Origin of the sequence: Bacteroides faecalis (assembly GCF_003865075.1) — a bacterium.
GTDB classification, from domain to species: domain Bacteria; phylum Bacteroidota; class Bacteroidia; order Bacteroidales; family Bacteroidaceae; genus Bacteroides; species Bacteroides faecalis.
Genome location: NZ_BHWB01000024.1, coordinates 1 through 57,671, shown reverse-complemented (window position 1 = coordinate 57,671; position 57,671 = coordinate 1). Strand labels below are relative to the sequence as shown.

Annotated in this window: 35 protein-coding genes and 6 pseudogenes; 15 read left to right on the top strand and 26 right to left on the bottom strand. The window is 38.2% G+C overall.

Annotation, left to right across the window (positions count from 1 at the left end; all coding sequences use genetic code 11):
* Positions 1 to 59 precede the first annotated feature (59 nt).
* The 7 genes from EJF25_RS22160 to EJF25_RS22130 all read right to left on the bottom strand — a co-directional run bounded on the left by EJF25_RS22160 (position 60) and on the right by EJF25_RS22130 (position 7,266).
* On the bottom strand, positions 60 to 1,295 hold the full coding sequence (locus EJF25_RS22160) for a sodium ion-translocating decarboxylase subunit beta (RefSeq protein WP_125042766.1): 1,236 nt from the start codon (positions 1,293 to 1,295) through the stop codon (positions 60 to 62).
* Positions 1,295 to 3,127, bottom strand: a complete 1,833-nt coding sequence (locus tag EJF25_RS22155; RefSeq protein ID WP_125042764.1) for a biotin/lipoyl-containing protein — start codon at positions 3,125 to 3,127, stop codon at positions 1,295 to 1,297. Before EJF25_RS22155 ends, EJF25_RS22160 begins: the two co-directional genes overlap by 1 nt.
* 31 nt (positions 3,128 to 3,158) lie before the next feature.
* Positions 3,159 to 3,419 (bottom strand): OadG family protein, encoded by a 261-nt coding sequence (locus tag EJF25_RS22150; RefSeq protein ID WP_025074841.1) that lies wholly within the window; start codon positions 3,417 to 3,419, stop codon positions 3,159 to 3,161.
* Between the two features lie 211 nt (positions 3,420 to 3,630).
* On the bottom strand, positions 3,631 to 5,205 hold the full coding sequence (locus tag EJF25_RS22145; protein WP_125042762.1) for a peptide chain release factor 3: 1,575 nt from the start codon (positions 5,203 to 5,205) through the stop codon (positions 3,631 to 3,633).
* Position 5,206: 1 nt separating this feature from the next.
* Complete coding sequence (gene rfbD / locus EJF25_RS22140; protein ID WP_125042760.1) at positions 5,207 to 6,055, bottom strand: dTDP-4-dehydrorhamnose reductase; 849 nt, start codon at positions 6,053 to 6,055, stop codon at positions 5,207 to 5,209.
* A complete protein-coding gene (locus EJF25_RS22135; protein ID WP_125042758.1) occupies positions 6,056 to 6,601 on the bottom strand; it encodes a DUF4924 family protein in 546 nt (181 codons plus the stop codon).
* An 11-nt stretch (positions 6,602 to 6,612) separates the two neighbouring features.
* Positions 6,613 to 7,266, bottom strand: coding sequence for a LysE family translocator (locus EJF25_RS22130; RefSeq protein WP_025074837.1), 654 nt, complete (start codon positions 7,264 to 7,266; stop codon positions 6,613 to 6,615).
* A gap of 202 nt (positions 7,267 to 7,468) precedes the next feature.
* Between EJF25_RS22130 and EJF25_RS22125 the strand changes: the two genes are divergently transcribed.
* The 5 genes from EJF25_RS22125 (at position 7,469) to EJF25_RS22100 (ending at position 17,461) form a co-directional block, all read left to right on the top strand.
* Positions 7,469 to 7,903 carry a DUF6078 family protein gene (locus EJF25_RS22125; protein ID WP_125042770.1) on the top strand — a complete coding sequence of 145 codons (435 nt, stop codon included), beginning with the start codon at positions 7,469 to 7,471 and terminating at the stop codon, positions 7,901 to 7,903.
* A 441-nt stretch (positions 7,904 to 8,344) separates the two neighbouring features.
* Entirely contained in the window at positions 8,345 to 12,049 is a 3,705-nt protein-coding gene (gene purL, locus EJF25_RS22115; RefSeq protein WP_125042756.1) for a phosphoribosylformylglycinamidine synthase, read from the top strand.
* 271 nt (positions 12,050 to 12,320) lie between these two features.
* Positions 12,321 to 16,328, top strand: a complete 4,008-nt coding sequence (locus EJF25_RS22110) for a hybrid sensor histidine kinase/response regulator transcription factor (RefSeq protein ID WP_125042754.1) — start codon at positions 12,321 to 12,323, stop codon at positions 16,326 to 16,328.
* The gene (locus EJF25_RS22105) at positions 16,325 to 16,882 is read left to right on the top strand and encodes a chromate transporter (protein ID WP_125042752.1); all 558 of its coding nucleotides are present in this window, start codon (positions 16,325 to 16,327) and stop codon (positions 16,880 to 16,882) included. The genes EJF25_RS22110 and EJF25_RS22105 overlap by 4 nt, the downstream gene beginning before the upstream one ends.
* 30 nt (positions 16,883 to 16,912) lie before the next feature.
* On the top strand, positions 16,913 to 17,461 hold the full coding sequence (locus tag EJF25_RS22100) for a chromate transporter (protein ID WP_125042750.1): 549 nt from the start codon (positions 16,913 to 16,915) through the stop codon (positions 17,459 to 17,461).
* A 93-nt stretch (positions 17,462 to 17,554) separates the two neighbouring features.
* On the opposite strand, the gene EJF25_RS22095 is transcribed toward EJF25_RS22100, so the two are convergent.
* Entirely contained in the window at positions 17,555 to 19,063 is a 1,509-nt protein-coding gene (locus EJF25_RS22095; protein ID WP_125042748.1) for a glycoside hydrolase family 10-like protein, read from the bottom strand.
* A 94-nt stretch (positions 19,064 to 19,157) separates the two neighbouring features.
* On the opposite strand from EJF25_RS22095, the gene uvrA reads away from it, so the two are divergent.
* Positions 19,158 to 21,929 carry an excinuclease ABC subunit UvrA gene (gene uvrA / locus EJF25_RS22090; RefSeq protein ID WP_125042747.1) on the top strand — a complete coding sequence of 924 codons (2,772 nt, stop codon included), beginning with the start codon at positions 19,158 to 19,160 and terminating at the stop codon, positions 21,927 to 21,929.
* A gap of 87 nt (positions 21,930 to 22,016) precedes the next feature.
* Here the strand turns inward: uvrA and EJF25_RS22085 are convergent, their stop codons facing one another.
* The 3 genes from EJF25_RS22085 to EJF25_RS22075 are packed head-to-tail and all read right to left on the bottom strand — an operon-like array spanning position 22,017 to position 24,164.
* Complete coding sequence (locus tag EJF25_RS22085; protein WP_125042746.1) at positions 22,017 to 22,502, bottom strand: outer membrane beta-barrel protein; 486 nt, start codon at positions 22,500 to 22,502, stop codon at positions 22,017 to 22,019.
* A 4-nt stretch (positions 22,503 to 22,506) separates the two neighbouring features.
* Positions 22,507 to 22,737 carry a hypothetical protein gene (locus EJF25_RS22080; RefSeq protein ID WP_125042745.1) on the bottom strand — a complete coding sequence of 77 codons (231 nt, stop codon included), beginning with the start codon at positions 22,735 to 22,737 and terminating at the stop codon, positions 22,507 to 22,509.
* Positions 22,734 to 24,164 (bottom strand): carbon starvation CstA family protein, encoded by a 1,431-nt coding sequence (locus EJF25_RS22075; protein WP_125042744.1) that lies wholly within the window; start codon positions 24,162 to 24,164, stop codon positions 22,734 to 22,736. Before EJF25_RS22075 ends, EJF25_RS22080 begins: the two co-directional genes overlap by 4 nt.
* A 107-nt stretch (positions 24,165 to 24,271) precedes the next feature.
* Between EJF25_RS22075 and EJF25_RS22070 the strand changes: the two are divergent.
* A pseudogene (locus EJF25_RS22070) lies at positions 24,272 to 25,728 on the top strand (glycoside hydrolase family 10-like protein).
* Positions 25,729 to 26,243: 515 nt separating this feature from the next.
* On the opposite strand, the pseudogene EJF25_RS22065 reads toward EJF25_RS22070, so the two are convergent.
* From EJF25_RS22065 to EJF25_RS22050, 3 genes and pseudogenes are all read right to left on the bottom strand, one after another.
* A pseudogene (locus EJF25_RS22065) lies at positions 26,244 to 26,846 on the bottom strand (hypothetical protein); the annotation flags it as partial.
* A gap of 150 nt (positions 26,847 to 26,996) precedes the next feature.
* Positions 26,997 to 28,283 (bottom strand): IS1380-like element ISBf12 family transposase, encoded by a 1,287-nt coding sequence (locus EJF25_RS22055; protein ID WP_009040242.1) that lies wholly within the window; start codon positions 28,281 to 28,283, stop codon positions 26,997 to 26,999.
* Between the two features lie 134 nt (positions 28,284 to 28,417).
* Positions 28,418 to 29,050 (bottom strand): annotated as a pseudogene (locus EJF25_RS22050) (hypothetical protein); the annotation flags it as partial.
* A gap of 162 nt (positions 29,051 to 29,212) precedes the next feature.
* Here EJF25_RS22050 and EJF25_RS22045 point away from each other — a divergent pair.
* Genes EJF25_RS22045 through nifJ form a run of 3 tightly spaced genes read left to right on the top strand, consistent with a single transcriptional unit; the run spans position 29,213 to position 34,522 of the window.
* On the top strand, positions 29,213 to 30,391 hold the full coding sequence (locus tag EJF25_RS22045; protein ID WP_125042743.1) for an ATP-binding protein: 1,179 nt from the start codon (positions 29,213 to 29,215) through the stop codon (positions 30,389 to 30,391).
* Positions 30,392 to 30,408: 17 nt separating this feature from the next.
* Positions 30,409 to 30,936: a magnetosome magnetite crystal formation protein family gene (locus EJF25_RS22040; RefSeq protein WP_125042742.1), complete on the top strand. Its 528-nt coding sequence runs from the start codon at positions 30,409 to 30,411 to the stop codon at positions 30,934 to 30,936.
* Between the two features lie 28 nt (positions 30,937 to 30,964).
* Complete coding sequence (gene nifJ / locus EJF25_RS22035; protein WP_125042741.1) at positions 30,965 to 34,522, top strand: pyruvate:ferredoxin (flavodoxin) oxidoreductase; 3,558 nt, start codon at positions 30,965 to 30,967, stop codon at positions 34,520 to 34,522.
* A 166-nt stretch (positions 34,523 to 34,688) separates the two neighbouring features.
* On the opposite strand, the gene EJF25_RS22030 is transcribed toward nifJ, so the two are convergent.
* The 7 genes and pseudogenes from EJF25_RS22030 to EJF25_RS22010 all read right to left on the bottom strand — a co-directional run bounded on the left by EJF25_RS22030 (position 34,689) and on the right by EJF25_RS22010 (position 45,834).
* Positions 34,689 to 35,036, bottom strand: coding sequence for an MGMT family protein (locus EJF25_RS22030; protein WP_125042740.1), 348 nt, complete (start codon positions 35,034 to 35,036; stop codon positions 34,689 to 34,691).
* Complete coding sequence (locus EJF25_RS25960; RefSeq protein ID WP_235016896.1) at positions 35,036 to 36,280, bottom strand: alpha-2-macroglobulin family protein; 1,245 nt, start codon at positions 36,278 to 36,280, stop codon at positions 35,036 to 35,038. The genes EJF25_RS22030 and EJF25_RS25960 overlap by 1 nt, the downstream gene beginning before the upstream one ends.
* A 42-nt stretch (positions 36,281 to 36,322) precedes the next feature.
* Positions 36,323 to 40,606 carry an alpha-2-macroglobulin family protein gene (locus tag EJF25_RS22025; protein WP_235016895.1) on the bottom strand — a complete coding sequence of 1,428 codons (4,284 nt, stop codon included), beginning with the start codon at positions 40,604 to 40,606 and terminating at the stop codon, positions 36,323 to 36,325.
* A gap of 86 nt (positions 40,607 to 40,692) precedes the next feature.
* Positions 40,693 to 41,487: pseudogene (locus tag EJF25_RS26690) on the bottom strand (response regulator transcription factor); the annotation flags it as partial.
* Positions 41,488 to 41,556: 69 nt separating this feature from the next.
* Positions 41,557 to 43,437: pseudogene (locus EJF25_RS22020) on the bottom strand (substrate-binding domain-containing protein); the annotation flags it as partial.
* 308 nt (positions 43,438 to 43,745) lie between these two features.
* Positions 43,746 to 44,633, bottom strand: a complete 888-nt coding sequence (locus EJF25_RS22015) for a carbohydrate kinase family protein (protein ID WP_125042738.1) — start codon at positions 44,631 to 44,633, stop codon at positions 43,746 to 43,748.
* Positions 44,634 to 44,667: 34 nt separating this feature from the next.
* Positions 44,668 to 45,834 carry an MFS transporter gene (locus EJF25_RS22010; protein ID WP_125042737.1) on the bottom strand — a complete coding sequence of 389 codons (1,167 nt, stop codon included), beginning with the start codon at positions 45,832 to 45,834 and terminating at the stop codon, positions 44,668 to 44,670.
* A gap of 421 nt (positions 45,835 to 46,255) precedes the next feature.
* Here EJF25_RS22010 and EJF25_RS22005 point away from each other — a divergent pair, with 421 nt between their 5' ends.
* Positions 46,256 to 47,128: an aldose 1-epimerase family protein gene (locus tag EJF25_RS22005; protein WP_125042736.1), complete on the top strand. Its 873-nt coding sequence runs from the start codon at positions 46,256 to 46,258 to the stop codon at positions 47,126 to 47,128.
* Between the two features lie 234 nt (positions 47,129 to 47,362).
* On the opposite strand, the gene EJF25_RS22000 is transcribed toward EJF25_RS22005, so the two are convergent.
* On the bottom strand, positions 47,363 to 48,223 hold the full coding sequence (locus tag EJF25_RS22000; RefSeq protein WP_125042735.1) for a patatin-like phospholipase family protein: 861 nt from the start codon (positions 48,221 to 48,223) through the stop codon (positions 47,363 to 47,365).
* Positions 48,220 to 50,424 (bottom strand): cation:proton antiporter, encoded by a 2,205-nt coding sequence (locus tag EJF25_RS21995; RefSeq protein WP_125042734.1) that lies wholly within the window; start codon positions 50,422 to 50,424, stop codon positions 48,220 to 48,222. The genes EJF25_RS22000 and EJF25_RS21995 overlap by 4 nt, the downstream gene beginning before the upstream one ends.
* Before the next feature lie 186 nt (positions 50,425 to 50,610).
* On the opposite strand from EJF25_RS21995, the gene EJF25_RS21990 reads away from it, so the two are divergent.
* Together EJF25_RS21990 and EJF25_RS21985 are read left to right on the top strand one after the other, a co-directional pair.
* On the top strand, positions 50,611 to 51,132 hold the full coding sequence (locus tag EJF25_RS21990; protein WP_125042733.1) for a hypothetical protein: 522 nt from the start codon (positions 50,611 to 50,613) through the stop codon (positions 51,130 to 51,132).
* 296 nt (positions 51,133 to 51,428) lie between these two features.
* Positions 51,429 to 52,613, top strand: coding sequence for a C1 family peptidase (locus tag EJF25_RS21985; protein ID WP_125042732.1), 1,185 nt, complete (start codon positions 51,429 to 51,431; stop codon positions 52,611 to 52,613).
* Positions 52,614 to 52,629: 16 nt separating this feature from the next.
* Here the strand turns inward: EJF25_RS21985 and EJF25_RS21980 are convergent, their stop codons facing one another.
* Together EJF25_RS21980 and EJF25_RS21975 are read right to left on the bottom strand one after the other, a co-directional pair.
* Positions 52,630 to 53,358, bottom strand: coding sequence for a LytR/AlgR family response regulator transcription factor (locus EJF25_RS21980; RefSeq protein ID WP_125042731.1), 729 nt, complete (start codon positions 53,356 to 53,358; stop codon positions 52,630 to 52,632).
* The gene (locus EJF25_RS21975) at positions 53,358 to 54,584 is read right to left on the bottom strand and encodes a sensor histidine kinase (protein ID WP_125042730.1); all 1,227 of its coding nucleotides are present in this window, start codon (positions 54,582 to 54,584) and stop codon (positions 53,358 to 53,360) included. The genes EJF25_RS21980 and EJF25_RS21975 overlap by 1 nt, the downstream gene beginning before the upstream one ends.
* A gap of 309 nt (positions 54,585 to 54,893) precedes the next feature.
* Here EJF25_RS21975 and EJF25_RS21970 point away from each other — a divergent pair.
* Together EJF25_RS21970 and EJF25_RS21965 are read left to right on the top strand one after the other, a co-directional pair.
* Positions 54,894 to 55,115 (top strand): annotated as a pseudogene (locus EJF25_RS21970) (TonB-dependent receptor plug domain-containing protein); the annotation flags it as partial.
* Between the two features lie 63 nt (positions 55,116 to 55,178).
* Positions 55,179 to 55,859, top strand: coding sequence for a hypothetical protein (locus EJF25_RS21965; RefSeq protein ID WP_125042729.1), 681 nt, complete (start codon positions 55,179 to 55,181; stop codon positions 55,857 to 55,859).
* 469 nt (positions 55,860 to 56,328) lie between these two features.
* On the opposite strand, the gene EJF25_RS21960 is transcribed toward EJF25_RS21965, so the two are convergent.
* Positions 56,329 to 56,652, bottom strand: coding sequence for a hypothetical protein (locus tag EJF25_RS21960; RefSeq protein WP_125042728.1), 324 nt, complete (start codon positions 56,650 to 56,652; stop codon positions 56,329 to 56,331).
* Positions 56,653 to 57,671 lie beyond the last annotated feature (1,019 nt).

The window sequence follows — 57,671 nt, the reverse complement described above, 5'->3', positions numbered from 1 at the left end:
TACTTGAAGAAAACAAGGAAGATTCCGTGCCCACAAACTATTATTTACACTAAATTAAATCAAGCTAAAAAAGAGATCAGCACTCCCGCAGCAACAGCCGAACCGATTACTCCAGAAATATTACTTGCCATACAGTATTGTAATACATGATTCTTCGGATCATATTTCAAAGCAATCTCGTTGGCTACACGACTAGCCATTGGAACTGCACTTAATCCGGTAGCTCCAATCAGCGGATTAATTTTCTTCTTTGAGAATAAGTTCACTGCTTTCACAAACAGAATACCGCCCGCAATGGAAAGAGCAAATGCAAGGAAACCGCCAATCACAATACCAATAGTCGTCCAATTCAAGAAAGCTTCTGTTGTCATCGTCGCTCCTACAGATAACCCCAAGAAGATGGTAGCAGCATTCATGATACTATTAGAAGCCGCATCAAACAAACGGAAGGTGTTACTTCCAATTTCTTTCACCAGATTACCGAACATTAACATACCAATCAAAGGCACTGCACTCGGAACGAAAAGTGCAACAACGGTTGTAACTACAATCGGGAAAATAATCTTCAGTACACGTAAATTCTTTATCTCGGTAGTAGACGGATATTTCTTTTCCTGTTCTTTCATGTTGATACTTAACTCTTTCTTAGAACAAAGCAGTTTCACTACTAATGGGATAATAACCGGAACAAGTGCCATATAAGAATATGCTGCAATCGCAATAGGGCCTAACAAGTGAGGAGCCAGTTTGATTGTTGTAAAAATAGCAGTCGGACCATCCGCACCGCCAATAATACCCAATGAAGCTGCTTCTTTCGGAGTGAATCCCATCAAGATAGCTACCAACAGCACAGTAAAGATCCCCACCTGCGCGGCAGCACCGAAAATAGAAAGACGGATGTTACGCAACATCGGTCCAAAATCCGTCAAAGCACCGACACCCATAAAGATGATCGGAGGAAGGAAACCGGTTTTAATCAACATATAGTAGATAAAGTTCATCAACCCCAATTCGTGGGCTATATCATGCAAAGGCATTTCCCAGATGTTCTTCCAAACTCCGTTCACCATCACCATTCCGTTTTCGTCAGCCTGAATGACTCCCATGTCTCCACCGGGAAAGTTTGCAAGCAATACTCCGAAAGCGATAGGAACCAACAGCAATGGTTCGTACTGTTTCTTTATACCCAGATAAAGGAGGACGAACGCTATGGCATACATTATCAGAAACTGCGGTTCAGCAATAATATTGCTGAATGCAGTCATGTCATATAAGTTTTCAAATATTTCGTTCATTACCCAATCTTCATTAATACATCATCTTCTGAAACAGTATCTCCCGGATTAGCACAGATAGCAGTTACCGTACCACTAAATTCTGCACGGATAGCATTATAAGTCTTCATCGCCTCAACATAACATATCACATCTCCTTCTTTCACAGCATCACCGACCTTAAGTGCGGTTTCCTGTGTATTCTTCACCAGGAAGAATTTACCTTCCAATGGAGAGAGCACATCTTTTCCTTCTCCTGTCGGAGCTGCTGCAGCTGTCGGAGTAGCAGAAAGTTCAATATCACCATAAGCCACTGTCACACGATATGCTTGTCCGTCTACCTGTACAGTCAATGTCTTTGGTTTAGCATCCTCCTGTGGAGATTTATCTTTCTCGGCACGACGTTTTGCTACATCTTCCAAGAAATCTTCTTTAGCCTTACCACTTCTATAGGCTTCATACTGAGCTGGGTGCATCGCATATTCAAAGAGCTCTTCGTCATCCTGTCCCGTTTCCCATTTGTTTTCCTTCATCATTTTACAGAACTTATCAAGAGCATCAGGATAATTATCCTGAGGATTCCCCTCAAAGAATTTACGTCCTTCCCGCTCTGCTTTTTCGATGATTTCAGGAGCCAATTTACCCGGTAGGCGCCCCGCTTTGCCTAAGAGCATATCCCAGATATCATCAGCGATCATGCCCCAACGTTCCTTACCTTTTTCCATTGCCATAACGTTCATCATGGCAAGGTTCTTTACATATTGACTGAACGGAGTCACCAACGGAGGATAACCGACACGTGGCCATACATAAGCAACTTCATTGAACAGTTTGATAAGAAGTTGGTCCTGAGTCATAAACGGCAGATTGTGTTTTGCCTTATATTTATTGATAGATTCCAAATTTGATTCCAAGTCCGCCATCAAACTACCCATCATACCGCCCGGAAGTCCGGGGCCAATCAAGAGCGAGTTCATCAAACGATTCTTCGGACTGATATATAACCCAAGGAAATCGTCCATAAACTCCTGAATCATGGCACGCACTTTCATATAAGCTTCCATATTAATTTCAGGTACCTGAAATCCGGCATCTTTCAACATCGCTTGTACACTGAGGAGATCAGCATGACCAGTTCCCCAAGAAAGAGGTTCCATGCCTACATCAATATAATCGCAGCCTGCTTCGCATACTTCAAGAATACTTGCCATATTGAAGCCGGGTCCCGCATGGCTATGATACTGGATAGGTATTTCAGGATGAGCAGTCTTAATATTTGCCACGATCTTTCCTAATGAAACAGGGCGACCAATACCGGCCATATCCTTAATACAAATCTCATCCGCTCCTAATTTAATAAGCTCCAACGCCATGTTGGTATAGTACTCTACCGTATGAATAGGCGAATGAGTGATACAAAGAGAACATTGTGAAATCATACCAGCCTCCTTGGCATAAGTGATAGACGGAGCAATGTTACGAACATCATTCAGTCCACAGAATGTACGAGTAATATCTGTACCTTGTGCTTTCTTTACCTTATAGAATAATTTACGGACATCAGCTGGAACAGGACTCATACGAAGTCCATTCAATGCGCGGTCGAGCATATGTGTTTGTATACCGGCTTCATGGAACGGTTTTGTCCACTCGCGCACGGCTTTATTGGGGTTTTCTCCAAACAATAAATTGACTTGTTCAAAACCTCCACCATTTGTTTCCACTCGGGCAAAACATCCCATTTCAATGATGGCAGGTGCAACCTTTACAAGTTGGTCTACGCGAGGTACATATTTTCCGGCAGATTGCCACATATCTCGAAAAACCAAACTAAACTTTACTTCTCTTTTCATGTTTTTCAGTGCTTATACTTTAATGATTCATTTATAATTTTTCTACCTTAGTGACTTTTCCTTTACCTTGTGTCACTACATTTACAGCAGCTGTAATAGCAGCTAAAATATTACCCGGAATAGGTGCAGGACCTCTCTGTGCTTCCCTATTTACAGGAGCCACTTCTTCGGGAGCATATTTATTGACCAAGGAAATAAGTAATTTACCTAAATAAATCACAATCAGCAGAATAACAAATACTGTAGCCATTCCGACTACCATCAGCAGGATCGCTGTTTCGATATTTTCCATATAATAAACTATTAGTTATTTAAGTCGTGATGCTCTAAAAGCGTCCGAAATTACCAATAATTTATTATAAAATAAAATAAGGGAGGGATAAAAAAGTATAAATCGTAAGTGAAGGTTTACTACAGATTATACAGATTTGCATCGGTTTCAATAGAATAAACAGGCATTTCAAACCTTCAATCCATGCAAATCCGTATAACCTCCAGTGGGCTTAAAACTCGCTCGTGAAATGAAATTTAATATGTTTAAAGTCCATTTGAGCCATTTGAAGTACATAGCCGGAGTCGGCCAGGAATACATCTCGTCCCTCCCTATCTTTCGCCATATACTGATATTTACGTTTCTTAAAAGCTTCCAGTTCTTCGAGATCGTCGCTCTCTACCCAACAAGCCTTATAAAGACTTACCGGCTCCCAACGACAGGAAGCATTATATTCATTCAACAGACGATACTGAATTACTTCGAACTGCAACTGCCCTACCGTACCAATAATCTTACGACCATTAAATTGATTGACAAATAACTGAGCTACACCTTCGTCCATTAATTGATCAATACCTTTTGCCAATTGCTTCTGTTTCATTGGATCGGCATTTTCAATATACTTGAACATTTCCGGTGAAAAACTCGGCAATCCGCGGAAATGAAGCATTTCTCCTTCTGTCAATGTATCACCAATTTTAAAGGTACCATTATCCGGCAAACCGATAATATCCCCTGCATAAGCTTCATCAACTGTTGTTTTCCGCTGTGCCATAAACTGTGTAGGCGAAGAAAAACGCATCGTCTTACCATGACGGACGTGTAAATAAGGTGCATTACGCACAAATTTACCGGAACAAACCTTACAGAAAGCTACACAAGAACGATGATTCGGATCAATATTGGCAGTAATCTTAAATATAAATCCGGTGAACTTTGATTCGTCCGGCTCCACTTCACGTTCTTCCGCTTGCACTGGACGGGGACTCGGAGCAATCTCTACAAAACAATTCAACAATTCCTGAACACCAAAGTTATTCAAAGCAGAACCAAAAAATACCGGAGCACAATCTCCCGCCAAATATGACTCTACATCCAGTTCCGGATAAACTCCTTCTATCAGTTCTAAATCACCACGTAGCTTATCTGCTAACTGCTTTCCGATTTGATTATCCAATTCTTCCGTATGAATATCAACTTCTACCTTTTCCGTCACAACTTGTTTGGAAGGTTGATACAGGTTCAATTGTTGCTCATAGATATTATAAACGCCTTTGAAGCGAGGACCTTGTTCAATTGGCCAAGACAAAGGACGTACCTGGATTTGTAGCTCTTCCTCCAATTCATCCAGCAAATCAAACGGATCTTTACCCTCGCGGTCCATTTTATTCACAAAGATAATAACCGGTGTATTGCGCATACGACATACTTCCATCAATTTACGAGTCTGTGTTTCAACACCTTTCGCTCCATCCACTACAATGATAACACTATCTACAGCAGTCAATGTCCGGTAAGTATCTTCAGCGAAGTCTTGGTGACCCGGAGTATCGAGAATATTAATTTTGTAATCCCGATAGTCAAATTCCATCACGGAAGTTGTCACCGAAATACCACGCTGCTTCTCGATCTCCATCCAGTCGGAAGTAGCCGTTTTCTTAATTTTATTACTCTTTACAGCACCTGCTACCTGGATTTGACCTCCAAAAAGCAATAACTTTTCCGTCAATGAAGTCTTACCTGCATCCGGGTGTGCAATAATGGCGAACGTACGCCTTCTCTGAATTTCTGTATTATCTGCCATATTATAATTTTTCCAAGCATCGTTCCAAACTCTCTTCCCAATGAGGAATCTCGATACCGAATGTCGTTTTTATTTTTGTTTTATCAAGTACTGAATAAGCCGGGCGGTTCGCTTTTGCAGGATATTCAGCTGTGTGCAAAGGTCTTACTTTGCATGAGGTTATTCCTGCCAGACGATGGATTGCCACCGTAAAATCATACCATGAACAAACACCTTCATTGCTGAAATGATAAATTCCGGGAACTATACCTTTATTTATAATAGAATAAATAACCTGAGCCAAATCGTTGGCATAAGTAGGAGTTCCTATCTGATCAAAAACCACACCCAGATTGTCGCGTTCCTTCCCCAGACGGAGCATTGTTTTCACGAAATTATTACCAAAGGTTGAATAAAGCCATGCAGTACGGATTACTACTGCTTGCTTGCAGTTATTTATCACTTCATACTCTCCTGCCAGTTTGGTAGTACCATATACGGAGTCCGGACAAGGTTCACAATCTTCTGTATAAGGAGTATGAGCTGTGCCATCGAAAACATAGTCTGTGGAAACCTGGATCATTGCCGCTCCATGGAATTGCGCAGCACGAGCCAATTCTTTGGGTGCTTCACAATTCAATTGGCGTGCCAGTTCAGGATTATCTTCCGCTTTGTCTACTGCTGTGTAAGCAGCACAATTAACAATAAGCTCAATTTGTTTTTCGGCAATATAAGCCCAAATTGCATCTTTATTACAAATATCAAGTTCCTCTACGTCTGTGAAATAATACGTATGTTGCATATTTTCCTTTGCAAGTACCTGCATTTCGTTACCAAGTTGTCCATTGGCACCGGTCACTAAAATTCTCATTTATTCTTCTAATTTTAATTCACCTTTTTGTTCCTTATCATAATAATTCGCCAACATCGAGAGAAAGCTACTGATAGCTTCTATGGCTTTTGCCGTTCCCTCGCTGATCTCTTTTTTCTGCAAACGGAGCAATAACACACCGTACAATGCTTCAAAACAAGTTTCCAGTTCAGAATCTTCTTTCTTTCCGTTCTTGTTACGCAATTCTACGATAAATGGTAATGCTTTAAAATATGCTGCACTATAAAAAGGGAATTTAGGAGAAGAGGTCAAAGCATTATGCAGTTCTGTCAATTTAATGATGACATTTTTATTTATTTGTAGATGTCCAGTCTCACGAACTCCTTCCTCACTCATCATCGTAATCAGGTTCTCATACCATTCACGCATGACCGGTCGTTGTTCTTCAGGATAACGTACAATCACATTGGCCTCTAATTCATCCATTGAACAATGATTGGCCCGGACCAGGTCCTCTTCTTGCCACATATATATAAGGTATTCGGCAATATTCTTTTCTTTAAGCTGTTGTGCTATCTGATTCATAATCTTCTATATTAGTAAATAGACTCACCCAATAATGTATAAATCAGCCCTGCTACTGACACCAACATCACAATGCTGCCAATCACGCGGTTAAGTATCCAGATACCACGCAAATTAAACCGAGTACGCACTTTATTCACAAAAAAGGTAATTCCGAACCACCAAACCAAGGCCCCCAATGCAATAGCGAAATACCCTGTAATTTCTTCGAACACCAACACTCCCGGCTGCACGAAAGCAAAACGGGCAAATAGTCCGATAAACAGGAAGATAATCAATGGGTTAGAAAGAGTTACAAAGAAGGCAGTTATGAAATTATGGAAATAGGAACCTTTATTGGACGAAGCCGGACGAATAGACTGTACCGGATTGCTACGAAAGGTATAAATACCGAAAAGCAGCAGCATTATGCTACCAAATAATTGCAAATAAAAAATATTTTTATTGATATAGTCAAATACAAAGCTCATGCCATAACCTGTCAGCAAAGCATAAGCAATATCACTCAAAGAGGCTCCCAAACCTGTTACGAATCCGTACCATCGTCCTTTATTTAGCGTTCTCTGAATACATAAAACCCCCACCGGGCCAAGTGGTGCGGACACAACAACGCCAATAATAAAGCCTTTAACTAATATATCGAATATTGTTTCTATCTGAATCATGCCGCAAATATCGCACTTTTTTATGAGACAGGGATAGGATATTAACGTTTTTTCCATACAATGCTAAATAGTTTCTCTGTAAATGTTGATGGATTTATTCTGATTTAAGGCAGTTACATCAAAAAATTATACCTACCTTTACTCGAAAATTCAAATAATACGATAACATACATATCAGAATCCTAAAGAAAAGATTAACATGATAAAAGAAAAGATTGACTTCTCAATAGTCCCTCACCAGTATTCAATGTGCCTTAACTCCAAATGTCCCAAAGCTAGCACTTGCCTGAGGCAGTTAGCTGAACAAAGCGCAACGGAAGATTTACAATATTGGAGCATTATCAATCCTAAACGCCTTGCGACATTGAAAAGTGAATGTCCTTATTATCGTTCCAACACAAAAGTACGTTACGCCAAAGGCTTTATAGGTATTTTAGAGAATTTACCCCACAAACAGATACAAGCTATTGTTCCATATCTGATGGGAGCTTTCGGACGCAGGACTTACTACCGCGTCCGTAAAGGAGAACGTTTGTTATCGGAGTCCGAACAACAAATGATACGAAATATCTTCAAACGGCACGGGATGAACGATGTTTTGGAGTTTGATGCATATATAGATGATTACGACTGGTAATGAGAGAGAGATAAACGGATGTTTTAATACACACAGCTCATAACAGTAATAGATGAGTTTGTGCCACCATATTGGCACACTAATTTCATCATATTGGCACAGTTGTGACATCAAGGTGGCACATACATGCCAATAGTGTGGCACAAACTTAAGAAATAAATAGATAGAACTAAAACATAAGAGAGTAGTACCTTACACAAAAGGAAAGCACTCTCTATAAACTGATAAGTCAGATACTCAAGTATGTCTCTCATTCTTTGATTTATGGACAAGTTGAATGCTAATACTGTGAGTCATATTAATAAGGTATAAGAATTTATTCCTCCTTTTTTTTCTTACCACCAACGAAATTGATTATCTTTGCAGGCAAGAAAAAGAGAAGAAGTCACACTAGTGACTTTAATCGTAACTCAGTAAATTGTAAAATCGTAAATATACAACATGATTCTTTTTTTCAGAACCCCTTCCAAGAGCGTGATTGCCGTAGAGAGCAATCATCAGCTTACCCCGGACGAAAGTAATAAACTCTGCTGGCTTTTTGGAGAAGCCGTGACGGAAAGTGAAGAAAACCTGAAAGGCTGTTTCGTTGGTCCACGCCGCGAAATGATTACCCCCTGGAGTACAAACGCGGTAGAAATCACCCAAAACATGGGACTTGAAGGCATCAGCCGTATCGAGGAATATTTTCCTGTAAAAGACGAAAATGCCGACCACGACCCTATGCTTCAACGTATGTACAAAGGTTTGGATCAGAATGTCTTCACTACCAATCGCCAACCGGAGCCTATCATTTACATCGAAGACCTCGAAACTTACAATGAAAAAGAAGGTCTTGCTCTCTCAAAAGATGAAATGGACTACTTGAAAAAAGTAGAAAATGATCTCGGGCGTAAACTGACCGACTCTGAAGTTTTCGGTTTCGCACAGATCAACTCCGAACACTGCCGTCACAAAATCTTTGGTGGTACATTTATCATTGACGGTGTAGAGCAAGAATCCTCGTTGTTCCAGATGATTAAAAAGACAACACAGGAAAATCCGAATAAAATCATATCTGCATACAAAGACAATGTAGCCTTCGCCGAAGGTCCGATTGTGGAACAATTTGCTCCGGCAGACCATTCTAAACCTGATTTCTTCCAGATCAAGGATATTAAAAGTGTGATTTCCCTGAAAGCTGAAACTCATAACTTCCCTACTACCGTAGAACCGTTTAATGGCGCGTCTACAGGTACGGGTGGTGAAATCCGCGACCGTATGGGCGGTGGTAAAGGTTCATTGCCAATCGCAGGTACCGCTGTTTACATCACTTCATATCCCCGTACAGACGAAGATCGTTCTTGGGAAGAAATTCTTCCGGTTCGCAAATGGTTATACCAGACTCCGGAACAAATCCTAATCAAAGCCTCTAACGGTGCTTCCGACTTTGGAAATAAATTCGGTCAGCCGCTGATCTGCGGTTCTGTACTGACTTTCGAGCATAAAGAAAACAATGAGATCTACGGTTACGACAAAGTAATCATGCTTGCCGGAGGTGTAGGTTACGGAACACAACGTGACTGTCTGAAAGGTACACCAGAAGCAGGTAACAAAGTGGTCGTCATTGGTGGTGATAACTATCGTATCGGACTCGGTGGCGGTTCCGTATCTTCTGTAGATACCGGACGTTATAGTAGCGGTATTGAGTTGAACGCCGTACAGCGCGCAAATGCAGAAATGCAAAAACGTGCTAACAATGTAGTCCGTGCTCTTTGCGAAGAAGAAGTAAATCCTGTCGTTTCCATCCACGATCATGGCTCAGCCGGACACGTAAACTGTCTGTCCGAACTGGTAGAAGAATGTGGTGGTCTGATTGACATGAGCAAATTGCCAATTGGTGACAAAACACTGTCTGCGAAAGAGATTATTGCCAATGAAAGTCAGGAACGTATGGGCCTACTGATCAAAGAAGAAGCCATCGAACACGTACGCAAGATTGCTGAACGTGAACGCGCTCCGATGTATGTGGTGGGTGAAACAACCGGTGATCATCGTTTTGCCTTCCAGCAAGCTGACGGTGTACGTCCGTTCGATCTTGCCGTAGACCAAATGTTTGGTTCTTCACCAAAAACTTATATGATAGACAAAACCGTAGAGCGTCATTATGAAATGCCCAAATACGAATTGTCTAAACTTCATGAATATCTTACCAATGTCTTGCAACTTGAAGCAGTAGCCTGCAAGGATTGGTTGACTAATAAAGTAGACCGTTCTATCACTGGTAAAGTAGCCCGCCAACAATGTCAGGGTGAACTTCAGTTGCCATTGAGCGACTGTGGTGTCGTTGCACTTGACTATCGCGGAGAAAAGGGTATTGCAACTTCTATCGGACATGCCCCGCAAGCAGCGTTGGCTGATCCGGCAGCAGGTTCTATCCTTTCCGTATCCGAAGCTCTGACTAACTTAGTATGGGCTCCGATGGCTGAAGGTATGGATAGCATTTCCTTATCAGCTAACTGGATGTGGCCCTGCCGTTCGCAAGAAGGAGAAGATGCACGTCTGTACACTGCAGTAAAAGCATTGAGTGACTTCTGTTGTGCTTTACAAATCAACGTTCCTACTGGAAAGGATTCTTTGTCTATGACTCAAAAGTATCCTGACGGAGAAAAAGTTATTTCTCCGGGAACAGTGATCGTTTCTGCCGGCGGCGAAGTATCCGATGTGAAGAAGGTAGTATCTCCAGTACTGGTAAATAATGAAAAGACAACACTCTATCATATTGATTTCAGCTTCGACGAACTGAAACTGGGTGGTTCAGCTTTTGCCCAATCACTTGGTAAAGTGGGTGACGAAGTACCTTGCGTACAAGATGCTGAATATTTCCGCGATGCTTTCCTTGCTGTTCAGGAACTTGTAAACAAAGGATTGATTCTGTCGGGACATGATATTTCAGCTGGTGGTTTGATCACTACATTGCTCGAAATGTGTTTCTCTAATGTAGAGGGTGGTATGGAAATCAGCCTCGACAAGATGAAGGAAAAAGATATCATCAAGATTCTGTTTGCAGAAAATCCGGGTATCGTTATCCAGATCAGCGACAAGCACAAAGAAGAAGTGAAGAAGATTCTGGAAGATGCAGGCATAGGCTATTTGAAATTAGGTAAACCGACTGACGAACGTCACATCCTCGTATCTAAAGATGATGCAACTTATCAGTTTGGTATCGACTATATGCGTGATGTATGGTATTCTTCTTCTTATCTGCTCGACCGCAAACAGTCAATGAACGGTTGTGCCAAGAAACGTTTCGAAAACTATAAGATGCAGCCTGTTGAATTCGCATTTATGCCGGGCTTCAAAGGCAAACTTTCTCAATATGGCATTACTCCGGACCGTCGTACTCCAAGCGGTATCCGCGCAGCGATCATCCGCGAAAAAGGAACAAACGGTGAACGTGAAATGGCTTATTCACTTTATTTGGCTGGCTTCGACGTGAAAGATGTGACAATGACTGACTTGGTTAGTGGTCGTGAAACGCTGGAAGATGTAAACATGGTAGTTTACTGCGGTGGATTCTCTAACTCTGACGTGCTGGGTTCTGCAAAAGGATGGGCAGGCGCTTTCCTCTTCAATCCAAAAGCAAAGGAAGCATTGGATAAATATTACGCACGCGAAGACACATTATCATTAGGTGTTTGTAACGGTTGCCAGTTGATGATGGAACTAGACCTTATCAACCCTGAATATAAAAAGAAAGGTAAGATGCTACACAATGATTCTCATAAGTTTGAATCCCGCTTCTTAGGGGTCACTATCCCGACTAACCGTAGCGTAATGTTCGGTTCATTGAGTGGCAGCAAGCTAGGTATCTGGGTAGCTCATGGAGAAGGAAAGTTCTCTTTACCGTATGATGAAGATAAGTATAATGTAGTTGCTAAGTACAGCTACGACGAATATCCAAGTAACCCGAATGGTTCTGACTACTCTATTGCAGGAGTTGCCAGCGCAGACGGACGCCACTTGGCTATCATGCCACACTTGGAGCGTGCAATCTTCCCATGGCAAAACGGTTGTTATCCTGCAGATCGCAAAAACAGCGACCAGGTAACCCCATGGATAGAAGCATTTGTTAATGCTCGTAAATGGGTAGAAGAAAAAACGAAGTAAATCATTCTTTCTGTAAATTAATAAAGGCTGTTGCGCTTCGTTGAGCAACAGCCTTTATTTTTCAAAATTCCAGACTTCATGTGCCTACATTTTACAACTTAACATCTGTAAATACACAAGATATACAATTTGTCACAAAATACGGAATTTGTTTAGCCATAAGAACAATGTAATCTTATCCTAAAATTTGGTATTATCCAAAAAACTTTTTAATTTTGTGACACTTTCCCCCCCCAGAAAAAGATTCAATAACCCCAAAAGTCCTATTTGTATGAAAAAATGGCTTTTTCTTTTATTATTGTTTCCTATAATCTGCATCGCCCAAACGTATCAATATCTTGGAGTGGAAGATGGATTAAGTAATCGGCGGGTATATTGTATTCAGAAAGATAAGACTGGTTACATGTGGTTCCTTACTCATGAAGGTATAGATAGGTACAATGGAAAAGATTTTAAACAATATAAATTAATGGATAATGGCATAGAATTAAATTCTTTGCTGAATCTTAATTGGTTATATATTGATAGAGAAGGTATCCTTTGGGAAATAGGAAAGAAGGGAAAAATATTCCGCTATGATCAGATACATGATAACTTTGTATGTGTTTATAGATTACCTGAAGAAGATTATGAAAACTCTCCGTCTCCTGTCAGCTTCAGTTGGCTCGACAACAATAATAACATATGGTTGTGTAACGAAAAGATAATTTCGCTTTATAATACCCAGACGCAAAAAGTCGTCCAAGTACAAAACAAACTCAATGAAGCTATTTCCGACATCGAGCAAATTGATAGTACGCATTTCTTCATCGGTACCGAAATGGGACTTCATCATGCCAAGCTAGAAAACAACACCTTGGAACTTCTTCCTTGTGACAAATTAGATAATATAGGTATCCAGATTAATGATTTATATTTCGATCCGGAAATCCGTAAATTATTTATTGGAACTTTTCAACGTGGAATTATGGTATATGATATGGAGATAAAGTCTACCATACAACCCCAGTATAGTTTAACGGATATCAGTATCTCACGAATTAAGCCTTTTAACAAAAGAGAGTTACTGGTAGCTACAGATGGTGGAGGAATCTATAAACTAAATATTGATAATTACAAAACCGAACCTTATATTATTGCAAATTATAACAGTAATAATGAAATGAACGGTAATAGTATTAATGACATTTATATCGATGATGAAGAACGTATTTGGATGGCAAACTATCCCATCGGAATTACAATACGAAATAATCGTTTTTCCAGTTACAAATGGATCAAACATTCTATTGGTAACAAGCAGTCATTAATTAATAATCAGGTAAATTCTATCATTGAAGATAGCGATGGAGATCTATGGTTTGGAACGAACAATGGAATAAGCCTGTTAGAATCTAGAACCGGGAAATGGAGTTCATTTCTAAGTTCCTTTGAGACAGTGCAAAAAAGCAGAAATCATATTTTCACGACTTTATGTGAAGTAAGTCCTGGCGTTATCTGGGCAGGAGGTTATTCTTCCGGTATATATGAGATCAACAAAAAGGCCATGAGTACAGAGTATTTCACTCCTATTTCACTCTCACATGAGAATATTCGACCGGATAAATATATGCGCGATATCCATAAAGATACTGATGGATATATATGGGCGGGAGGATACTATAATCTGAAGCGTATTGATTTACATACCAGAGAGATACGTCTTTATAAAGGACTCAACTCTATTACTGCTATTACAGAAAAAAACGAAAAAGAGATGTGGATAGGCAGTGCAAACGGACTTTACCTTTTGAATAAAGAATCAGGAAGGTTCGAACGTATTCAGCTCCCGGTAGAATCAACTTATATATATTCGCTATATCAGGCTCAAAACGGTTCTTTATATATAGGTACAAGTGGTTCAGGATTATTGATTTATGACCCGGATAAGAAACTATTTAGTCATTATTATACAGATAATTGTGCATTGATTTCTAATAATATTTATACGATATTATCGGACGAGGATAAAGATATACTTTTAGCCACAGAAAACGGACTGACAAGTTTCTATCCCAAACAAAAAACTTTCCACAACTGGACTAGTGAAATGGGACTTATGACAACTCATTTTAATGCATTGTCCGGTATTCTTCGTAAAAATAATAATTTTATATTGGGTAGTGTAGATGGAGCCATTGAATTCAATAAAGATATGAAGTTGCCCAGAAGTTATTCCACTAAAATGGTTCTGAGTGACTTCAAATTGTTCTATCAGACCGTTTATCCTGGAGATGCTGGCTCTCCACTTGAAATGGATATTGATCAGACTAAAAAGTTACGATTAAAATCTAATCAGAATATTTTTTCGATAATGGTTTCTTCCATTAACTACGATTATCCTTCCAATATCCTTTATTCATGGAAGTTAGAAGGATTCTATGATGAATGGAGTAAACCCGGAGCTGAAAACATCATCCGTTACACAAATCTGGCTCCTGGGAAATATATACTTCGGATACGTGCTGTTTCCAATGAAGACAAAAATATTGTAATTGGAGAAAGAAAAATAGATATTAGCATTGACCAACCCTTCTGGCTGACAGCATGGGCAATGTTGATTTATATCATTGGTCTCATTGGGGTAGCTACGGCCACATTGCGTATCCTGATTTTAAGAAAACAACGAAAAGTTTCTGATGATAAAATACAATTCTTCATTAATACGGCACATGACATCCGAACTCCGCTAACATTAATCAAAGCACCAATGGAGGATGTACGAGAAAAAGAACAATTAAGCAAGGAAGGGGTCATGAATATGAATACTGCTCTACGAAATGTAAATGCATTGTTGCGACTGACAACAAACCTTATCAATTTTGAAAGAGCAGATGTTTACTCTTCGGAATTATACATCTCGGAACATGAGTTAAATACATATATGAATGACATATTTAACGCTTTCCAGCCTTATGCCAATATCAAACATATCAATTTCACGTACGAAAGTAATTTCCGGTATTTAAACGTATGGTTTGATAAAGAGAAAATGGAATCTATTCTAAAGAATATAATTTCTAATGCACTGAAATATACCCCTGAGAATGGATGTGTTCAGATTTTTGTTGCAGAAAATAGTGAATCTTGGAGTGTGGAAGTACATGATACCGGAATTGGTATTCCTGCTAATGAACAAAAGAACTTATTTAAACTTCATTTCAGAGGTAGTAATGCCATCAATTCTAAGATTACCGGAAGTGGTATTGGATTGATGCTTGTTTGGAAACTTGTTAAGTTGCATAAAGGAAAAATAAACTTATCAAGTGTAGAGAATCAAGGATCGGTTATCAAAATTACTTTTCCGAAAGATAGTAAACGTTTCCGTAAGGCGCATTTGGCTCTTTCTAATAAACGTCCGAAAGAAGTAGTTAGTAATAATAATTTTCCTCCTGCCGGAATTTATGAAAATATCCAGAAAAAACAGAATCCAGATCATCAACGTATTCTGATTGTCGAAGATAATGATGAATTACGCAATTATCTGCTGCAAACGTTATCGGAAGATTACACTGTGCAGACTTGTTCCAACGGAAAAGAAGCACTAACCATTATACCGGAATATAAACCGGAATTAGTTATTTCCGATATTATGATGCCCGAAATGTGTGGAGACGAATTATGTAATACGATTAAGAATAACATTGAAACTTCGCATATACCTATTATCTTATTAACTGCCCTGAATAATGAAAAGGATATTTTATCAGGGTTAAAAATCGGTGCGGATGAATATATTGTCAAACCGTTCAATATCGGAATATTAAAAGCTACTGTTGCCAATCTATTAGTCAATCGTGCTCTTCTACGAAACAAATATGCCAATCTGGAGATAGATGAAGAAGAGAATAACGATGAAAATAACATTAATTACTCTAAAGATATAGATTGGAAATTCTTAGCGAATGTGAGAAAGCATGTAGAAGATAACATTGATAATCCAGCTCTTACGGTAGATGTACTTTGCAGCCTTGTTGGCATGAGTCGTACCAGTTTTTACAACAAACTAAGAGCACTCACCGACCAACCACCGGCTGACTTCATACGATTAATCCGTTTGAAACGAGCTGTACAGTTACTGAAAGAAGGGAATTATAATGTTACTGAAATATCTGAAATGGTAGGATTTAATGACGTTAAATATTTTCGTGAAGTATTTAAGAAACGGTATAACGTAAGTCCAAGCCAATACCGCAAAGAAGACAATACGGACAAGGAAGGAGGAATATCTAAAGAATGAACATTTATCTTGAATCATTTGGAATTTTTTTTAAAATAGGTGCCTTTACCATCGGTGGAGGATATGCGATGGTACCGCTTATTGAAAATGAAATTGTTACTAAGCGAAAGTGGATAGCTCAGGAAGATTTTATTGATCTATTGGCTATTTCCCAGTCTGCACCAGGAATTTTGGCAGTAAATATTTCAATTTTTATAGGATACAAACTACGTGGTATTCGTGGAAGTATTGTCACCGCATTAGGAACTATTTTACCTTCATTTATCATTATCCTAGCCATCGCTCTGTTTTTCCATAATTTCAAAGACAATCCGATTGTCGAACGTATTTTTAAAGGTATCCGCCCTGCTGTAGTAGCTTTGATTGCAGCTCCAACTTTCACTATGGGAAAATCAGCAAAAATCAATCGTTATAATTTGTGGGTTCCTGTTGTTTCAGCTTTATTAATTTGGCTATTAGGCTTCTCTCCTATCTGGATTATTATTGCTGCCGGCGTAGGAGGTTTTCTTTGGGGAAAATTCAAATCGACTAAAGATAAAGCTGGAAAAATATAATGTTAAAACACATAATTTGTAATTAGAAGCATGATATATATTCAATTATTCTATACTTTTTTCAAAATAGGATTGTTTGGCTTTGGAGGAGGTTATGCTATGCTTTCAATGATTCAGGGAGAAGTAGTAACCCGCTATGAATGGTTAAGTTCGCAAGAGTTCACAGACATTGTTGCTATTAGCCAAATGACCCCCGGGCCAATCGGAATCAATGCAGCTACTTATGTAGGTTTTACTGCTACTGGTAGTATCTGGGGATCTATTATTGCAACATTTGCTGTAATATTTCCGTCCTTTATCCTTATGCTGACAATCAGTAAATTCTTCTTAAAATATCAGAAGCATCCAGTAGTAGAATCAATCTTCAATGGTTTGCGTCCGGCAGTGGTCGGGTTATTAGCTTCGGCAGCTTTGGTTCTGATGAATACAGAGAATTTTGGATCACCAACAAAAGATACTTACTCATTTGTTATCAGTATCATTATCTTTTTGGTTACTTTCATTGGAACCCGAAAGTATAAGGCTAATCCTATTTTAATGATTATTGCTTGCGGGATAGCTGGATTACTGCTTTACTAAATAAATGAAGGACTAAAAATAAAGAATGAAGAATTGGCTGTGCTATCTGCTGCATAGTTATTCTTCATTCTTTATTTTTAGTCCTTTATCTTCTTACAGCTTTACTTTTTTGCTAACAGATTTTGACTCGTTTTGCAAACGGTCTAAAGCTGTCACTACATAACGATATTTTGTTTTCCCGTCATCGTATGGAAGTTTATAAAAAGGATTGCGGGTAATAGCTACAATATGCGAAGGATCTTCAACATCTACTTTTTCTTTCGATCCAAAACGATAAACTACATATTGAATTGCTTTATCCATCTCTGTATCTGCTTTCGGTGCTGTCCAAAAAAGGATATAACCATCTTCGGTCCATACTTTTTTCACTTTACGAACTTTACCGGGAGCTTTGTTATCCATAAAATCAAATACTGGAATCAAAGCCGGATATTTATGATATTCCTGTATCAAAGCGTCCCGATATTGACCTGTGTTTTCAACCAATGCAGCTGCATACCATTGGCAACTTCCTCCAATAGTCTGGTAGGCACGTTGTAATGCCATCTTTCGCGGAAGCTGATTGATAGAAGGATTTTGAGGATCAGCATTCTGCACTGTATTCATTATAGACTGACCTATAAATAACGGACGATTTTCTGAGTGTTTTGCCCACCATTTAACCAATGTCTCGTAATCGGCAGCCTTATGACCTATTTCCCAATAAATTTGTGGAATGTTATAATCAATCCATCCTTCACGTGCCCACAACAGAACGTCTGCATACAAATCATCATAATTTTGCAATCCATTTGTGTTACTACCCAGCGGATCGGACTTCTGATTACGGTAAATACCAAATGGGCTTACTCCAAACTTCACCCATGGTTTTACTCCACGCACTGTCTCATGAATCTTTTTAATCAATATATTGACATTACTTCTACGCCAATCAGCCTTATTATTAAAACCGCCACCGTAACGGGCAAAACTTGCATCATCCGGAAAATCAAGTCCTTTGACTGGATAAGGATAGAAATAATCATCCATATGGATAGCATCTACATCATAACGCGATACGATATCAGTAATAATCTTACAAATATACTCACGACTTTCAGGTAATGCCGGATCAAAAAACAATTGGTCACCATAAGTAACAAACCATTCAGGATGCTCATTATATATATGTGTAGGAGCAAGCTGATTCTTCAATGAAGTCTTTGTACGATAAGGATTAATCCAAGCATGGAACTCCATATTACGTTTATGACATTCCTCAATCATAAACTGCATCGGATCCCACATGGGAGATGGCATCTGTCCTTGAGTACCTGTCAGGAACCGACTCCACGGCTCATATTGGGAAGCATACAAAGCATCGGCCTCGGGGCGTACCTGAAAGATAATCGCATTGATACCCGCTTCCTGAAGCGAATTCAACTGGCTAATCAATGTCTGCTTCAATGTCTCTGTAGGAATACCACGAAACTGCCCGTTTACAGCTTGTATCCATGCAGCACGAAACTCTCGTTTGGGATATTTATTTCCCGAAGGCACCTGTGCCCCAACTTCTACAGCCAGAAGAAAAGCTAAAAAGAAAAGATAATTTTTCAGATTCATAATGTTCTTAAATCATAATAATGTGACGCAAAGATAATACAAACTCTCGATAAATTCGTTAACTTTGCCGACTACCATAAAAAAGGAGTATTTTATGTCAGAAAACAAATATATCTCAATCAAGGGAGCACGGGTTAATAATCTTAAAAACATCGATGTAGATATTCCCCGTAACAAACTTGTCGTTATTACAGGATTATCAGGTTCAGGCAAATCATCGCTTGCTTTTGATACCCTCTATGCAGAAGGACAACGTCGATATGTAGAAAGTCTCAGCAGTTATGCACGCCAGTTTCTGGGACGAATGAGTAAACCTGAATGTGATTTTATCAAAGGAATTCCTCCTGCCATTGCCATTGAACAGAAAGTAAACAGTCGAAATCCACGTTCTACTGTAGGCACTTCTACTGAGATCTATGAATATTTACGCCTGCTTTATGCCCGCATCGGAAAGACTTATAGCCCTATCAGCGGTCAGGAGGTGAAGAAACATTCGACTGAGGATATTGTCAATTGTATGTTATCTTATCCCGAAGGAACCAGATACACTGTATTGACTCCTATAAGACTTCGCGAAAACCGTACTTTACAGCAGCAACTGGAGATAGACCAGAAGCAAGGTTTCAACAGAGTAGAAGTAAATGGTGAAATGAAACGCATTGATGAGTATAACTATACAAAAGGGGATGACGTTTATCTTTTAGTAGATCGTATGGCTGTAGCTAGTAGCAAAGATGCTATTAGCCGACTAACAGATTCTGCAGAAACTGCAATGTATGAAGGTGACGGTACTTGTATACTACGTTTCTATCTATCAACTGGAACAACACAACTACATACTTTTAGTACCAAATTCGAAGCGGATGGCATTACTTTCGAAGAACCTAATGACCAAATGTTTTCTTTCAATTCTCCTATCGGAGCCTGTCCGGTATGTGAAGGATTTGGTAAAGTGATCGGTATTGATGAACATTTGGTAGTGCCGGACCGTTCTTTATCCGTCTACGAAGGTGCTATCGTTTGTTGGCGAGGTGAGAAAATGGGAGAATGGAAAGAAGAACTAATTCACAATGCGGATAAATTTGATTTCCCGATTTTCACTCCTTATTACGAACTGACAGACGAACAACGGCGAATTTTATGGGAAGGAAATCAATATTTTCACGGTATCAATGATTTCTTCAAGATGCTAGAGGAGAGTCAATATAAAATACAGTACCGTGTTATGTTAGCTCGTTATCGGGGTAAAACGCTCTGTCCAAAATGTCATGGTACACGTCTGAAACCGGAAGCCGGATATGTGCGGGTGGATGGAAAGAATATTTCTGAATTAGTAGACTTACCGATTACGGATTTAAAACAGTTTTTTGATCATCTGCAATTGAATGAACACGATAGCAATGTAGCACGTCGTATTCTGATTGAAATCAATAGTCGTATCCGCTTTTTAATTGATGTAGGATTAGGATATCTGACATTAAACCGGCTTAGTAATTCACTTTCCGGAGGTGAAAGCCAACGTATAAACTTGGCGACCTCACTGGGAAGCAGCCTTGTCGGCAGTCTTTATATTCTTGATGAACCAAGTATTGGCTTACATAGCCGCGATACAGATCGTCTGATTCATGTATTGCGCCAGCTACAGCAATTAGGAAATACCGTTGTAGTGGTAGAACATGATGAAGAAATCATTCGTGCTGCCGATTACATTATAGATATTGGTCCCAATGCCGGACGTTTGGGAGGAGAAGTCGTGTATCAAGGTGATATGAAGGACTTGAAAAAAGGTAGTAATAGTTATACAGTACGCTATTTGTTAGGAGAAGAAGAAATCCCTGTTCCTAAGCATCGTCGTCCATGGAATAATTATATTGAGCTGAAAGGGGCACGTGAAAATAATCTGAAAGGAGTTAATGTACGCTTCCCATTAAATGTAATGACAGTCGTTACAGGTGTTTCCGGTTCTGGAAAGAGTACATTAGTACGTGATATCTTCTATCGTGCATTAAAACGTGAACTTGATGAATGTAGTGATCGTCCCGGAGAATTTTCTTCTATAGGGGGTAGCATACAGGATTTACGAAATATTGAATTTGTAGACCAGAATCCAATAGGTAAATCATCGCGTTCAAATCCGGTTACCTACATCAAGGCATACGATGAGATTCGTAAGCTATGGGCAGATCAGCCTTTAGCCAAACAAATGGGATATACCGCCGGATTCTTTAGTTTCAACAGTGAAGGGGGACGTTGTGAAGAATGTAAAGGTGAAGGAACTATTACCGTAGAGATGCAATTTATGGCAGACTTAGTATTGGAGTGTGAATCTTGTCATGGGAAGCGATTCAAATCTGATACATTAGAAGTTAAGTTTCAGGATAAGAACATTTATGATGTATTGGAAATGACAGTCAATCAAGCTATTGAGTTCTTTACCGAACACGGACAAAAAAAGATCGTGAAAAAACTTCTCCCTTTACAAGATGTAGGTCTAGGATATATAAAACTAGGACAATCCTCTTCAACTCTATCTGGTGGTGAAAACCAACGTGTGAAATTAGCATTCTATTTAAGCCAAGAAAAGGCAGATCCGACTATGTTTATATTTGACGAACCTACTACCGGATTGCATTTCCACGACATCCGCAAACTATTGGATGCTTTCGATGCCTTGATCCGTCGCGGACACAGTATTGTAATCATTGAACACAATATGGATGTTATTAAGTGCGCAGATTATGTTATTGATCTGGGACCGGAAGGCGGAAATAAAGGCGGAAATATTGTAGCAGTAGGTACTCCTGAAGAAGTTGCTGCCTGTGAAGCAAGCTATACGGGACAATTCCTAAAAGAAAAGCTCAATTAAAAATGAAGAACTAATAATGAAGAATAAAGAATAAAGAATAAACTATGCTGCAAAGTAATTCTTTATTCTTCATTATTAGTTCTTCATTTAAAAGTAGAATCCAAATCCTACCTTAATTCCAAAACGAGACATATCGCTGTCATTAAAACGCCATTTGTAATAAACGGCAGGTTCAATCGTTACCGTACGGGAAAGGAAAAAAGCATATCCAGCTTCTATACCTAATCCCCAATCGGTCTGATGGTTTCCACCACTCCAACGAAAACGGTTCCAATCAAGTCCACCACCTAGATAGACACCGGTTTTATTGAAATAAAATCGCATTCCTGTACCTATTGTATATTCATCCACCGGTTTCGACCAATCGGCACCGAGATTTACCATCAATGCGATACCGTCGACAAGAAATGTACCGGCTTGTGCACCAATTCCAAATTTTGCCTTATCATTTTTACTGTACGAAAAATCCAATCCGGAAACAGAAGGATTAATAATCGTAGTTCCTTTTTCAAACTGTGCCTGCGCAGTCATTGAAACGACCAATAGGCAAATAGCTAAAGCTAATTTCTTCATGAATTTACTTTTTTGAGTGAATAGATTGTTCGTCTTTATTTCGGCGTTCGCGCATCTGTTCTTTTTTGCGAAGCACTAACCATAGAAGTAATACAATGCCATAAGACACTGCCACTGTAAGCCATTTTTCTGTATTGCTAACTTCCGTATTACGAGGCAACAGATAAGCAGCCGTTACTGATACATAAATAAGGAATGCTATTGCAACCTTTGTTGATTTTCTTATTTTCTTCATTCTGATAATTTTCCTGTCTTTTGTCGCCCAAGCCATACAAAGAACCAAATAATAGCAATCACTACACAACTAATGCCGATATAGTAAGAAAGCATATGCGAAAGTCCTAAGCCTTCGGGCGCAATACATATATAAGTAGAACAAACACACGTCATAAACAAAGCAGGTATCAACGTTATCCAATAAGGCTTTTTTGAAACCGCTAGATAAACCGTTATTGCCCATAACGTAAATACAGCCAGTGTTTGATTAGCCCAGGCAAAATAACGCCATATCATATTAAATCCATTTGCATCTTGTAAACTATATAAAAGTAACCCAATAGCTACAGCAAACATTGGAATACATATATACAAACGACGACGCATACTCTTTTGTTCCAGTCCCAGAAAATCAGCCACAATCAAACGAGCGGAACGGAATGCTGTATCTCCCGAAGTTATGGGGGCTGCAATTACTCCTAAAATAGCCAGCACACCTCCAATAGTCCCCAACCATCCTTTAGTAATAGAGTCTACTATCACAGAAGCATTACTTTCTTCCATCCCATTCTCATGAAAGAAATAAGTAGCGGCAGCAGCCCAAATTAAAGCTACAATACCTTCGGTTATCATTGCTCCATAAAATACCGGACGTCCATGATGCTCTGATGTCATACAACGTGCCATCAACGGACTTTGTGTAGCATGAAAGCCGGAAATTGCACCACAAGCAATACTGACAAACATAATAGGAAAAATAGGAAGTTTATCCGCTTCTGGATTGGTATTCTGCAATCCGTCCCAAAGTTCCGGCAACGCCGGATGATAAACATAAAGCATCACCAAGATGCCAACTGCCATAAAAAGTAAAGCAATCGCAAAGATCGGATAGATTTTACCAATAATCTTATCGACTGGAAGCAACGTTGCTAAAATATAATAAATAAAGACTGCTATGATCCAAAACGTAGCATCCAGGCTCTCAGGTGTCAGTTTGGCTAATAATCCAGCCGGACCTGCTACAAAGACAGCACCTACTAAAATCATTAAAAGAACTGTAAATCCTCTCATAATCTGTTTGGTAGTTAGTCCCAAATAACGACCTATTATTTCAGGAAGACTTTCACCACCGTAACGTAAAGACAACATTCCTGCAAAATAGTCATGAACTGCACCTGCAAAGATACTCCCCAATACAATCCATAAATAGGAAGAGATTCCAAATTTAGCTCCCATGATAGCACCGAAAATCGGACCTAACCCAGCAATATTAAGGAATTGAATCATGAATATTTTCCAAGTAGGTAATGGAATATAATCCACCCCATCGGCTTTTGTAAGAGCCGGAGTTTTACGGTCATCCGGACCAAAAATACGTTCCATCAGACGCCCGTATGTGAAATAGCCCACTATCAACGCTAGCAGGCACAAAGTAAATGTAATCATGGCGTGTTATTTTAACTGTCGCAAATGTAACATAATCTCACGAAATCACACAACAATACCGACACTTTTACTAACTTTGCAGGGAATTAAGACAAAAAATAAGGAATATGCACCGATTTATTTTCATTCTTTTACTTTTGTTTCCCTTCATTTTCACCATGGCGCAACCTAAATTTGAAGTTCGTGCCGCTTGGCTTACAACTGTATATGGCTTGGATTGGCCTCGCACAAAGGCTACGAATCCACAAACGATTCGTCTGCAGAAGGAAGAATTGGTAGATATTCTTGATAAATTGAAAACGGCCAACTTTAACACGGTTCTATTTCAAACACGTACACGTGGTGACGTTTTATATCCTTCAGCCATCGAACCTTTCAATTCCATACTGACTGGAAAAGTTGGAGGAAATCCCGGATACGATCCTTTAGCTTTTGCAATCGAAGAATGCCACAAAAGAGGTATGGAATGCCATGCTTGGATGGTATCAATCCCTTTAGGTAATAAAAAACATGTTGCTTCTCTTGGTAATCAATCTGTAACTAAAAAAACAAAAGATATCTGTGTTTCTTACAAGAACGAATATTTTTAAATCCAGGTCATCCGAGAACTAAAGAGTATTTAATGAAATTGGTACGGGAAGTAGTAGGAAATTATGATGTGGACGGTGTCCATTTCGACTATCTGCGTTACCCGGAAAATGCTCCTCTTTTCCCAGATAGATATGATTTTAAACGATATCACCAAGGCCGTACATTAGAACAGTGGCGGAGAGACAATATATCCGAAATCGTAAGATATATATATAAAGGGGTTAAAGCAATGAAACCCTGGGTAAAGGTCAGCACCTGTCCTGTCGGCAAGTACCGAGATACATCACGCTATTCCTCACGAGGATGGAATGCTTTTTATACTGTCTATCAGGATCCGCAAGGCTGGCTCGGAGAAGGAATTCAGGACCAGATATATCCAATGATGTATTTTCAGGGTAACAGTTTCTATCCTTTTGCTCTCGACTGGCAAGAACAAAGTAACGGACGACAAATTATTCCGGGTCTTGGCATTTATTTCCTTCATCCCGACGAAGGGAATTGGACCCGCGATGAAGTAGATCGTCAGATCAATTTCATACGTAGTCAGAAGATGGCGGGAGAAGGACATTACAGAGTAAAATATCTGATGGACAACACGCAAGGAATATATGATGAACTCATTGAAAATTTCTATGCTTACCCAGCTTTACAACCACCCATGCCTTGGCTGGATAATATTCCTCCATCCGCTCCTTCAGATTTGAAAATCACTACTATTGATTACGGATATACAGAACTGAATTGGAAACAAGCTACAGACAATGATCACCGAAATAAACCGATGTATATAATTTATGCTTCAAATGAATTCCCGGTAGATATCAATAACCCTAAAAATATTGTATCTCAAAATGTTCGTGAAACGAGTTATATCTATGCCCCCATCCTACCTTGGAATGCAAAAAAGTATTTCGCTATCACTGCAATCGACCGATATGGCAACGAAAGCAAAGCTGTGCAAGGAAGTAAATAAGACTTTCGTCATCGTCATATTTTAGCATATTCCACTATGATTCAAGCACATACATTGCGTCATCTTTTTGAAGGGATGAATGACGTACAGACACAAGACGCTTACCCAAGCGAAAACAGTCAGAAAGAAGTTCTTTCATATTATCTCACTGATATATAGAAATATATCATAAAACATGACGAACAGTTTATCTGTTTTCAAATAAACAAATTCACCGTTTCTTTCCTAAAAACTTGTACTTGAGTTGTCCAAATGATGTAATAGACTTGACTGGATGAAGTATATCTCTGACAGAATTGTCCTATATAAGTTGTATACTTATTATACTAGACTCACCTAAGTGATATACTTGAAATAAAAAGATCGTAATGTTTAAAATAAACACCTTTATAATTTTAAAAAAAGATCGAATAGTTTGAATACAAACTTCTCATAGATTAAACCACTCAATTCAATGACAATAAGTTAATCTATGTATCAACATGCGGTTAACACCATAAAAAAATCACATCGGCTCACTTCATTCCGGAAACTTTATCAGTAACTTCTATCCAAGCACGATACCGGCTTCGAGACGTCACAGGTACCAAAGGCAAATAACCGTCACATACACGTCCATTTTCTACATGTAAAGGAAAAGCAGCAATCATTCGCTCATGCTCCTTCAGAGCTATCCCTACCTCAGAATAATAAGCAATTTGAAATATACCTTCTGCTTTGGAAGACAAATAACGGTCTGCCAGAAAACGAGCTATCACTCCCATATTCATTCTCAAATTAATTTCTACACATGGATGAATCCGATAAACAGGACATTTATTCGGGAAATGACAAATCATCATATCTACTCCAAGATAACCACAATACAGATGACCAAACAGATTTGTCAATTCTTCATTCAAACGATTTCGTAACTGAAGTAATTCTTCCAATGGCACATAGCCTGACAATTTATGCAAAAGATCTTCATCTGAAAGAAGTTCATTGCCCGCATACATACCACTCCCACCTGTATGGAAAACAGAATATCCGGCAAATCTGACTTTCCCTTTTCCATCAGAATGGAATTCCATAGCAAAGTCAATCACCTTATTATACCTCAAATCCGCAACTAAGCCCTTGAACGTCCTTATTGCGTTTACACGTCCTCTCATTACTGAATTTGCAGATAATTTGAACTTGAAGCACCCACTTCTGCCTACAATATCCCCTTACCCCACAATGTGACTTGAGGCAATACACAATATCATTCCCATAAGTTGTAGGCATTATCCAAAATCAGTCTGGAAAACATCTGCGTAAGCATTATTACAGGTATAGATGTTCAGCACATACCGCCTTGATGTCCTGATCCACTTGGCTGGTACAGAGATAAACCTGAAGACAAACGCTTTTATGCGACTTGTTGCATTGAGCCCGAACTTCTTTACGTCAAGTCTTTGAATAATGGCCTTGTAAAAGTTACGGATAAGTGCTGTAAGAAGAAGGAACACTGTGTTCTCTGCCATGAAGGATTTGGGCAATCTGTCCCACCCGAAACCATTGTTCATATCATCGAAGATACGTTCCTTTCCTCCACGAAGGTTATAGAACTCGACAATTTCTCTTACGGAAGAATCATAGTCGTTAGTCAGGATACAACGGTATGTGTATTCTCCTTCCCAAAAATCCTGCACACCATCCATCCGTTTCTGTCTTTGAATCACAAGTCGATATGCCTTACCTTTCCACTTCTCAACAAGGATAGAGTTCAATTCAAACTCAATGCCATTGATTTCCTCAGTTTTCCAGCCTTTGAGAGCAAAGGTGTCATTGTAGATCGAACTGCAGCGGTTAGCACGGATATAGAAGGACTTGCAGTGTTTTTCTATTTCCTCCACGATTTCCTCGGAACATGATCCACAATCAGCTCTGAAGCGATTGATAGTGAGCCCATTCTGTTCAAATCTCGCAAAGAACCTCTTCAGCGTGTCCTTCTGATGGAAACGAACATTTGTGTTACCATCGCTATTCTCTATACCGACTATCAAATCGCCAATAACCGCCACGCCAGGGCGATAACCAAGGAACTTCTTGTATGTAGGCTTTGCATCATACTTCTCTGTCTCTATGAACTGATGGTCGAAATCAACATCATACATCTCACCCTCTTTCAGTTGGCCAGATGCAAATATACAATTGAGCAATAAAGTATTGAGAGTGTCAGCCGTATTGAAATCGTAGGTCTTGCCCATATCTGATGTGTATGAAATGTTTTCTTGCGTCAACTCCTTTATCGCCCTGAGGATAGTATCAGAGCTACAAGTGCGAAGTGTCGGATGAAGCGAGAGGTGGTTCATCAAATGAGTAGTGACATCCTCAATACATGAACCGCTACAGAAGTAGATACTCATGAGAGAACGGATGATTTCGCTGTACTGATAACCGAACGATCTACACCTTAGACCGAGGGTTGAGTCGATTACAGATGATAATGTGGAGTCAAATTGCTCCATGATTGAAAATAATCCCCCAAAAGGAGTGAGTCTCTCAGATTTAATTTGTATCTTCGCCATGTCTATCGTCGGATTCTCTTGTTTTTTTTGCAACACTAAGATAAGTGAAAATTCTGACATGGCAAAATCCTGAGCAACTTTTTGTTGCTCAGGTACTTAAAAAGTTTAATTTATAATAGTGTTGCGGAATTAAGGTTATATATAGGTTCCCCAATCACTCCCCCCTGTGAAGCAGCCACACGAGTACACCATCCTGAAATAAAAGAAGTAAATATTCCCTTACACCATTTTAATCCTTTGCCGCTTCCGGAAAGTGGCGCTTTCAATAAACAAGCTGTCTGACTTTCAACAAAAGCCTTCCATTCAGCCGGTGTTTTAAAATAAAATGATTCACCACAAAAATACTCATCCAACTGTAACTTTGGAAGTAAATCCACAGCATAAGAACGATGCGAATAATCTCTCAAAGAAGCCAAATACTCCTCAGAAGGCAATTGTGAGCTATCTATCCCCAACGACAACAAACGCTTTCGTAAAGCTGGGTCCCACCCCCATGGAAAGAACTTCCATTCCGCCCTATCAGCAACCTCCGGCTCTGTTATTAATTGTGCCATATCTCCCAAAAGAACTTGAATTTCCTTCAAAAAGTTCATATTATAAGCCGAAGGAGCCAGTACTTTTGCCTCCTTTTCAGCATACCAAACAGGGAGCAAAGCCAAATCAGCCGCCATCTGACGAGCAGAAGCCGGTGCCATATAATTCGTTTCACCACTTGCCATTGCCAAATCATGTTCGGGATTAAAGATGTAAAGTGACTTTTTCTCCATTTTAAATGTGATTAAAACATTATTCTGCAAATATATACAGGAAATAATCAGGAAGTCTCACAATATAGAGAAACTTATGCTCTAAAGCATATTTTTGCTATCTCTACTTTGCAAAGACTAAAAAAAGCAGTATATTTGCCATCCGAAAACCAAAGAACAGAAATGGAATCATTCTATCGCACACACGCTTACCTTGTCGAACACACAAATGCTCCTGTTCGCCGCGATCTTATGGACGAGATCGACTGGAGTGACCGTTTGATTGGTATTAAAGGGACACGTGGCGTAGGAAAAACCACTTTCCTCCTCCAATACGCCAAAGAGAAATTCGGAACCGATCGTTCTTGTTTATTCATTAATATGAATAACTTTTATTTCTCGGGACATAGTCTCGTAGACTTTGCTAATGAGTTTCAGAAACGGGGAGGAAAAGTCTTACTGATCGATCAGGTATTTAAACATACAGAATGGAGTAAAGAGCTACGCATGTGCTACGACCGATACCCTAATCTGAAAATTGTATTTACAGGTTCTTCTGTCATGCGATTGAAAGAAGAAAATCTTGAATTACGTGATATCGTTAAGAGCTATAATCTACGTGGTTTTTCTTTCCGTGAATATCTAAATTTGCAAACAGGAATGAAATTCCGTTCCTATAGCCTTGAAGAAATTCTCAACAGTCATGAGCAAATAGCCAAAGGGGTACTTTCTAAAGTCCGTCCGTTGGATTATCTTCAGGATTACATTCATCATGGTTTCTACCCGTTCTTCCTTGAAAAGCGTAACTTCTCGGAAAATTTATTGAAGACAATGAACATGATGGTGGAAGTAGATATTTTACTTATCAAACAAATTGAACTGAAATATCTTTCAAAGATAAAAAAATTACTATATTTGTTGGCTGTCGATGGTCCAAAGGCTCCCAATGTCAGTCAATTGGCCAGTGATATACAGACTTCCCGTGCAACGGTAATGAATTATATCAAGTATTTAGCAGATGCACGCCTCATCAATCTGGTTTATCCTAAAGGAGAAGAGTTCCCTAAAAAACCATCAAAGATCATGATGCACAACTCTAACTTGATGTATTCTATTTATCCGGTTAAAGTGGAGGAACAGGATGTACTCGATACCTTTTTCGTTAATACTTTATGGAAAGATCATAAGGTATACAAAGGGGATAAAAACACTTCATTTCTGGTAGATGAAGTAATGCCATTCAAAATTTGTCTTGAAGGCACAAGAGTAAAAAATAATCCAGAAGTGATTTATGCTCTGCATAAGGCAGAAATAGGTCGTGGTAATCAGATACCTCTCTGGATGTTTGGATTCTTATACTAATACAAAAAAGTACGATTATGGATTACAAGAAGTTAGATGAATTGAACAAACTACGCCAGTCCGGTGCACTGACTGAAGAGGAATTTGAGACTGAAAAACAGAAGTTATTCACAGAAGATGAAACTACAAATTCCTGTCCTAGCCAAGAGATTCCAATGGGATTGCAGGAAAATTCTTATCTGGCTTTAATGAACTTTCTGATCCTTGTTCCATATGTTGGATGGATCATTCCTATCGTACTATGGGCGATGGGAAAAAATTCTTCGGAACAAATTAACAAACAAGGAAAATATATCCTAAACTGGTATATCACCTGGTTTATCTTTGGAATAATATTTGTGATAGCATTTGTTGCCAGTCTTCCTGCTGCAATTGCAAGCGGAGCGCTTTCAAATGTATTCGGACTTTTTGGAAGTATATTCTGGCTTTTACCTGTTAGTGCTATTATTGGGATTTTATGTCTGGTTTTTCCTATTATCGGAGGAATCAAGGGACTGAACGGACAAGTATGGAAATACCCGCTTTCCATTCCATTTTTGAAATAATTTATTTACTTAAATATTTAATTTAGTTATGACTAAACAGAAGAAATTCATCACTTGTGATGGTAACCAAGCTGCAGCACATATCTCATATATGTTTTCTGAAGTAGCAGCTATCTACCCCATCACCCCTTCTTCGACTATGGCTGAGTACGTAGACGAATGGGCTGCCGCAGGACGTAAGAACATCTTCGGCGAAACAGTATTGGTACAGGAAATGCAATCAGAAGCCGGTGCAGCGGGAGCTGTTCATGGTTCATTACAAGCTGGTGCATTGACTACTACTTATACAGCTTCTCAAGGTCTTCTCCTGATGATACCTAACATGTATAAAATTGCTGGTGAATTCTTGCCTTGCGTATTCCACGTATCCGCACGTACATTAGCATCTCATGCTCTGTGTATCTTCGGTGACCACCAAGATGTTATGTCTACTCGCCAAACAGGTTTTGCTATGTTGGCAGAAGGTTCCGTACAAGAAGTTATGGACTTAGCTGGTGTAGCTCACTTAGCTACTATTAAAACTCGCGTACCATTCGTAAACTTCTTCGATGGATTCCGTACTTCTCACGAAATCCAGAAGATCGAAATGTTGGAAAACGAGGATCTTGCTCCACTAATTGACCAAGAAGCATTAGCTGAATTCCGTGCCCGCGCACTCAATCCAATGAATCCGGTTGCTCGTGGTATGGCTGAAAATCCTGACCATTTCTTCCAACATCGTGAATCATGCAACAGCTTCTATGAAACAGTTCCGGCTGCCGTAGAAGAATATATGAATGAAATTTATAAGATCACAGGCCGCAAATATGGTTTGTTCGATTACTATGGTGCAGAAGATGCAGAACGCGTAATTATCGCAATGGGTTCTGTAACAGAAGCTGCTCGCGAGGCTATCGACCACTTAGTAGAAAATGGCGAAAAAGTTGGTATGGTTGCTGTACACTTGTATCGTCCGTTCTCTGCTAAACACTTCTTGGCTGCTGTGCCTAAGACTGTTAAGAGTATTGCTGTACTTGACCGTACAAAAGAACCGGGTGCTAACGGTGAACCTCTATATCTTGACGTTAAAGACTGTTTCTATGGTGCAGAAAATGCTCCGGTAATTGTTGGGGGGCGTTATGGTTTGGGCTCAAAAGATACTACTCCTGCTCAGATTATCGCAGTATTTAAGAATCTGGCTATGCCGATGCCAAAGAATCACTTCACTATCGGTATTGTAGATGACGTTACTTTCACATCTCTTCCACAGGAAGAAGAAATTGCTTTGGGTGGTAAAGGCATGTTCGAAGCTAAATTCTATGGTTTAGGTGCTGACGGTACTGTAGGTGCTAACAAGAACTCTGTTAAGATTATCGGTGACAACACTGACAAACACTGCCAAGCTTATTTCTCTTACGATTCTAAAAAATCTGGTGGTTTCACTTGTTCTCACTTACGTTTCGGTGATACTCCAATCCGTTCTACCTATTTGGTAAACACACCGAACTTCGTTGCTTGCCACGTACAGGCTTATTTGCACATGTACGATGTAACTCGTGGTTTGCGTAAGAATGGTTCTTTCTTGCTGAATACAATCTGGAAAGATGAAGAACTCGCTAAGAATTTACCTAATAAGGTGAAGAAATATTTCGCTAAGAACAATATATCCGTATATTACATCAACGCAACTCAGATTGCACAGGAAATTGGTTTAGGTAACCGTACCAACACCATTCTTCAATCAGCATTCTTCCGTATCACAGGTGTAATTCCTGTAGAACAAGCTGTTGAGCAGATGAAGAAATTCATCGTTAAGTCTTACGGTAAGAAAGGTGAAGATGTTGTTAATAAGAACTATGCTGCTGTTGATCGTGGCGGTGAATACCAACAACTGACTATTGATCCGGCTTGGGCTAACCTGCCAGACGATGCAAAAGTTGAAAACAATGATCCGGCATTCATCAATGAAGTTGTTCGTCCTATCAATGCACAAGACGGTGATTTGCTGCCAGTATCTGCATTCAAAGGAATTGAAGATGGTACTTGGATACAAGGAACTTCCCAATATGAAAAACGTGGTGTTGCAGCTTTCGTTCCTGAATGGAATGCAGAAAACTGTATCCAATGTAACAAATGTGCTTATGTTTGCCCTCACGCTTCTATCCGTCCATTCGTACTCGATGCAGAAGAACAGAAGGGGGCTAATTTCACTCAACTGAAAGCTGTAGGTAAAGCATTTGATGGTATGACATTCCGCATTCAGGTAGACGTTCTCGACTGTCTGGGTTGTGGTAACTGTGCTGATATCTGTCCGGGTAATCCGAAGAAAGGTGGCAAAGCATTGACTATGAAACATCTTGAAAGCCAATTAGCAGAAGCATCTAACTGGGAATACTGCGTTAAAGAAGTGAAGAGCAAACAACACTTAGTTGATATCAAGGCTAACGTGAAGAACTCTCAGTTTGCTACTCCATTGTTTGAGTTCTCTGGAGCTTGTTCCGGCTGCGGTGAAACTCCGTATGTAAAACTGATTTCTCAGTTGTTCGGTGATCGTGAAATGGTTGCTAATGCTACCGGATGTTCTTCTATTTACTCTGGTTCTGTTCCTTCTACTCCGTATACTAAGAATGAAAAGGGTCACGGTCCTGCTTGGGCTAACTCATTGTTCGAGGATTTCTGCGAATTTGGTTTGGGTATGGAATTGGCTAATGAAAAGATGCGTACTCGTATCGTGAAGTTATTCAATAACATTTTGGCATCTGATAATGCTCCTGCTGAAGTAAAAGAAGTTCTGAAATCATGGATTGAAAATATGAACGATGCAGACAAGACAAAAGAGCTTGCACCTCAGATTGAAGCTATTATTGAACAAGGCATTGCTGCTGGTTGTCCAAATAGCAAAGAACTGAAAGGTCTGACTCAATATCTTGTTAAACGCAGCCAATGGATCATCGGTGGTGACGGTGCTTCTTACGATATCGGTTACGGTGGTCTTGACCACGTAATTGCTTCCGGCAAGGATGTTAATATCCTTGTTTTGGATACTGAAGTTTACTCTAACACAGGTGGTCAGTCTTCTAAAGCTACTCCAGTAGGTGCTATTGCTAAGTTTGCCGCTGCTGGTAAGCGTGTACGTAAGAAAGACCTCGGTCTGATGGCTACTACTTATGGTTATGTTTACGTTGCTCAGATCGCTATGGGTGCTGACCAAGCTCAGACTCTGAAAGCTATCCGTGAAGCTGAAGCATATCCTGGACCATCATTGATCATCGCTTACGCTCCATGTATCAACCACGGTTTGAAAGCAGGTATGGGTAAGAGTCAGGAAGAAGAAGAAAAGGCTGTTGCATGTGGATACTGGCACTTGTGGCGCTATAATCCAGCTTTGGAAGCTGAAGGGAAGAATCCGTTCCAACTGGATAGCAAAGAACCAAATTGGGCTGAATTCCAACCGTTCTTGAAAAATGAGGTTCGTTACTCTTCAGTAATGAAGCAGTATCCTACTGAAGCTGCTGAATTATTCCAAGCTGCTGAAGACAATGCTAAGTGGCGTTATAATAGCTACAAGCGTTTAGCTAAAAGCAACTGGGGTGCAGACATTGAATAATCAGTAATCATCCTTTATATTAAAAAGGTAGAAATCTTGAAACAGATTTCTACCTTTTTTGTTTATGTCTTATGAAATGGCTGTCCTCAAACAAAAGAGCAATAACTAAACTGCAAGATACATGATTGGGGGCATTATTTGCGTTGTCGGCATTATACAGACATTTCTACGAAAAAAAAGAATGTCCAAGTGGCTGAAATAAATGCTTTTTCATATCCACACAACCATTGGATCTAAAAGTCACCTCTTCTTCCAATAGCAACTGTTTTTGTTCTTCCCATCCAGGCACAAGTCTCCCTGCCGCATTGACTACCCGGTGACAAGGAACAGACAAATCTTGAGGCACATGTTTCAAAGCGCGACCCACCATACGAGAATATTGAGGGAAACCCAGCAATGCAGCAATCTCTCCATAAGTAGAAACTTTGCCTGTAGGAATTTCCTTTACTACTCCATATACATCGTTACAAAATTCTTCAGATAAACCGGTTGTATTTTCTTTATAGTCTTTCATCACCTGCTCATTTTCAAATTCAACGACTTCATATCTCTTTCTATAATCTGGATTCCTTTTTTACTATTATTGGCATTTACTACCGGAAAATACATCAACTCGACTTTTGCCGGATTCAACGTATATTTACCAGTATAGCGCGGTAACAAAGGAATGTTAAACCGATAAGTACCTATCGGTAATCTTTCACTAAAGATAACTGTCTTTTCTTTGAAATACTCACGATATACTTCACATCCAGAAGTATAAATCGGTTTTGAATCATAGCTACATCCCGCGGGAATAGGAACGTCAATCAACACATATTGAGCATTTTCCCGTTTCACTTGTAAAGTGACAGTCAAGATAGCCGGAATACCCGCGGTCAATGTGTCACTACTCAAAACTGATTCTACTTTAAAAACATCACTTTCATGGGCGTTCAACACACGCTTCTTAGAATACGCGCTATAAAGCAAAAGGTTATTTCCTTTTTTCGCTATTATTAAGCTATCGCCTGCTTCCAATCTAAAATGATAAGGAAATTCAGATATCTGCTTATTCTCCTTGCCACGTATTGAAACGACTGTTTCCGTACATTTTTTAGAGTCTGCCAACAAATCGGATAAAACAGTAGCCACTGCTGAGGATGCCTGATACGTATTCCATCCCTGCTGCCGGGTACGCAAAATATATAATTGCATATTTTCTTTCAAATAACACAAAGAAGAATCATTCTTAACCATCCGATAAGCAATTAACGTATTCATTAAATGATCTCCTTCCCAATATTTTGCACGTCGTCCATCACTACAATATACACCTCCTAATACATCCTTTTTAAGATAATGACGTAAACTATCACCTACATTTATCGAATCTGTTCGCTGCATCATCTCCCAAAGAAGCAACTTGTCCTTTAAAAACGAAACAGGGACATACGTATCATTCTTACTCATCAACGAATCTTCCTGCTGTTCCAACTTCCTAATCAACGGATTAAACAACTTAGTTACTTTAGAACTATTAATTGTAACTCCCCAATCAGAAAGTGCATGGAGAATTTCAATATGCTCCAGATTCATTCCACGATAGGGATACATATGAATATAATCCTTTTCTAATCCTTTTACATCTAACTCTACTGTATATCCTTCGTCCTTAGCCAACTTTAAGGCTCGTAGTATATGTGCCGACATCCAATAAGAAGTATCCTCACTATTACCCCACCACGACCATAATTTCTGTTTATTCTGATTTCTCAATAAATGACGAATAATTGATTTTATATCTTTGTCTACTTTTACTTATTCTTCTTCATATTGCATATAAAGCCGATAAGATAACAGTCCCACTAGTTTAGATGCTAACTGTTCATTGCACAGATATTTATACCCTGTCAAATAACTTGTAGCTTCTTTATAAATATCTAACGGATTATCAGTTATACTGACAGTAATTTCCTCATTTTCGCCGGCATGTATACTCACCGGCTTCGTATCCTGCAAAAGACCTAATATACCTTGTGCCAATTCCGTACCTTGAGATAATACTGGAATTGTATATACTTCTCCGTCACGATAACCATCATCACGAGTAAAAAGATAACTCACAGTTAAACTGTCAGTATTGGCAACTCGCAACGGTAACGTTTCATGAAACCCTTCCGTCAAGTTCACTTCTCGACGGTTTAATGTATCACTTCCAACAGCAAAGAGAGTTTGTCCCTTGACTTGTTGTCTCTCCAAATCATTACGAATAGTTCCAGTTATCCCACTTTCATCTCCCTCCACAAAAAAACGGGGAGTTTTCAGTTCAGCCATCAGCGGTTTATAGGAACGAATGGAACGACGGAATGTACCAGTCTGCAATCGTCGGTTCATAGCATAAACTACCGTCTCCCATTTAGTCACATTATCAGGAAAAGTCGCCTCAAACTGTGCCTTTCCTCTTTTATCCGTATACAAACGTGGTTGCCAAAAAGCAACATCCGAGAAATTACGACGTACCCCATTCAACTGCATCAGTTCACTATACAGGTGTTCCATATCAGCTTTTGCTTCTTCCTTTTCATCCATCTCCTCAGCCTCTTCTAAAGGTACAGAAGATGAAGATTTTACCGAAACACCAGAAACTACTCCTGCCAGACTTCCAGTGAATGAAGTTCTCGATTGCCTTCCCAATCCAGTCACCACCACTTCTTCCAAAACAACATTACCTTCTTCCATCGTAACAAACAAGTCCATACCAGAAACAGCTTGTACTTCTTGCCGCTTATAACCGACATAACAAAATTGAAGTATCTCCCCTCTTCCACAGTTTAGCTCAAAATAACCTTCCATATTTGTAATTGTTCCCTCTTGCGTTCCTTTAATCATCACAGAAACTCCTATGATGGGTTCTCCGGAAGAGGCTGTTACATAACCGCAAACCATATTTCCATATCTTCGTGATGGTCGTTTAAGACTCATACTCCGACCTTTTTGTTGATTAACGCCAATGCCGCCTACAGAGCCGCTAACAGAAAGCCAAGATGCAGACAATGAATCACATTCATTCAAAGCCATACTTTCCATATTAACATCCAAATAAGTATTAGACTTCACTGTCAAATTATTCCATTGCAAATACTTTCCATCATTATAAAGCAATATAGCATCATATACACCGGCCGGGAAATGAGCATATGTCTTACTTTCTTTTATCAATGTATCAGGCAACAGTAATGCTCCGGTTTCACAATTTCTAAAGAGTAAGTTTGCCACACCGGTAAAATTCTTATCTTTTGGAAGATGAAATTTCAACTTTTTATCCGGCAAAGAAATATAAATTTGAGTAGGAGACCAAATATTCCCTTTCTTGTATTCGGTCAAGAGATCACGAATGACCGCCGAAGTCAAACAGAAGTCATCTAATGTTAATATCGTTGCTTCAGATGAAAAGCTCAATGTTTTTGGACAAAGATTATCATCTTTATATTTATAAGCTACATTATCCTCAAATTTATAAGAGAACCCACCTTCATGTTTATACGAAACACCATTCGTATACTGCCAAACAGCCGGTTCAATTGGCCCTACCAACAAAACTTTCTTATAAACAGGTGACAAACCTCGAAGTGAAACAGGAAATTCCTCACCATTTCTTCTCAAACAGGTATAATCTGAATTTTCCTGTACAGGAAGCCTACAAATATATTGTTCATATCGTTTTCTCTCTATATCCGTAAATTCGTATTTTTCTTGAGCATTTTTCTGATTCAACCAAATAACCTTTATCCCTTCCGGCACATGATCCATATCAAAACTAAGAATCGTTTTCTTACCCGGCTCAAAAGCAATTGAATCAATAACAAAAGCACGGTCCGCCATTCGTAAAGTTAATTTTTGCTTTCCCTGGGGACAACAAGCAAGAAAAGAATACCCTTTCATCTGTTCCGTCCAAGAGAAATAGCAAGGAACATCATTCTGTTCAATCACGTAAATATCAACCGCCTCTCCATTCTTCATTACATATGGCGCAAACTGAGTGGTTCGGTCAGGAGTATCAACAGTATGACGAAATATCTTTGAAGGATAAGCGAACTGATAATAAAGAAGCTGATCCAAATGAAGCAAGCTATTCCAACGTGAATAATCCAACGTGGTAGTATGTAAATAGTCTATTTCATCTATAGAATAAGAGACACGTTGTTCGCGTGCCCGAAGAGTCTTATTATACGAAGGCAAATTAGGGATATTATATTCCAACTGGCTATTGACAGAGAATGCAGTCAAATCTACATTAGCAACAGGATGTCCTTGCACATCCGTTACATTTAATTCCGCTGATACTTTTTGACCCGGATAAACCTGATCAGGCAAATCGGACTCAATCAGCAAGTGTTTAGTAGAGGATGTATACGCACGTCTTAATTCACATTCCTCGTTTCCCAAGAAGTAGAAGATTTCCACATAATAAACAGAGGAAGGATCAATCAAACCTTGTTTATATTCCAATTCTTTTCCAAAGCCTTTTCCTAACAGTTGATTTTCCTGATATACATACCATGAAAACTCTAATTGCAACGGATTGGAAAGGGAAACACAAAGTGAATCTTTCTCAATACCTCCTATTAATTCCAATTTAGGATCTATGTCAGAGGAATAAACACATGTCTGATATCCAATATCAGGTAGGTCTATCCAGTATTTTGCAACAGATTGTTTGAAAGGTTCCCTATAAGGTAACTGAATTTTCTTTTTCTTCTTATCACCATAATCTAATAATGCTTCCATAGGACGTTCTTCTCCCAAGTCGAACAACGACAGGCAAAGGGTATCTCCCTGCATGGTATTACGAATTTCATAACAAGAATGATAGAATGTAGCTTCACTATGCTGTTCCAACCGCTGGTTATCCGAAGTAAACAACACTACCTCCACATTATATACACAGTTAGAAGCACCAAATAAATCTGAAGGAATATCCACTGTCGCCTCACCCAAAGCATCCAGTTCTACCTGCATAGCCATCAAAGTATCGGGAAGTAGCAATAATTCCGAATAGGATTTCAGAACTTCCTGTCTTTTGACAGTCACATCCACAACAGTTTCTCGCAAAGGAAGCCCGTTCACATCTGTGGCATAAATATTCAAACGGTTCTTATTAGGAAAGTAATGTGTATGTGAGTCTAAAGTCAATTGCAATTTATTCCCATTTAGTTCATAATCCTCATATACAAATTCTGTCGTAGCAACAATACGCTCACTTGCATCTCTAAGTTGCATACTGTACCTTTGTCCCAGTTTCAGATCCAAAGAATCCACTAATTGAAATTCTCCGGCAAAACCTCCAGGATGATAAGGATTGACAGATAGTATTTTCTTGAATGGATGTTGTCCACCTGTACGTAACCATAAAGAAAGCTCCTGCCTTAATGCTCTTTTATATCTGGAAAGAGCATAAGATTTGAATCGCACTGTTTCACCAGGTTTATACTTATTTTTATCAGTAATCAAATAGCTATAAAAATCAGGCTTATCGCTGTATGAACTTCCACCACTCCAAGGTGGAACGAAATGTTTTGTCAAATCGAAGACCGCACGGAATTTATCCAATTCCACAGTTAGAATATGTTGTTCATTTTGTGACCAATTATCATCTGTATATGTATGGCTTATCTCTTCGTAATCTATAACCTGACCATCAACACGAACTTTGGCGTCCCCTCGTATCGTTCCTAAAGAATCGACTACTTGCAAAGACAACATCCCATATTCTTTAAAAAGAAAAACTTGAAAAGGAATTGCCGAGTCATATCGGTAACGAACTTCGTTTCTATATACATCAGCAAATAAGAAATGCCCCATAGAAGGTCGGTCTACCCATGTTTTCGTAAAACTGGCGAATGGTGTCTTCAACACTTTATCCCAATGTTTTTGCTTGAATTTTCCTTTAATAAGTTTCAATGCTTCCTTATTTGTCAGTTCAAAAACCATAGTCTCCGGAGAGCAGTTCTCCCAAGTTGTTGATTGACCATATATCCAACCGGATAGAAATAATAGCCCACACAACAAAAAACTTTTAAAACAGAAGTGTTTAGCAATCATAGTATTAATAGTTATCCTCTTTACAAAAATAAGAATTAAAAAGATAAATCAGCCTTCAAACTTCATATTATTTTATAATTTAATCCTTATCCTTTCCTTTTCAAAAAATCTGTAGGACTTTCTCCAAACTGTTCTTTATAGCATTTTGTAAAATACGAAGGTGAACTGAATCCTACTTCATAACCTATCTCTGCTACATTCATATCCGAAGAAGCAAGTAGAGACGCTGCTTTCTTTAAACGGGCGATACGAAGTAACTCGTTTGGAGAATAGTTAGTTAATGATTTTATTTTGCGATAGAGCTGTACACGACTTAATCCCATATCTTTACCCAAATCTTCTACATTCAGATTTGAATCTCCCAACTTCTCCTCAATTAAAACCTTGAATCTTTCGACAAAATCTTTATCTATGTCACAAACATCTTCTTTAGCCAAAGTCTGTCCATCTCCAAAGAATTGTTTCAAACGACGATGTGAATCTATCAAATTTCGAACACGCGATAACAGCAGTTGCGAACTGAAAGGTTTGGAAATATAAGAGTCCGCTCCACCGTCATATCCCTGAATACGTTGCTCATCCAATGAGCAGGCTGTTAATAACATAATAGGAATATGGCAAGTCTGTAATTCACTTTTCAGACGACGACAACATTCTACTCCATCAATACCAGGCATCATCACATCAGAAATAATCAAATCAGGTACATACTTCATTGCCTTTCGAATTCCTTCCGAACCGTTTGCTGCTTCAACAACCGTATATTCCGAATGAAGTAACCCATGGACATAAGAACGAATATCCTCATTATCATCAATAATCAAAATAGATGGCTTGGATGAATCATATCCCTTTTCTAGTTCTTTTTCTTCTGCTGACAATAAATCATCTACCTGATAATCCATAATAGAAGCTGCTGTTTCTTCATTCAAAGAATTTAAAAGACCAGTTTGTGCCGGTAACTCTACAGTAAAAACCGTTCCCTGTCTTTCATCGCTTTCCACAGTAATAACACCACCATGTAATTCAACGAAAGCTTTTACCAACGCCAATCCAATCCCCGAACCGGCATGATGCATATCTATTTTATAGAAACGATCGAAGATATTCCGAATATGTTCGGCAGAAATTAAAGAACCTGTATTAGCGACTGTAAAACGCAACCAACGTTGTTCTTCCTTTGTAAATGCCAATAAGCGCACAGTAACTTTTCCATTTTCCGGAGTAAATTTAAATGCATTTGAGAGTAAATTAAAGTAAATTCGTTCCAATTTTTCCACATCCCCCAAAGTATGATAGTCAGTATCCGGCATATTATCAAAAGAAAAATGAATATGCTTTTTACGGGCAGCCGCCTGAAATGACTCATTCCAACTTTCAAAACATGAAAGTAAATCTAAAGGAAGAGGCGTATATTCCATCTTACCATTTTCATATTTGCGGAAGTCCAGAATCTGATTAACCAAACGAAGGAGAATGCTTACATTACGCTGTACTAGCATCAACATTCTGTGTTGGTCCGAATTCAACGATTTATCGGCTAGTAATTGTTCAACCGGATCGGCAACCAATGTCAATGGAGTACGAAAATCATGAGATATATTTGTAAAAAAAACCAGTTTAGCATGAGTAGCTTCCTCCAATTGATGAGACAGTTGAATTAATTGATCCCGTTGCTCCTCCAACTTATCACGCTGTTCTTCCAATTGTTTCTTTTGCACGGACAACTCCTTATTCAAACGGTTTTTAGAACGCAGTGCTTTATAAACAACCAGTAATAGCCCAGCCACCAACAACAGAATCAACAAACTACCATACAATCCAAATTGTTGTGTAGCTACACGTGAAAGATAATTGCCAATTCGTCCATTCAACGTTTCTATCTTTTGATCAAGTTCCGAAATATGAGTTGTCTGAAGCTGCATAATCCGGGCATTAGTATGATCTACTACTGCTGTATTCATAACCGTCTCTTTAGGGTATGGATTCTTTTGAAGGATATTCATTGCTAATTGCATCACTTTATCACCATTTGTCGGATAGATAAAAGTGGCGTCCAGTATACTATCAAGTACCAATTCCAACCCATTTCCCTCACCCGGCAAAGCATCAATACCCACAAAAATCATCTCTTTTTCTCTTCCAACTTTCTTAGCCGCTTCATAGGCTCCCGGAGCAATACGGTCATTATGAGCAAATACAGCATCAATTTCAGGATGACGAAGAAGCATACTATCCATCTCTATTTCCGCAGGACCTCTCTCCCATGCCGCATCTGCCTCATCAATCAATTTTATATCCGGATAATGACTGATTGCAGTAATAAATCCTTCGTGACGTTCCATTGCTGGTGTAGAACCCTTAAGTCCTGTCAGCTCTACAACTTTCCCCTTTCCCTTGAGACGGGAAGCAATATAATTTCCAACGGCACGACCTATTTCATAATTATCTGCTCCAATATATGCCGTATATTTATCAGAAAGGATTTTCCGATCGACCATTATAACAGGAATTCCCTTTTCATATGCTTCTTCCACAACCGGAGTCATCGGAGCAGCTTCGTTAGCTGAGACTATCAGTAAATCAACTCCATTGTTCACAAAGTAACTAATATCTTCTGCTTGCTTATGGTTATCATCATTAGCTGACCGAATTTCAACAGACACACCATCATAAAACATTGCTTCACGAAGTATCTCGTCATTCATCTTATGGCGCCAGGAATCATCGCTACATTGTGCTACACCTATACGAAAACGAGAAGTATCCTGTGTACAAGACACTATCATAACAAGACAAAACAAAAATCCTATCCAATGAAAATATCTCATAATATCGTGTTTTTCTCTACCTTTTTTCTCTTCTACCATACAATCCTAATCTTCATATATCGATATCGGGATAAAGATAGCAGTTTTCTCTTAAAAGTCAAATAAGAAGAAACAAATATCTTATTGATCTAAAACATAAGATAATGGATAATGTTATAGCTATGAAGTCAAATTATTAGTTTTATCTTATAAAAAAATCATCGTTACAACCTTATATATTCAAACAATAAAAACCTCTCAAAGCAATAGGTTTACTTTGAAAGGTTTCCATCTTTAAATCTAAAAATATCAGTCTTGTAGTAGAGATACTACAGTAACTTATCTTTTAAAACAGAAGGAAGTTCCGGCATAGCGCCACTCTGAGTACAAACATAAGCAGAAACTTCTACAGCTAACCTATGAGCTTCGGGCACGGATTCACCTTTTAAAATAGAAGCACAAAAAGTAGCAGTAAACGAATCTCCTGCACCAACAGTATCTGCAACAGGCACTTTGGGAGTCTCTTGAAAAGAAACAACTCCGGGAGTGAAAACATAACTTCCGTTCGTACCACACGTTAATATCAACATTTTTAGATTATACTTAGCCAAAAGAATCCAACATTTATCCTGCAGGTCAATACCGGGATAACCAAACATTCGGCTGATAGTCACCAATTCTTCATCATTAATTTTCAGAATATTACAACGTTGAAATGACTCGCTCAACACTTCCTTCGTATAAAAATTCTGCCGAAGATTAATATCAAATATCTTCAATTGTCCTTCCATGTCCGACATTGTATCGAGAAAACGATTGATAGTAGCACGACTAACCTCATTACGTTGTGCTAAAGAACCAAAACAAACAGCACGTGTATTCAACGCCAAACGCTTTAGCTCATCCGTAAAAGGTATATTGTCCCATGCAACTCCTTCTTTAATCTCATAACAAGGTACTCCCTCACCGTCAAGTGTTACCTGTACCGTACCGGTAGGATAATCCACAGATTCAATCTGATGTTGCAGATTCTTTTCTTTGAATACTTTTAAAATCTCATCCCCCAATTCATCTTTCCCGACTGCACTTACTACACGACTATCAAATCCAAACTGTGAAACATGGTATGCAAAATTTGCCGGAGCACCACCTATTTTCTTTCCTTCGGGTAATACATCCCACAGGGCCTCGCCCATACCTACTATTATATTATTCATAATCAACAGATTTTATTTTTCGTCAAATATAATATTATTTTCTAATACGAAATGTAAAAAACAGCAAATAAAGTACCCCAATAGTCATTACTGCAACTGCACCATTCTGCCCTATTGCATCAGATGCAACTCCCATTGCCAACGGAAAAACAGTTCCTCCGAAAAGTCCCATGATCATCAAACCGGAAACTTCATTTTTTTTACCCGGCAAATAAAGTAGTGCCTGAGAGAAAATAACAGAAAATACATTTGAGTTGCCAAAACCAATCAAAGCAATACAAGCATAAATCATTGTCTTATCGTGGAATATCAATAACCCTACCATTGCAACTAACATCATAATAACACTGAAACCAAAGAAAGATTTCGGAGACATCATACGTAATATTAATGTACCCAACAAACAACCGAACGTACGGGAAATAAAATAAAAGCTTGTTGCAGAAGTAGCATCATATAAACTCATTCCGAGACGTTCCATCAGAATTTTAGGAGCAGTAGTGTTTGCCCCTACATCTATACCAACATGGCACATGATTCCTAAGAAACAGAGCAAGATAAACGGTTTACCCAACAATGCCAGACACTGTCCGAAAGTAGAAGGCTTACCCTCTTCTTTTTCTTCTTCAATCTGTGTAGCATTAAGCAACAGAATAGCAATAACTGCTATAATCATATAAATAGGAAATAGTACACGCCAACCTAAACCCAAAGACGGAATCACCTGAGTTGCTCCCCACATAGCAATGAATGGTGCCAAGAAAGAAGCTATCGCTTTTACAAACTGACCAAAAGTTAGACTGCTAGCTAAACGGTCACCTCGTACTATATTAGAAAGAAGCGGATTCAAAGAAGTCTGCATCAAAGCATTTCCAATACCTAACAAAGAAAACGAAATCAGCATTAACATATAACCATCACCAAAGATCGGCAAAAGTAAAGAGATAAAAGTTATCACCAGACTTAACAAAACTGTTTTTCTCTGTCCGATACGGCTCATCAACATACCTGTAGGTACTGAAAAAATCAGGAACCAAAAGAATACTAATGAAGGGAAGATATTGGCCTGAGCATCGGATAATCCCAAATCCTGTTTTACATAATTAGAAGCAATTCCTACCAAATCGACGAAGCCCATAGCAAAGAAGCAAAACATCACAGGAATAAGCTTTGAAAGAGAAGAGTTTTTTGTATTTTCCATTGTTTTATCTTATTAGTTTATTAATATTTTCCATATACTCTATATATTTTCTCACTGGGCTTTTTCCCTTATCTCTATAGATTAATGCTAATAAGATATAGCATTAAAAAGAATTTTAATTAACCCATTTCTTTCGGCAAAGTTAGCGTAAACTAGCTTTGTTAAATGAAACATTTGTTTCATTCTCTGTTATATTTGATACTTAATGATGTTTTCTACAAATCCAAATGGTTATTCTCCTCACCTCGAAAGAATTTACGGCATATTCATTTTGAAAAATTTATTGTAGTAAATATCACGTTTATTTCACCATACCCAAAGAGATAATTATATCACGTTTTTTATCAACTAAGATTTATATATACTTTCGAAAATAGTATCTTTGTACATTCAAATCAGAAGAAAATAATTTTGAATTTCAATGAACACAATACGTAACTCTCAAATCAGTATTCAGGTATCTCCCCATGGAGCTGAACTTTGCAGTATCTTTGCCAATGGAAAAGAATATTTATGGCAAGCAGACCCCACATTCTGGAAACGTCATTCTCCAGTACTTTTCCCCATTGTAGGGAGTGTTTGGGAAAATGAATACCGCGTTGGAAAAGCTGTTTATAGTCTAACCCAACATGGATTTGCTCGTGATATGGAATTTACACTTATCTCCGAAAAAACAGATGAACTTCGTTACCGTCTCATCAGCAATCAAGAAACTCTGGCAAAATATCCTTATCCTTTCTGTTTGGAAATAGGTTATCGTATTCATAAAAAACAAATCGAAGTAATTTGGGAAGTCAAAAATACAGGAGAAAAAGAAATGTTTTTTCAGATCGGCGCTCATCCGGCTTTTTATTGGCCTGACTTTGAAGAAGCGACTCAAGAACGAGGATATTTCGGCTTTAATAAAAAGGACCATCTGAAATACATCCTAATTTCCGAAAAAGGATGCGCCGACCCTTCTACTGAATATCCACTAGTATTAACTGATGGATTATTACCATTAGATACTCATACTTTCGATAATGATGCATTGATAATAGAAAATAGTCAGGTAAAAAACGTTACCTTATATAATAAGGAGAAAAAGGCATATCTCAGCCTTCGCTTTACAGCACCAGTAGTAGGATTATGGTCACCTCCTGGTAAGAATGCTCCGTTTGTATGTATCGAACCTTGGTACGGAAGATGTGACCGGGCTCACTATACCGGAGAATATAAAGACAAAGACTGGATGCAGCATTTACAAGCAGGTGAGACCTTCAAAGGAGGATATACAATAGAAATCAATGAATAACTGAACTTTAATTAAAATGTAAAAGGACTGTTAAGAATCTCCTAAACAGTCCTTTTACTAACTAATCTATTTCTACAAACCCCAAACCTAGTAGCTCCTGCAAAAATAAGCAATACCATTACCCATTACTATAAGTATTGTTGCAAGGTATATTATTCCTGATACATAAAAAACAATTACTCATTGATTTGATCAGTTCTAATAGACGGGGACAAATATTCAAACATTCTTTCTTCAAATGAATGTATTCTTCGATTCAAATAAGCTCTTTGCACACTCATATCCTTCTTCATAAAAATCCGTCAATTTCTGAATATCCCGTTCAATGCGGTCCACCATCACTGGTTTCAATGGACGAATCACAATGATCTTGCCTTCATCCTCCATACGTTCAACCATATCCAATTGCTCATTATATACAGCACAACGACGACTAAGTGCCTCACGTAATTTCGGATATTTCCGATATACGAAAGAAGGTATACGAATATCTTTAGAATCTTTCCGGTAGCCACGATTACGAGTCAATACAACTACATTTTTGACATATCCATCTGCTATAGCACGTTGTAAAGGAATAGAATCTACAATTCCTCCATCAAGCATAGGAACATCATCTACATAGGCAATAGGGCAAACAAAAGGTAAACTACTTGATGCACGAACAATGTCAATGACTCTATTCTTATCTCTTTTTTCTTCGAAATAATTAGCTTCCCCCGTCAGACAGTTTGTTGTCACCATCACGTAACGTTCAGATGAAGAAAAATAGGTTTTATAATCATAAGGAAGAATATGTTCTGGAAATTCATTAAACAGTAAGTCGAAATCAAGGATATTACGCTTCTTGAGTAAATACTTCAAACCGATATAATTATACTTTTCCAATAAATCTATGTTGCTGTATCTAGCACGCCCTCGCTGACGCGAAGCATATGATAATCCGTTACACGCCCCTGCAGAAACTCCTATCGTATAAGGAAAGCGAATGTCACGATCCATCAAATAATCAAGTACACCACAGGTAAACACTCCACGCATACCACCACCTTCCAACACCAATCCTGTAAATCTATCTATTTCTAAATTCTTCATTTATTTCCATTACTTTTATTTCGGCGAATCACTAACAAAGAAGATAGCTTAGATAACACTTCCTCTTCCTCCGCCAATTTTGTATATGAAAGATGGCTCATAATGAGCAAACCATCTTTATCCTCTGTTATCAAATCATCAGCTTTTGTAAAACCAACCGGAGAAATCAATCCCGGATATTTCTCCATTAATTCTCTTATTTTCAACCGAAACTCATCATCATCCGTATCAAAAAGAAAAAGACGGACAGAATGACCAGCTGCAAGAATTCCCTCCAAATAGAAGAGCAGAAATGTATCAATCATACCTCCAAGTACCAAACTGATCATTGCTCCTTCCCGATAATGACGGTTCACAAATACTGCTACCGGACACTTCACCTGCTCCAACACCTCATCAATCTTATCCCGAAACAAAGACAGCCACAAAATAGCCCCGGGAGTTGTTCCTGACGTATCCGGACGATAATGACTACCCGCTCCTAACAATAACATATCCGGCCGTTCTTTACGTACAAAATGAATCATCTCCTGTACCAGTTTATCAGTCACCCGATAACGGTTATCCACCTGAATATCCAACTCTTTTGCCCGCTGATTCACCAAAGCAAAACTTTCCTGAGCATAGTACTCAGCATTCAATGGATTCAAGTCCGTACCAACTGTGTAGTGAGCAGTAATTAAATGTTCTTTTTTCAATTTCTGACCAAACAACAGATAGTAAATAGATAAAAGATTTCTTCCCGACTCCGGTCTTCCAAAACATAAAATCAATTTACGCTTCAAAGATAACCTTTCTTCCCGATGTACAAAGAAACGTTCGACTAAATGTAGCAACGGAGTAGTCATAAAAGTAGTGACCAACGCCATAATAACTAAAATTACAAAAATGGACGGAGGAAGAACTCCCATTTCATAACCAATATTTAATGCAACCAACTCCATTAATCCACGAGTATTCATCAAAGTTCCTACTGTCAAACTATCCTTCCAAGACTCTCCGACCAAACGAGCTGCTACAGCACATCCACCTAACTTTCCGGCTACAGCTACCGTCACTAACAATAAACACACTAACCATAGTTCCAGACTATTTATCAAACCAATTTCCGTACGAAGCCCGGTGAAAGCAAAAAACAAAGGCAAGAAGAATACCAATGAAATATCCTCTACCTTTTCCATCATTACCTTACGGAAACCAATATTAGAAGGCATCACCACTCCCGCCATAAAAGCACCAAACAATGCATGAATACCTATTACCTCAGTAATACAAGATGAAATAATCAGAATTAAAAGAATAAAAGCAACAAAAGTCTTATTGATAGCTTCCTGATTTGCATAAACCTCTCCTACCTTTTTCAGAAAGGGACGAACCACCAGAAACATAATTGCAATATACACCACAGCCAATCCTACAGAATAGAGAGCACTGGCAAAACTTCCCGCTTTTGAAATAGCTATCACAACTGCCAGCAAACACCAAGCTGTCACATCATCATTAGCAGCCGAAGCAATAGCCAATGTACCCAAAGGAGTTTTTGTCATATTCCGCTCCTGAATGATACGTGCCAAAACAGGAAAGGCAGTAATACTCATCGATATGCCTATAAAAAGGGCAAAAGGAAGAAAAGGAGTTTGAGATGACGCATATTCCTCGTATATCCAATAAGAAGACAAAATGCCCAAAAAGAATGGAACCAGAATACCTGCATGACTAATGACTAATGTTTCATTGATTTTATTCTTCAATACACTAAAATCAAGTTCCATACCAATTACAAACATAAAAAGAATCAAGCCTACCTGACTCAACAATTCCAGATTAGTCAATGAATCGGGTGGAAAAAGAAATTGAAAAGCATCAGGAAACAAAGCCCCCAATACAGAAGGACCTAATACAATACCAGCAACAATTTCACCTATAACTCCCGGTTGCCCTATATAATTAAAAAGATAACCAAATAGACGTACCATTAGCAATACAGCAATAATCTGAATAAGCAAAGTTGTCAATGGATGGTGTAGATTATCTGACATAAACTGACAGAACATAGCAAAAGGCTCGCCTTGTACTACCGTAAAATTTCCCTCATGATGTAAAAATCGATCTCCCTCTTCAATTGCAATATAAATAAGCCCCCCGAATAAGAGCAGCATTGTAGCATAAATAAGGTAATTCTTCCTAATTCTCTTTTGCATAGATATTGAAGTTTTGTAGTTTGCTGCATATATACGAATAAAACAAATAAAATCATTACTTAGTTTGCATAAAAATCTAAATTTTCAAGCTAATTCTTGCTTTTATCATTTCTAATTCATAACTTTAGAACACCTTAATCGTTTTAAGGCGGGTGTATAAAAAGTCCTGACCCACAGGCAAGAACTATGAGGATACAATTTGAAATTAAAGAAAAATTGCCCGAAATCATTGAGGAAGTTATGAATTCTCCCCGATGGACCACTTCAGTAATGGAAGAACTCGATGGTAGAACCATTGTCGTTATCCGAGATCAAGAATACGGTTCGGAAGCTACAATTGAAATATATGCTAAGGAAGTCATTATCAAAACTGCATGGTCGAAGTATACATATCGTATATTTGTAATTCAAGATGTAGTATTGTGTGAGTACAATGGTGCCTATCGCGGATTGTTAGAACAAGTTCTTTTGCCCACAATTACTCCTAAGGAAAGTCTGTTAAACTCGGATGTAATTGAAAGTTCTCTTTACGGAAGAGACCATAAAAAGTTAAGAGAATACGCTGAAGGTAATGTAAAGCTCAAACAATTCCGTCGTGAGAATTTCGATGAAAGTAGAAATGGGACAGCTTCTTTTGATCACCCCAAACGAGTATACGATGAGTTTATTAAAGAAGATTATATAGCACCTAAAAAGAATGCAGAATAGATCTTAGTGAATCCTATTTTAATAACGCGGATTTATGAGTTTAAACTCTTAAAGTCCGCGTTATTTCTCTTCATCATTCAATATAAGATACAGGAATTGGCAATTCTTATGTTGTCATTCAGAAAAAGAAAGCAACTAATCCCTCTTTCTGAACATTACATTCTCTGAACGAACCTATCGGCCTAAAATACAATAACATTCATTCTTTTTTTATGCAACTAGTATACAATCAGATGGAAATACAGCAGAGATTGCCTATATTTGCATCCAAAATAAATTATATTAATTTCATAAAAATGAAAAAGACAATCATTATTGCTGCCTTAGGCCTGTTCAGCCTAAGCACTATGGCACAAGATGCAAAATCCGAAGAAGGATTTGTATTCACAACAGTGAAAGAAAATCCGATCACTTCTATCAAAAACCAAAATCGTTCAAGTACTTGTTGGAGTTTCTCCGCCTTAGGATTCCTTGAATCAGAATTACTTCGTCTAGGTAAAGGTGAACATGATTTATCAGAAATGTTCGTCGTACACAAAACGATGGAAGATCGCGGAGCAAACTATGTACGCTATCATGGCGATAGCTCTTTCTCACCTGGTGGAAGTTTCTATGACATCATATATTGTATGAAAAATTACGGTCTGGTTCCACAAGAAGCAATGCCAGGTATCATGTATGGTGATTCACTTCCCGTACATAATGAATTAGATGCAGTAGCCGAAGCCTATGTGAATGCAATTGCAAAAGGAAAATTCAGCAAACTGACTCCTGTATGGAAAAAAGGATTAAGTGCTATCTATGATACATACTTGGGAGAATGCCCTGAGAAATTCACTTACCGAGGCAAGGAATATACTCCTAAATCTTTTGTTGAATCATTAGGTCTGAAAGCCGAGGATTATGTATCATTGACTTCATATACCCATCATCCATTTTACACTCAATTCGCTATTGAGATCCAAGATAACTGGCGTAATGGTTTATCATACAACTTGCCTATCGATGAATTTATGGCTGTGATGGACAATGCGGTAAATAAAGGATATACTTTTGCATGGGGTAGCGATGTTAGCGAACAAGGCTTCACTCGTGATGGTATTGCAGTAATGCCTGACGTAAATAAAGATGTAGAACAAAGTGGGTCTGATATGGCACGCTGGACAGGTCAGACTCCTGCCGATAGACGTAAAGAGATGACTAATCGACCACGTCCGGAAATGGAAATCACTCAAGAAATGCGCCAAACAGCATTCGATAATTGGGAAACTACTGACGACCATGGGATGGTTATCTACGGTATTGCTAAAGACCAGAATGGAAAAGAATACTTCATGGTAAAGAACTCATGGGGTAAAGCCGGAAAATACGAAGGAATCTGGTATGCTTCCAAACCATTCGTTGCTTACAAAACAATGAATATAGTAGTACACAAAGATGCACTTCCTAAAGATATCGCTAAGAAATTAGGAATTAAATAAGCTAAAACAGAAATATTCAGGAGAGACTGAGTTTACTGATATACTCCGTAAATTTTTCCTTGTAATTATCGCCTACAGGAATATATGTATTCTTATCGAAAATAATACGAAGCCTGGACACTTCGGTTATCTTATGAAGATTGACAATATAAGAACGGTGGACCCGCATAAAATGCGAGGGAAGCCGTTCTTCCATTTTCTGAAGGCTAGAAAGAGTAATAATCGGTTTATCTTCACTTTCCACAAAAATACGAACATATTCACTCATCCCTTCAATATACCGAATATTCTTTATATCAATACGAACTACTTTGTAATCACTCTTCACAAACAACGAATCATCTTTAAGCTGTGAAGTATTCCCCAATTCTCCCTGCTGTTCCAATATACGGAATTCATATAGACGGCGTGCTTTATCTGCTGCTTTCAACAAATCCTGAAATTCAAACGGTTTCAACAGATAATCAACCGCATCAAGTTTAAACCCCTCTACTGCATACTCTGAATAAGCCGTAGTGAATATCACCATCGGACAATTAATCAAAGAACGTATAAAATCCAGCCCGTTTAGATCAGGCATATTAATATCTACAAAAATCAATTCAATTTCTTCTTCAGATAATAATTTCATCGCTTCAAAAGCGTCCTGACAAGATTTTACCAAAGTAAGAAAAGGTACGCGGGATATATAATCCGATAGTTGTGTCAATGCCAACGGCTCATCATCAATTGCAATACATCTCATTATAATAAAGGTATTAATAGTAAAACATCAAATTCATCTTCCTTTTCAGTAATGGAAAGAGTATAATCATTACCAAACAGAAGTCTCAATCGCTTACGGATATTCTCCAACCCGATACCATGATCTTTTTTATTTACCATGCCACCGCAACTGTTAGCACAACGAAATGAAATACGATTTCCTTCTTCCAGTTGCATACTGACATGGATAAAAGACTCCCTACGATAACTGACTCCATGTTTAAAAGCATTCTCAATAAAAGAGATAAAAAGTAAAGGAGGTATTTGTGCTTCAGGAACTTCCGCCGGAAACTCTACCTTTATAAAAACCTTATCTGTGAAACGAAGGCTCATCAATGTAATATAGTTTTTTAGAAACTGAATTTCACGAGACAACAGAATTGTTTTATTACTCGCCTCATAGAGTACATAACGCATCAATTTAGAAAGTTCTACAATAGATTCTTTTGCCTTTTGGTTATCAATATCCACCAGTGCATGAATATTATTAAGTGTATTCATAAAAAAATGTGGATTAATCTGATATTTAAGATATTTCAATTCCGATTGCAAACGCTGGTTCTCCAATTCTTTCAAGTGTTCATCATCCCGAACGGATTTAAAGAAAAGCTTGATTGCAATGTTGAAACCGACGATCAAAAAAGCAGTGACAATATGAATCAGATAACGAATGAAGAAAGGAGGAAAAGGAGCATGTTTCATCAATGAGTACGGTCGTCTATCTACCCTCACACGAGGTTGAGGTTCCATTTTGGATTTCTCTTCTTTGATATCTTGTTCAGAATTCCAATGAGCATTATTCATTTCCCGCGCTCGTTCTCTATGTTTTATTATCTGATTTCTAAGTTGCTCTTTTGTTAGCACACGTTCTTTTGCCATCCGATCTCCTTTTCCAAACGGCATTCCTATAGGCGCGGGAACAAAACAAGAAATAGCAATGACAGTACAAACTAAAGAAATAACATATTCTAAATGTCTCTTTCTAAACAAAAAATAAGGGACCAGACCATAATTATTCACCAAGAAAAGTCCTAAAAAGGGAAGTATACCCAACCAAGAATTGCGAACCATTTCGCATACTTCTTCTCTTTCTCCCCCACCACTAACAGCAAAATATGCTCCTATTAGTGGGAATAGAAAAACTGCGATCCAGAGAATTGCATAAATACTCTGCTCTAACCATTGTTGTTTACGCAATCTTTGCATGATTATTCATGGTTCTAAGTTATGGACACAAAAGTAAAACCGTTGAAACTTTCTTGCAAAAGGAATCGACTAAAGGAAAGATTTCAACGTTAAATTAGATCTTTTTACCATTCTCAGCCAAGCCGTTCCCCACCTCCGGGTTGTCCGTCTCTGTCTGGAACACTAGAAATATTACCTACTGAAAGATCAATATACGAATAGTTCTCATTTGTAAATCAACATTACTTTTCCCGATACTCCTGCGGAGTCATCCCTACATGCTTACGGAAAGACTTATTAAAGAAAAGCAGATTGTTGAAACCCAATGAGCAGTATAAAGACATGATGGAATTCCAGTTCGGTCTGTTCAATAATGCTAATAACAGCATGATTAACAGTATTGATGACGCATTCCAAATGATAATGGATGGCAAAGGATTTGGTATTGGTGCTCAATTCCATAATGTATCCAAAGCACAAATCTACGGTATAGAAATATCTACCAACGGTGTTTATAACTTCAATAAAAACACAACTGTCTCTTTTTTATTACTCTTAATCATTATTTAACTATTAATCCATATCTTTGCCGTCCGAAAACTACAAGTCAACAAAATGAAGAAAACTATTACACTTATTGTAATCCTCTTTTGTGCTATCTCCGCACAATCACAGGATGTTTTTATCAATGCTGATTTTGTCAGCAGTTATATATGGAGAGGTATGGACAGTGGAAATGCCTGTGTACAACCTTCTCTCGGTGTCAATTGGAAAGGTTTGACTGCCTATGCCTGGGGATCAACTGAATTCAGAAACAAAAATAATGAAATAGACTTGTCTTTGGAGTATGAGTGCAAGAACCTAACTCTCTACGCCAACAACTACTTTACTCAAACGGAAGAAGAGCCTTTCAAATATTTCAATTACAATTCACATTCTACCGGCCATACATTTGAAATTGGTGCCGGATATATGCTTAGTGAAAAGCTTCCTTTATCCATCAGTTGGTATACTGTCTTTGCCGGTAACGACTATCGCGGGAATGAGAAACGTGCATGGTCGAGCTATTGTGAAGTAAGTTATCCATTCAGTGTAAAAGATGTCAGTATGAGTATCGAAGCCGGTTTCACTCCTTGGGAGGGTATGTATTCCAACAAATTTAATGTAGTCAACGTAGGACTTTCAGCTACTAAAGAATTAAAGATTACTTCCAACTTCTCACTTCCTATTTTCGGAAAGCTGATCGCTAATCCTTATGAGGAACAAGTTTATTTTGTGTTCGGACTTAGTCTTTAGATGCAAATAAATCGTTTTGATTTATTCATTATCTATGCTAGATACATAATATTATGAACTTCAAACAATGATTATTTATACATGTAAAGATATGAAGATCATAAACGAAAACTAAATAACATGATAGATAGTAAACTAAGTAAAATTGGTTAGTGACTGTTTTATTCCTTTAGTATATTACCCAAAATATTCGTAAGCATTCGACAAAGTAAACACTTGCCTATTTTTTTACAAGAAAGCAAATACAAAAAATGCTACTGATTGAGTAAATCATCCAGAATTGAAACAGGAGAGATTGTAGTTGTCTTTATCATAAAAACCTGCAAATTTATATATCCAAAGATACTAAAACTTGCAGATTTATATAAAAACAATATTATTCCACTAAAAATCAGCACAAAATAAGAGATGATTAATCAGACAGTCTGATAACGCTTAAAAACTATACTTTGTTATCTATAAAAATGAATCATTGATTATCAACACTATTGTTTTTTCTTAATTCTAATATATACTTATCACGTCGATTATGCAAATATTTTACTAAAACCATTCTATTGACTCCCATTTCTGTCAGTATCCAATCACCATTCAAAAAATGATTCGTAAAATCTACAGTTTGACCTTCTATCGTTAATAATCTATCATTAATAACATATTCAAAATCCCTTTGTTGAGAACTTGTTTTTCCAGATACAATAGGGTTACCACGACTTTCACTTAGAAAAAGTATATAAACATCATCAGTTACTTTAGTATCATCAAAATACACATGTTTTTTGTCCCTTCCCAAACAGTGTATTTCAAATCCGGGAATTTCAGATCAATTTGATTGTCCACCTTTTCATCCTTATCACAACTAACAAGAAAAAGTATAAAGATAAACATTGAAATAATATTTATTTTTTCATCATTTATTAGATCTAATTTTATAATCCTATAACTTTATAAAACTGAGATAGAACTGTCATAGACAATATTTGTATTTATCACAGAATATTTCTCTAAATTAACATACGATACCCAAGACACAATAACTTTATTATTTAATGAATCAGAGGCAATCATATGTGATTTAGACATAACTATATTAGAAATTTCCTCTGACATTTCATAATTATCCTGATTACAAGAGGATATTACTATAAATTCTAATATCAAAAAAAACAATTGTATAAAGATGCTTCATGTTTTTCAATTTTAGTAAATATTGGTAGTTTAGTAAATACATAAAATCTATCTTAACAATAACCAATTTACAGTGTATAAATCAACGATTGCCAATACTATATTCTAACGACTTCTAATATTAATATTACAGTTCAAACTTCATGGTCCTAAGATAAAAATATATTTTTAAGTACATTATTATCAAGCACTTGATTAATAATACAATTAATTTTTAATAGAATAACTAATGGGTGATACAAATATGGTGTAGTCCCTTTAATACCAAATAATAAATTCTTCATGGCATTAATGTTTTAAATAAATTTTCTAAATATAAGAATACAATAAATAGGACACAAGAGACATTCAACAATTAACATATAAAAAAATAATAATCTCCGATATATCATTTTTTTCGATACAGGACTTAAGCCTTTTCTAAAAAATTACTTCACTACTGTCCCGTTAAACTTTTAAGAGACCTCTGTATGTGCATGATAATTAGTAAGATATAGCTAGTTTTTGATTCAACCGATTTGGTTCGGAAATATCAGAGTTCATAATCTTACCCCTTGTTCGAACATGCTGTAGGGCACTTTTTATTAAAATTGATATACTCCTCGTTTTTTAACGGGACAGCAG

What these genes read in the sequence shown, in the direction of transcription:
- EJF25_RS22160 (WP_125042766.1), bottom strand. Translation starts at nt 1,295, where the DNA reads ATGAACGAAATATTTGAAAACTTATATGACATGACTGCATTCAGCAAT.
- EJF25_RS22155 (WP_125042764.1), bottom strand. Translation starts at nt 3,127, where the DNA reads ATGAAAAGAGAAGTAAAGTTTAGTTTGGTTTTTCGAGATATGTGGCAA.
- EJF25_RS22150 (WP_025074841.1), bottom strand. Translation starts at nt 3,419, where the DNA reads ATGGAAAATATCGAAACAGCGATCCTGCTGATGGTAGTCGGAATGGCT.
- EJF25_RS22145 (WP_125042762.1), bottom strand. Translation starts at nt 5,205, where the DNA reads ATGGCAGATAATACAGAAATTCAGAGAAGGCGTACGTTCGCCATTATT.
- rfbD (WP_125042760.1), bottom strand. Translation starts at nt 6,055, where the DNA reads ATGAGAATTTTAGTGACCGGTGCCAATGGACAACTTGGTAACGAAATG.
- EJF25_RS22135 (WP_125042758.1), bottom strand. Translation starts at nt 6,601, where the DNA reads ATGAATCAGATAGCACAACAGCTTAAAGAAAAGAATATTGCCGAATAC.
- EJF25_RS22130 (WP_025074837.1), bottom strand. Translation starts at nt 7,266, where the DNA reads ATGATTCAGATAGAAACAATATTCGATATATTAGTTAAAGGCTTTATT.
- purL (WP_125042756.1), top strand. Translation starts at nt 8,345, where the DNA reads ATGATTCTTTTTTTCAGAACCCCTTCCAAGAGCGTGATTGCCGTAGAG.
- EJF25_RS22110 (WP_125042754.1), top strand. Translation starts at nt 12,321, where the DNA reads ATGAAAAAATGGCTTTTTCTTTTATTATTGTTTCCTATAATCTGCATC.
- EJF25_RS22105 (WP_125042752.1), top strand. Translation starts at nt 16,325, where the DNA reads ATGAACATTTATCTTGAATCATTTGGAATTTTTTTTAAAATAGGTGCC.
- EJF25_RS22100 (WP_125042750.1), top strand. Translation starts at nt 16,913, where the DNA reads ATGATATATATTCAATTATTCTATACTTTTTTCAAAATAGGATTGTTT.
- EJF25_RS22095 (WP_125042748.1), bottom strand. Translation starts at nt 19,063, where the DNA reads ATGAATCTGAAAAATTATCTTTTCTTTTTAGCTTTTCTTCTGGCTGTA.
- uvrA (WP_125042747.1), top strand. Translation starts at nt 19,158, where the DNA reads ATGTCAGAAAACAAATATATCTCAATCAAGGGAGCACGGGTTAATAAT.
- EJF25_RS22085 (WP_125042746.1), bottom strand. Translation starts at nt 22,502, where the DNA reads ATGAAGAAATTAGCTTTAGCTATTTGCCTATTGGTCGTTTCAATGACT.
- EJF25_RS22080 (WP_125042745.1), bottom strand. Translation starts at nt 22,737, where the DNA reads ATGAAGAAAATAAGAAAATCAACAAAGGTTGCAATAGCATTCCTTATT.
- EJF25_RS22075 (WP_125042744.1), bottom strand. Translation starts at nt 24,164, where the DNA reads ATGATTACATTTACTTTGTGCCTGCTAGCGTTGATAGTGGGCTATTTC.
- EJF25_RS22055 (WP_009040242.1), bottom strand. Translation starts at nt 28,283, where the DNA reads ATGGCGAAGATACAAATTAAATCTGAGAGACTCACTCCTTTTGGGGGA.
- EJF25_RS22045 (WP_125042743.1), top strand. Translation starts at nt 29,213, where the DNA reads ATGGAATCATTCTATCGCACACACGCTTACCTTGTCGAACACACAAAT.
- EJF25_RS22040 (WP_125042742.1), top strand. Translation starts at nt 30,409, where the DNA reads ATGGATTACAAGAAGTTAGATGAATTGAACAAACTACGCCAGTCCGGT.
- nifJ (WP_125042741.1), top strand. Translation starts at nt 30,965, where the DNA reads ATGACTAAACAGAAGAAATTCATCACTTGTGATGGTAACCAAGCTGCA.
- EJF25_RS22030 (WP_125042740.1), bottom strand. Translation starts at nt 35,036, where the DNA reads ATGAAAGACTATAAAGAAAATACAACCGGTTTATCTGAAGAATTTTGT.
- EJF25_RS22025 (WP_235016895.1), bottom strand. Translation starts at nt 40,606, where the DNA reads ATGATTGCTAAACACTTCTGTTTTAAAAGTTTTTTGTTGTGTGGGCTA.
- EJF25_RS22015 (WP_125042738.1), bottom strand. Translation starts at nt 44,633, where the DNA reads ATGAATAATATAATAGTAGGTATGGGCGAGGCCCTGTGGGATGTATTA.
- EJF25_RS22010 (WP_125042737.1), bottom strand. Translation starts at nt 45,834, where the DNA reads ATGGAAAATACAAAAAACTCTTCTCTTTCAAAGCTTATTCCTGTGATG.
- EJF25_RS22005 (WP_125042736.1), top strand. Translation starts at nt 46,256, where the DNA reads ATGAACACAATACGTAACTCTCAAATCAGTATTCAGGTATCTCCCCAT.
- EJF25_RS22000 (WP_125042735.1), bottom strand. Translation starts at nt 48,223, where the DNA reads ATGAAGAATTTAGAAATAGATAGATTTACAGGATTGGTGTTGGAAGGT.
- EJF25_RS21995 (WP_125042734.1), bottom strand. Translation starts at nt 50,424, where the DNA reads ATGCAAAAGAGAATTAGGAAGAATTACCTTATTTATGCTACAATGCTG.
- EJF25_RS21990 (WP_125042733.1), top strand. Translation starts at nt 50,611, where the DNA reads ATGAGGATACAATTTGAAATTAAAGAAAAATTGCCCGAAATCATTGAG.
- EJF25_RS21985 (WP_125042732.1), top strand. Translation starts at nt 51,429, where the DNA reads ATGAAAAAGACAATCATTATTGCTGCCTTAGGCCTGTTCAGCCTAAGC.
- EJF25_RS21980 (WP_125042731.1), bottom strand. Translation starts at nt 53,358, where the DNA reads ATGAGATGTATTGCAATTGATGATGAGCCGTTGGCATTGACACAACTA.
- EJF25_RS21975 (WP_125042730.1), bottom strand. Translation starts at nt 54,584, where the DNA reads ATGCAAAGATTGCGTAAACAACAATGGTTAGAGCAGAGTATTTATGCA.
- EJF25_RS21965 (WP_125042729.1), top strand. Translation starts at nt 55,179, where the DNA reads ATGAAGAAAACTATTACACTTATTGTAATCCTCTTTTGTGCTATCTCC.